This window comes from Pseudolabrys sp. FHR47 (assembly GCF_005153485.1).
Classification (GTDB): Bacteria; Pseudomonadota; Alphaproteobacteria; order Rhizobiales; family Xanthobacteraceae; genus Pseudolabrys.
The window spans coordinates 1-54497 of sequence record NZ_CP039740.1 but is presented as its reverse complement, the minus strand read 5'-3'; the positions used below and the strand labels follow the sequence as shown (position 1 = coordinate 54497).

At 63.5% G+C, this 54497-nt stretch carries 59 protein-coding genes, 1 tRNA gene and 1 pseudogene (1 of these 61 running past the window's edge); 33 read left to right on the top strand and 28 right to left on the bottom strand.

The features are described from left to right. Positions 1 to 724, top strand: partial view of a S1C family serine protease gene (locus E8Q40_RS00300; protein WP_137042509.1) — the 3' portion only. Its footprint begins 260 nt before the window's first position; 724 of the gene's 984 nt are visible here — the last part of the coding sequence; its start codon lies beyond the left edge, outside the window; it ends in the stop codon at positions 722 to 724. A gap of 3 nt (positions 725 to 727) precedes the next feature. Here E8Q40_RS00300 and E8Q40_RS00295 read toward each other — a convergent pair whose 3' ends face one another. After that, entirely contained in the window at positions 728 to 1087 is a 360-nt protein-coding gene (locus E8Q40_RS00295; RefSeq protein WP_137042508.1) for a DUF427 domain-containing protein, read from the bottom strand. Positions 1088 to 1259: 172 nt separating this feature from the next. Between E8Q40_RS00295 and E8Q40_RS00290 the strand changes: the two genes are divergently transcribed. Both E8Q40_RS00290 and E8Q40_RS00285 read left to right on the top strand, forming a co-directional pair. Further along, positions 1260 to 1760, top strand: coding sequence for a response regulator (locus tag E8Q40_RS00290; protein ID WP_168197704.1), 501 nt, complete (start codon positions 1260 to 1262; stop codon positions 1758 to 1760). Positions 1761 to 1836: 76 nt separating this feature from the next. After that, a complete protein-coding gene (locus E8Q40_RS00285) occupies positions 1837 to 2991 on the top strand; it encodes a fumarylacetoacetate hydrolase family protein (protein ID WP_246662964.1) in 1155 nt (384 codons plus the stop codon). Between the two features lie 58 nt (positions 2992 to 3049). Here E8Q40_RS00285 and E8Q40_RS00280 read toward each other — a convergent pair whose 3' ends face one another. After that, entirely contained in the window at positions 3050 to 3397 is a 348-nt protein-coding gene (locus tag E8Q40_RS00280) for a hypothetical protein (protein ID WP_137042506.1), read from the bottom strand. A gap of 122 nt (positions 3398 to 3519) precedes the next feature. Between E8Q40_RS00280 and E8Q40_RS00275 the strand changes: the two genes are divergently transcribed. Next, complete coding sequence (locus tag E8Q40_RS00275; protein ID WP_137042505.1) at positions 3520 to 5046, top strand: multicopper oxidase family protein; 1527 nt, start codon at positions 3520 to 3522, stop codon at positions 5044 to 5046. A gap of 36 nt (positions 5047 to 5082) precedes the next feature. Beyond that, on the top strand, positions 5083 to 5538 hold the full coding sequence (locus E8Q40_RS00270; RefSeq protein ID WP_246662963.1) for a DUF411 domain-containing protein: 456 nt from the start codon (positions 5083 to 5085) through the stop codon (positions 5536 to 5538). 68 nt (positions 5539 to 5606) lie between these two features. On the opposite strand, the gene E8Q40_RS00265 is transcribed toward E8Q40_RS00270, so the two are convergent. From E8Q40_RS00265 to E8Q40_RS00230, 8 genes are all read right to left on the bottom strand, one after another. After that, positions 5607 to 5993 carry a Na+/H+ antiporter subunit G gene (locus E8Q40_RS00265; protein ID WP_137042504.1) on the bottom strand — a complete coding sequence of 129 codons (387 nt, stop codon included), beginning with the start codon at positions 5991 to 5993 and terminating at the stop codon, positions 5607 to 5609. A gap of 5 nt (positions 5994 to 5998) precedes the next feature. Then, positions 5999 to 6268, bottom strand: coding sequence for a K+/H+ antiporter subunit F (locus E8Q40_RS00260; RefSeq protein ID WP_137042503.1), 270 nt, complete (start codon positions 6266 to 6268; stop codon positions 5999 to 6001). Next, positions 6265 to 6753: a Na+/H+ antiporter subunit E gene (locus tag E8Q40_RS00255; protein WP_137042502.1), complete on the bottom strand. Its 489-nt coding sequence runs from the start codon at positions 6751 to 6753 to the stop codon at positions 6265 to 6267. Before E8Q40_RS00255 ends, E8Q40_RS00260 begins: the two co-directional genes overlap by 4 nt. Positions 6754 to 6756: 3 nt before the next feature. Next, a complete protein-coding gene (locus tag E8Q40_RS00250; RefSeq protein WP_137042501.1) occupies positions 6757 to 8280 on the bottom strand; it encodes a monovalent cation/H+ antiporter subunit D in 1524 nt (507 codons plus the stop codon). Next, complete coding sequence (locus E8Q40_RS00245) at positions 8277 to 8669, bottom strand: Na+/H+ antiporter subunit C (RefSeq protein WP_137046513.1); 393 nt, start codon at positions 8667 to 8669, stop codon at positions 8277 to 8279. The genes E8Q40_RS00250 and E8Q40_RS00245 overlap by 4 nt, the downstream gene beginning before the upstream one ends. A 2-nt stretch (positions 8670 to 8671) precedes the next feature. Further along, positions 8672 to 11491, bottom strand: a complete 2820-nt coding sequence (locus E8Q40_RS00240) for a monovalent cation/H+ antiporter subunit A (protein ID WP_137042500.1) — start codon at positions 11489 to 11491, stop codon at positions 8672 to 8674. A gap of 141 nt (positions 11492 to 11632) precedes the next feature. Next, a tRNA-Arg gene (locus E8Q40_RS00235) sits at positions 11633 to 11709 on the bottom strand. Positions 11710 to 11899: 190 nt separating this feature from the next. Next, a complete protein-coding gene (locus E8Q40_RS00230; protein WP_137042499.1) occupies positions 11900 to 12820 on the bottom strand; it encodes a DMT family transporter in 921 nt (306 codons plus the stop codon). Positions 12821 to 13128: 308 nt separating this feature from the next. On the opposite strand from E8Q40_RS00230, the gene E8Q40_RS00225 reads away from it, so the two are divergent. The 11 genes from E8Q40_RS00225 to E8Q40_RS00175 all read left to right on the top strand — a co-directional run bounded on the left by E8Q40_RS00225 (position 13129) and on the right by E8Q40_RS00175 (position 24845). Further along, positions 13129 to 14403: a VWA domain-containing protein gene (locus E8Q40_RS00225; protein ID WP_137042498.1), complete on the top strand. Its 1275-nt coding sequence runs from the start codon at positions 13129 to 13131 to the stop codon at positions 14401 to 14403. A 186-nt stretch (positions 14404 to 14589) separates the two neighbouring features. Then, entirely contained in the window at positions 14590 to 15447 is an 858-nt protein-coding gene (gene cpaB, locus E8Q40_RS00220; protein ID WP_246662962.1) for a Flp pilus assembly protein CpaB, read from the top strand. Between the two features lie 29 nt (positions 15448 to 15476). Beyond that, complete coding sequence (locus E8Q40_RS00215; protein ID WP_168197703.1) at positions 15477 to 17012, top strand: type II and III secretion system protein family protein; 1536 nt, start codon at positions 15477 to 15479, stop codon at positions 17010 to 17012. Next, a complete protein-coding gene (locus tag E8Q40_RS00210) occupies positions 16996 to 17349 on the top strand; it encodes a pilus assembly protein (RefSeq protein WP_137042496.1) in 354 nt (117 codons plus the stop codon). Before E8Q40_RS00215 ends, E8Q40_RS00210 begins: the two co-directional genes overlap by 17 nt. A gap of 24 nt (positions 17350 to 17373) precedes the next feature. Next, positions 17374 to 18591, top strand: coding sequence for a response regulator (locus tag E8Q40_RS00205; RefSeq protein ID WP_137042495.1), 1218 nt, complete (start codon positions 17374 to 17376; stop codon positions 18589 to 18591). Between the two features lie 3 nt (positions 18592 to 18594). Beyond that, on the top strand, positions 18595 to 20040 hold the full coding sequence (locus E8Q40_RS00200; RefSeq protein ID WP_137042494.1) for a CpaF family protein: 1446 nt from the start codon (positions 18595 to 18597) through the stop codon (positions 20038 to 20040). Then, entirely contained in the window at positions 20041 to 21006 is a 966-nt protein-coding gene (locus tag E8Q40_RS00195) for a type II secretion system F family protein (RefSeq protein WP_137042493.1), read from the top strand. It begins immediately after the preceding gene. Between the two features lie 3 nt (positions 21007 to 21009). Beyond that, entirely contained in the window at positions 21010 to 21969 is a 960-nt protein-coding gene (locus E8Q40_RS00190) for a type II secretion system F family protein (protein ID WP_137042492.1), read from the top strand. Between the two features lie 110 nt (positions 21970 to 22079). After that, complete coding sequence (locus tag E8Q40_RS00185) at positions 22080 to 22646, top strand: tetratricopeptide repeat protein (protein WP_246662961.1); 567 nt, start codon at positions 22080 to 22082, stop codon at positions 22644 to 22646. Between the two features lie 236 nt (positions 22647 to 22882). Beyond that, positions 22883 to 24295 carry a sodium:proton antiporter gene (locus E8Q40_RS00180; protein WP_137042491.1) on the top strand — a complete coding sequence of 471 codons (1413 nt, stop codon included), beginning with the start codon at positions 22883 to 22885 and terminating at the stop codon, positions 24293 to 24295. Between the two features lie 232 nt (positions 24296 to 24527). Beyond that, the gene (locus E8Q40_RS00175; RefSeq protein WP_137042490.1) at positions 24528 to 24845 is read left to right on the top strand and encodes an HU family DNA-binding protein; all 318 of its coding nucleotides are present in this window, start codon (positions 24528 to 24530) and stop codon (positions 24843 to 24845) included. A 300-nt stretch (positions 24846 to 25145) separates the two neighbouring features. On the opposite strand, the gene E8Q40_RS00170 is transcribed toward E8Q40_RS00175, so the two are convergent. Next, the gene (locus E8Q40_RS00170) at positions 25146 to 25394 is read right to left on the bottom strand and encodes a hypothetical protein (protein WP_137042489.1); all 249 of its coding nucleotides are present in this window, start codon (positions 25392 to 25394) and stop codon (positions 25146 to 25148) included. 268 nt (positions 25395 to 25662) lie between these two features. Here E8Q40_RS00170 and E8Q40_RS00165 point away from each other — a divergent pair, with 268 nt between their 5' ends. Next, on the top strand, positions 25663 to 26115 hold the full coding sequence (locus E8Q40_RS00165) for a hypothetical protein (protein WP_137042488.1): 453 nt from the start codon (positions 25663 to 25665) through the stop codon (positions 26113 to 26115). Positions 26116 to 26779: 664 nt separating this feature from the next. On the opposite strand, the gene E8Q40_RS00160 is transcribed toward E8Q40_RS00165, so the two are convergent. Further along, positions 26780 to 27754, bottom strand: a complete 975-nt coding sequence (locus E8Q40_RS00160) for an NADPH:quinone oxidoreductase family protein (RefSeq protein WP_137042487.1) — start codon at positions 27752 to 27754, stop codon at positions 26780 to 26782. Between the two features lie 234 nt (positions 27755 to 27988). Here E8Q40_RS00160 and E8Q40_RS00155 point away from each other — a divergent pair, with 234 nt between their 5' ends. From E8Q40_RS00155 to E8Q40_RS00145, 3 genes are all read left to right on the top strand, one after another. Then, the gene (locus E8Q40_RS00155) at positions 27989 to 28534 is read left to right on the top strand and encodes an invasion associated locus B family protein (protein WP_370455217.1); all 546 of its coding nucleotides are present in this window, start codon (positions 27989 to 27991) and stop codon (positions 28532 to 28534) included. Between the two features lie 232 nt (positions 28535 to 28766). Continuing rightward, entirely contained in the window at positions 28767 to 29996 is a 1230-nt protein-coding gene (gene rlmN, locus E8Q40_RS00150; protein WP_137042486.1) for a 23S rRNA (adenine(2503)-C(2))-methyltransferase RlmN, read from the top strand. Positions 29997 to 30056: 60 nt separating this feature from the next. Then, a complete protein-coding gene (locus tag E8Q40_RS00145; protein ID WP_137042485.1) occupies positions 30057 to 30509 on the top strand; it encodes a hypothetical protein in 453 nt (150 codons plus the stop codon). Here the strand turns inward: E8Q40_RS00145 and E8Q40_RS00140 are convergent. Next, complete coding sequence (locus E8Q40_RS00140; protein ID WP_137042484.1) at positions 30506 to 31120, bottom strand: 2-hydroxychromene-2-carboxylate isomerase; 615 nt, start codon at positions 31118 to 31120, stop codon at positions 30506 to 30508. The genes E8Q40_RS00145 and E8Q40_RS00140 overlap by 4 nt on opposite strands. 80 nt (positions 31121 to 31200) lie before the next feature. Here E8Q40_RS00140 and E8Q40_RS00135 point away from each other — a divergent pair, with 80 nt between their 5' ends. The 5 genes from E8Q40_RS00135 to E8Q40_RS00115 all read left to right on the top strand — a co-directional run bounded on the left by E8Q40_RS00135 (position 31201) and on the right by E8Q40_RS00115 (position 34915). Further along, positions 31201 to 32034: a phosphatase PAP2 family protein gene (locus E8Q40_RS00135; protein WP_168197702.1), complete on the top strand. Its 834-nt coding sequence runs from the start codon at positions 31201 to 31203 to the stop codon at positions 32032 to 32034. 87 nt (positions 32035 to 32121) lie between these two features. Further along, positions 32122 to 32442, top strand: a complete 321-nt coding sequence (locus tag E8Q40_RS00130; protein ID WP_137042482.1) for a hypothetical protein — start codon at positions 32122 to 32124, stop codon at positions 32440 to 32442. A gap of 173 nt (positions 32443 to 32615) precedes the next feature. Then, positions 32616 to 33863 (top strand): argininosuccinate synthase, encoded by a 1248-nt coding sequence (locus E8Q40_RS00125; RefSeq protein ID WP_137042481.1) that lies wholly within the window; start codon positions 32616 to 32618, stop codon positions 33861 to 33863. A 3-nt stretch (positions 33864 to 33866) separates the two neighbouring features. Then, on the top strand, positions 33867 to 34457 hold the full coding sequence (locus tag E8Q40_RS00120) for a carboxymuconolactone decarboxylase family protein (RefSeq protein ID WP_137042480.1): 591 nt from the start codon (positions 33867 to 33869) through the stop codon (positions 34455 to 34457). Between the two features lie 20 nt (positions 34458 to 34477). After that, positions 34478 to 34915 (top strand): hypothetical protein, encoded by a 438-nt coding sequence (locus E8Q40_RS00115; protein ID WP_137042479.1) that lies wholly within the window; start codon positions 34478 to 34480, stop codon positions 34913 to 34915. Between the two features lie 6 nt (positions 34916 to 34921). Here E8Q40_RS00115 and E8Q40_RS00110 read toward each other — a convergent pair whose 3' ends face one another. From E8Q40_RS00110 to sdhC, 6 genes are all read right to left on the bottom strand, one after another. Beyond that, positions 34922 to 35986, bottom strand: coding sequence for a M48 family metallopeptidase (locus tag E8Q40_RS00110; RefSeq protein WP_137042478.1), 1065 nt, complete (start codon positions 35984 to 35986; stop codon positions 34922 to 34924). Between the two features lie 150 nt (positions 35987 to 36136). After that, entirely contained in the window at positions 36137 to 36583 is a 447-nt protein-coding gene (locus E8Q40_RS00105; RefSeq protein ID WP_137042477.1) for an ester cyclase, read from the bottom strand. A 92-nt stretch (positions 36584 to 36675) separates the two neighbouring features. Next, a complete protein-coding gene (locus E8Q40_RS00100) occupies positions 36676 to 37455 on the bottom strand; it encodes a succinate dehydrogenase iron-sulfur subunit (protein WP_137042476.1) in 780 nt (259 codons plus the stop codon). 27 nt (positions 37456 to 37482) lie between these two features. Further along, complete coding sequence (sdhA, locus tag E8Q40_RS00095; protein WP_137042475.1) at positions 37483 to 39318, bottom strand: succinate dehydrogenase flavoprotein subunit; 1836 nt, start codon at positions 39316 to 39318, stop codon at positions 37483 to 37485. 2 nt (positions 39319 to 39320) lie between these two features. Beyond that, entirely contained in the window at positions 39321 to 39713 is a 393-nt protein-coding gene (sdhD, locus tag E8Q40_RS00090; protein WP_137042474.1) for a succinate dehydrogenase, hydrophobic membrane anchor protein, read from the bottom strand. Then, a complete protein-coding gene (gene sdhC, locus E8Q40_RS00085; RefSeq protein WP_137042473.1) occupies positions 39710 to 40138 on the bottom strand; it encodes a succinate dehydrogenase, cytochrome b556 subunit in 429 nt (142 codons plus the stop codon). Before sdhC ends, sdhD begins: the two co-directional genes overlap by 4 nt. 227 nt (positions 40139 to 40365) lie before the next feature. Here sdhC and E8Q40_RS00080 point away from each other — a divergent pair, with 227 nt between their 5' ends. After that, a complete protein-coding gene (locus E8Q40_RS00080) occupies positions 40366 to 41265 on the top strand; it encodes a LysR substrate-binding domain-containing protein (protein WP_137042472.1) in 900 nt (299 codons plus the stop codon). Positions 41266 to 41269: 4 nt separating this feature from the next. On the opposite strand, the gene E8Q40_RS00075 is transcribed toward E8Q40_RS00080, so the two are convergent. Together E8Q40_RS00075 and E8Q40_RS00070 are read right to left on the bottom strand one after the other, a co-directional pair. Continuing rightward, a complete protein-coding gene (locus E8Q40_RS00075; RefSeq protein ID WP_137042471.1) occupies positions 41270 to 41836 on the bottom strand; it encodes a cysteine hydrolase family protein in 567 nt (188 codons plus the stop codon). Then, complete coding sequence (locus E8Q40_RS00070) at positions 41833 to 42882, bottom strand: MaoC family dehydratase (protein ID WP_137042470.1); 1050 nt, start codon at positions 42880 to 42882, stop codon at positions 41833 to 41835. The genes E8Q40_RS00075 and E8Q40_RS00070 overlap by 4 nt, the downstream gene beginning before the upstream one ends. Positions 42883 to 43129: 247 nt before the next feature. Here E8Q40_RS00070 and leuB point away from each other — a divergent pair, with 247 nt between their 5' ends. Continuing rightward, positions 43130 to 44242 carry a 3-isopropylmalate dehydrogenase gene (gene leuB / locus E8Q40_RS00065; protein WP_137042469.1) on the top strand — a complete coding sequence of 371 codons (1113 nt, stop codon included), beginning with the start codon at positions 43130 to 43132 and terminating at the stop codon, positions 44240 to 44242. A gap of 80 nt (positions 44243 to 44322) precedes the next feature. Here the strand turns inward: leuB and E8Q40_RS00060 are convergent, their stop codons facing one another. Beyond that, positions 44323 to 44685, bottom strand: a complete 363-nt coding sequence (locus E8Q40_RS00060) for a hypothetical protein (protein ID WP_137042468.1) — start codon at positions 44683 to 44685, stop codon at positions 44323 to 44325. A 114-nt stretch (positions 44686 to 44799) separates the two neighbouring features. Continuing rightward, positions 44800 to 45573, bottom strand: coding sequence for a hypothetical protein (locus tag E8Q40_RS00055; protein WP_137042467.1), 774 nt, complete (start codon positions 45571 to 45573; stop codon positions 44800 to 44802). A 137-nt stretch (positions 45574 to 45710) separates the two neighbouring features. On the opposite strand from E8Q40_RS00055, the gene E8Q40_RS00050 reads away from it, so the two are divergent. Then, positions 45711 to 46745 carry an aspartate-semialdehyde dehydrogenase gene (locus E8Q40_RS00050; RefSeq protein WP_137042466.1) on the top strand — a complete coding sequence of 345 codons (1035 nt, stop codon included), beginning with the start codon at positions 45711 to 45713 and terminating at the stop codon, positions 46743 to 46745. 107 nt (positions 46746 to 46852) lie between these two features. Here E8Q40_RS00050 and E8Q40_RS00045 read toward each other — a convergent pair whose 3' ends face one another. Beyond that, complete coding sequence (locus E8Q40_RS00045; RefSeq protein ID WP_137042465.1) at positions 46853 to 47518, bottom strand: carbonic anhydrase; 666 nt, start codon at positions 47516 to 47518, stop codon at positions 46853 to 46855. A gap of 212 nt (positions 47519 to 47730) precedes the next feature. On the opposite strand from E8Q40_RS00045, the gene E8Q40_RS00040 reads away from it, so the two are divergent. Further along, entirely contained in the window at positions 47731 to 49380 is a 1650-nt protein-coding gene (locus tag E8Q40_RS00040) for a hypothetical protein (protein WP_137042464.1), read from the top strand. Between the two features lie 148 nt (positions 49381 to 49528). Here E8Q40_RS00040 and E8Q40_RS00035 read toward each other — a convergent pair whose 3' ends face one another. Beyond that, positions 49529 to 50353, bottom strand: coding sequence for a DUF429 domain-containing protein (locus E8Q40_RS00035; RefSeq protein WP_246662959.1), 825 nt, complete (start codon positions 50351 to 50353; stop codon positions 49529 to 49531). A 16-nt stretch (positions 50354 to 50369) separates the two neighbouring features. Here E8Q40_RS00035 and E8Q40_RS00030 point away from each other — a divergent pair, with 16 nt between their 5' ends. Next, a complete protein-coding gene (locus E8Q40_RS00030) occupies positions 50370 to 51248 on the top strand; it encodes a CoA ester lyase (RefSeq protein ID WP_137042463.1) in 879 nt (292 codons plus the stop codon). A 78-nt stretch (positions 51249 to 51326) separates the two neighbouring features. Here the strand turns inward: E8Q40_RS00030 and E8Q40_RS21855 are convergent, their stop codons facing one another. After that, on the bottom strand, positions 51327 to 51608 hold the full coding sequence (locus E8Q40_RS21855; RefSeq protein WP_168197701.1) for a polymer-forming cytoskeletal protein: 282 nt from the start codon (positions 51606 to 51608) through the stop codon (positions 51327 to 51329). Between the two features lie 182 nt (positions 51609 to 51790). Here E8Q40_RS21855 and E8Q40_RS21850 point away from each other — a divergent pair, with 182 nt between their 5' ends. Continuing rightward, the gene (locus E8Q40_RS21850) at positions 51791 to 52138 is read left to right on the top strand and encodes a polymer-forming cytoskeletal protein (protein WP_246662960.1); all 348 of its coding nucleotides are present in this window, start codon (positions 51791 to 51793) and stop codon (positions 52136 to 52138) included. Positions 52139 to 52216: 78 nt separating this feature from the next. Here the strand turns inward: E8Q40_RS21850 and E8Q40_RS00020 are convergent. Next, positions 52217 to 53065, bottom strand: a pseudogene (locus tag E8Q40_RS00020) (CoA ester lyase). 190 nt (positions 53066 to 53255) lie between these two features. Between E8Q40_RS00020 and E8Q40_RS22335 the strand changes: the two are divergent. Next, positions 53256 to 53591: a DUF429 domain-containing protein gene (locus tag E8Q40_RS22335; protein ID WP_255473861.1), complete on the top strand. Its 336-nt coding sequence runs from the start codon at positions 53256 to 53258 to the stop codon at positions 53589 to 53591. A gap of 35 nt (positions 53592 to 53626) precedes the next feature. Further along, the gene (locus tag E8Q40_RS22330) at positions 53627 to 53827 is read left to right on the top strand and encodes a DUF429 domain-containing protein (protein WP_168197699.1); all 201 of its coding nucleotides are present in this window, start codon (positions 53627 to 53629) and stop codon (positions 53825 to 53827) included. Positions 53828 to 54090: 263 nt separating this feature from the next. Here the strand turns inward: E8Q40_RS22330 and E8Q40_RS00005 are convergent, their stop codons facing one another. After that, the gene (locus E8Q40_RS00005) at positions 54091 to 54354 is read right to left on the bottom strand and encodes a hypothetical protein (protein WP_137042459.1); all 264 of its coding nucleotides are present in this window, start codon (positions 54352 to 54354) and stop codon (positions 54091 to 54093) included. Positions 54355 to 54497: the final 143 nt, after the last annotated feature.

The following is a 54497-nucleotide window of genomic DNA, read 5'->3' as shown; positions in this document are numbered from 1 at the left end:
GGAAGGCCACGCGCTGGGCGCCGATCAGGAGACCGGCTTCGGTCTGGTGCAGGCGCTCGGCCGGCCCAATCTGCCGATACTCGAACTCGGCTCGTCGCGCGATGTCGATCTCGGCGACCGCGTCGTCATCGGCGCCGCCGGCGGACGCACGCAGTCGCTCGCGGCGCGCGTCGCGGCCCGGCAGGAATTCGCCGGTTACTGGGAATATCTGATCGACGACGCGATCTTTACATTTCCGGCGCACCCGCATTGGGGCGGCACCGGGCTGATCTCATCGCGCGGCGATCTCGTCGGCATCGGCTCGCTGCAGATCGAGCGCGCCACCGGCGGCGAGAGCGGCGGCGCCGGCGAGCATCTCAACATGATGATCCCGATCGACCTCTTGAAGCCGGTGCTGAATGATCTGTCGCGGTTCGGCCGCGTCGATCGTCCGGTGCGGCCATGGCTCGGCATCTTCACCACCGAGATCGAGGAGACGTTGGTGATCGTCGGCGTTGCCGACAAGGGCCCGGCGGCGCGCGCCGAGATCAGGACCGGCGACATGATCGTGGCGGTGGCCGGACAGAAGGTTTCGACCCTGGGCGAGCTTTATCGCGGCATCTGGGCGCTCGGCACCGCCGGCGTCGAGGTGCCGCTGACCTTGCATCGCGACGGCGTCACCTTCGACGTGCGGGTGAATTCCTCCGACCGCAACAAATTCCTCAAGGGCCCGAAGGTGCATTGAGGCTCACGCAACTTCGATCTCATCCACCCGGTCCGGATAGAAGGCGAGATGGTCCTTGATCGCGGCCACGGCCGGGAAGGGCGCCTCGTAGCTCCACACTGCGTTCGCGGCGGTGCGGCCATCCACCGAGATAGAGAAGTAGCTGGCGTCGCCTTTGTACGGGCAATGGCTCGCATGCGCGGTGCGCGTGAGCAGCGCCATGTCGGCGTCCTCCTGCGGAATATAGTAAACGGCAGGATAACGCGCTTCCGTCAGCGTCAGGGCCCGTGTCGTGTCGGCGATCGTCCGGCCGGCGAAAGTTACGCGGACGCGCCGTCCGTTCCGCGAAATCGCGATGGGATGGTCGGGTCCGGGCTGTTTCATGGCGTCCTGTCCTTGTCCGGCGCGCGGCCTCCCATCCAATTTGGCAAGGCAGATGTAGGTCCGCGAGGGGGCAGGCGGAACAAACGCGACAAATTGAACGGTCGGTTTTAGCGAAATTGACAGAGTTTGGCCGGTAAGTTGGTCGGGCTTTATGAAAGGTTACCGGTCGCGTATGCCGAAAAGTCCGCTCGAATCGATGATTCAAGGGCTGAACATCCTTGTGGTGGACGGCAACGCCTACATGCGCAAGGTCACGCGCATGATGTTGATGAATCTCGGCGCCAAGTCGGTGATGGAAGCCGCCGACGGCCTCGCCGCCCTCGAGCAGATCCGCAATTCCGATCCCGATGTCATGCTGCTCGACTGGGACATGCCGCTTCTCAACGGCATGGAGGTCGTGCGCATCGTTCGTTCGCCCGGCGTGTTTCCGCGGCCGAACCTGCCGATCATCATGCTGACCTCGCGCGCCCACCGCTCGTCGGTGGTCCAGGCACTGCATGCCGGCATCAACGAATTCCTGGTCAAGCCGACCTCGGCCAAGGCGCTGCACGATCGCCTGAGTTCGATCGTGATCAATCCGCGCCCGATGGTGCAGCTTGGCGATGCCTATGTGCCGCAGCCGCGCAAGATGTCGACCGACCTCGAACTCGATCCCGCCGACGTCCGCCGCTAACGCCGCCTAGCCGAGGCTGGCGCTGGCCGCCCCCGGCGTTCTAAACTCCCGCGCAATAACAATTTCGGGGGAGTTCATGGCCAGCCATTCCATGCGTCTGCCGGGCAGCGGCACCTTTCTCGGCCGCGCTCATGCACCGGGGACCGCGCATCCGCTGGTCGTGACCGTCCGCGACGGCGCGGTCATTGATATCACCTCGGTCCATGCGCCGACGGTCCGCGACATCTGCGAGATGGACGATCCCGCCGCCTATGTGCGCGGCGTCAACGGCAAAACCATCGCAACGCTCGATGCGATTACGGCGGGAAGCCTCACCCATGCCGCCAGTGCCATTCGCCTCTTGTCCCCGGTCGATCTCCACGCTGTGAAGGCGGCTGGCGTCACCTTCGTCGTCAGCCTGCTCGAGCGCGTCATCGAGGAGCAGGCGCGCGGCTCCGCCGACAAGGCCGAGGCGATCCGCGCCGACATTCACGGCCTGATCGGCGAGGATCTGTCGAAGCTCAGGCCGGGCTCGCCGGAAGCGATGGCGATCAAGGCCAAGCTGATCGCGCGCGGCGTCTGGTCGCAATATCTCGAAGTCGGCATTGGCCCGGACGCCGAGATTTTCACCAAATGCCAGCCCATGTCGTCGGTCGGTTTCGGCGCCGATATCGGGCTGCTCGAGGCTTCGACCTGGAACAATCCCGAGCCGGAAATCGCGGTCATCGCCGCCAGCTCCGGCCGCATCGTCGGTGCCACGCTCGGCAACGACGTCAATCTGCGCGACATGGAAGGCCGCTCGGCGCTGCTGCTCGGCAAGACCAAGGACAACAACGCCTCCGCCGCGCTCGGTCCGTTCATCCGCCTGTTCGACGACACCTTTTCCATCGCCGATGTGAAAAAGGCGCGGGTCAACCTGACCGTCGAAGGCACCGACGGTTTTTTCCTCGAAGGTTCGAGCTCGATGGCCGAGATCAGCCGCTCGCCGGAGGAACTGGTCGCGGCGGCGATGGGGCCGCATCATCAATACCCCGATGGCATGGCGCTTTATCTCGGCACCATGTTCGTGCCGTCGAAGGATCGCGGCGAGGTGGGCCGCGGCTTCACCCACAAGATCGGCGACACGGTCACGATTGCGTCGGACAAGCTCGGCGCGCTGGTCAACCGCGTGAAATACTCGCCGGATTGCCCGCACTGGACCTATGGCACGCGGTCGCTGATGCGGGACCTGGCGGCGGCGAAGCTGATTTAAGCGCTTTGATCCCTGTCAATAATTCCGGCTCATTTTGCACTAGACTGGCCAAATGAGTTCATTGGCAAAACTTGCTGCCTTGGCGAGAACGGCGCTGGTCGCCGGGCTTGTGCTGGCGCTGCTTGTGGCGCCCATGGCAAGCGCTCATGCGATCAATTGCACCGACGGTGCCGAGCCGGCGGGCATTGCCGTGAGCAACGTCGCTCACGACGAGGCCCCGGTTTATGCCGACCATGATGAGAATGGCAAAGCCGGTGCGATGCAGGTCGATCGCTGTTGCGCGGCGATGTGCGCTGACTGCAGCGCGATTGTCGCGGCCGTAGAGCAGCCGGGCGTACTGGCGGCCACCGGCCACGACCGCATACAAGATGAGCCAGCCGCCGGCATCGCCGTCGCGCCCCCTCACGGACCTCCTCGAAGCTGATCCACCTGAAGATGCCCGATGTCGCATCGGGATATCGACGCGCGTCCTGGCGACGCGCCGGATCGCATCGCCTGCGAGAGGCAGGCAAGACGGGAGTCTGAATCATGAATCGCCGTGAACTGCTTAAAACAATGATGACCGGTGCCGCGGCCCTCGGCACAAACAGTTTCTTGAACCCCGGTCTAAGCTGGGCCCAGACGATCGGCGCTCCACCGATCAAGCTTGGAATCGTCAGCCGCACCTTGGATATCAAGGGCAAGGCAGCGCGTGTCTTCGGACTGCTGCAAGCCGACGGCACGCACGGTGTCACCCTGAACGCCGGCGACACATTCGATGTCGAGCTTCGCAACGACATCGACGAACCGACGATCGTCCATTGGCACGGCCTCACGCCGCCCTGGAAGTCGGACGGCGTTCCGGACAATCCGGAGCCACTGATCGCGCCGGGCAGCGCGCGCCGCTATACTTTTCCAGTCGGCGCAGGCGGCACGAACTGGATGCATGCCCACACCCTTCAGGAACAGAACCTGCTCGCCGCGCCGCTGATCGTCAGGACGGCCGCCGACCTCCAGCGCGACGAACAGGAGGTGGTCATTCTGCTGCATGACTTTTCCTTCACGCCTGCACAGGAACTGCTGGCCAAACTGACGCAAGATCAGGGGCACGGTTCGCAGATGGGTCCGCGGAGTTCCGGCGGCAGTATGGGCGGCATGGGCGGGATGCATGGAGGCATGCATGGCGGGTCGATGATGAGCCCTCCGGCAGCGGCGCGCGGCAACATGAGTCAGATGCCTATGGGCGGCGGCATGGCCGGGATGCCGATGGCCGGCATGGACCTCAATGACATCGACTACGACGCCTATCTCGCCAACGACCGCACCCTCGACGATCCGCAAGTGGTGCGCGTCGAAAACAGCGGCCGTGTCCGCCTGCGTATCATCAATGGCGCTACGGCGACCGCGTTCAGCATCGACACCGGCCGCGTTCAGGGGAGCCTTGTCGCGGTCGATGGGCAGGAGATCGAGCCAATCAATGGCACCGCTTTCCCGATCAGCATGGGGCAGCGGCTCGACATCAGCCTGACCTTGCCGCAAGGCGCGGGCGCCTACCCGGTTCTCGCCGTCCGTGAAGGGGCGGTGGAGCGCACCGGCGTCATTCTGGCGACGCCCGGCGCAGCCGTGCATCGCATCGCATCGGTGGCCGAGGCCGCCGGCCCGATCGTGGATGCATCGCTCGAACAAAGGCTGCGGGCGCGCAATCCGCTCACGGCACGGCCGGCCGACCGGCGTTTCGCGCTGACACTGATGGGGCACATGCACGGCTATGTTTGGGGCATCGGTGGCGCCGCCGAGCTACGTGCGCGTCGCGGCGAGCGCATCGAGGTCACGATGCGAAACGCCTCGATGATGGCGCATCCGATGCACTTGCACGGTCACCACTTCCAGGTGATCGCCATAGACGACCGCCAGATGTCCGGCGCGGTGCGCGATACCGTGCTGGTGCCTCCGGGCGGTGCGGTTACCGTTGTCTTCGACGCCAGTAATGCCGGCAAATGGCCGCTGCACTGCCATCATCTCTACCACATGGCGACGGGCATGATGGCTTACCTGACCTATGACAACCTTGGTTGACTCACCGCTGCGCAACGAGAGCGAATTGAGGAGCGAATGATGATCAATATGCTTAGAGGCGCTATATCGGCGGTCGGGCTGTTGGCGATGACGGTTGTCGCCTCGGCCGCGGGCACGGTCGAGATACTGTCGACGGCAGGCTGCGGCTGTTGCGTCGCCTGGTCGCGCCATCTGCAGGAAAATGGCTATGCGACCAAACTCAAATACTTGCCGGCCGGCGATCTGTGGAACCGAAAAATGAAAGCCGGACTGAGAGAGGGGCTAACCTCCTGTCACACCGGCCTCATCGACGGTTACGTCGTAGAGGGGCACGTGCCGGCTCGCGAGGTCGCGAGGTTGCTGAAAGAGCGTCCGGATGCGATCGGGCTCGTGGTTCCTGACATGCCATCCGGTTCGCCCGGCATGGGCGAGCCTGGACCGAACTCCGAACCGTACAAGGTCTTGCTGTTGCGGCGCGATGGCTCGACGGAGATCTTTGCCAGCTATCCGTGAGCATCGTGGGTGCGGCCACTGTCTAGAGTCGCAATTTGCCCTCCTGGCCCAGGCCAGGAGGGGCCACGCTAATGCTGCTCACTTGGTTGAGGCGGCGCATCCGGCGCAGCATTCAGCGTGGCCCAGCCGGAGCCGCCCGCGTCCTTAGAGAGCGTGCGCTGCACCTCGCGGTGCCGGAAGATGTGCGCCTTGGCGATCATGACGGCGCTGACCGGCGCGGTCAGGAACAGGAACAGCGTGATCAGGAGTTCGTGGATGCCGGCCGCATCGTGCGAGGCGAAGTAAATCAGCGACGCAATCAAGAGCGAACCGATGCCGAGCGTGGTTGCCTTGGTCGGGGCATGCAGCCGGCGCATCGTGTCGGGCAGCTTGGCGAGCCCGAACGATCCGACGAACAGGAACACGCTCCCGATCACAATGAAGGCGGCGATGACGAATTCGAGAAGCGTTGCCATGACGGTCACTCGATTACATTGCCGCGCAGCAGGAACTTGCAGAACGCCACCGTCGAGACGAACCCGACCATGGCGAATAGCAGGGCGGCCTCGAAATACATGGTGGTGCCGAACATGATTCCTGCGAGCACGATCAGGCCGATCGCGTTGATCACCATCGTGTCGAGCGCAAGAATGCGGTCGGTCGCGTCCGGGCCGGCGATGAGCCGGTAGACATTCATCAGCAGCGAGACCGATATGGCGACCAGCGCGAAAGTGCAGGCGGCGGCGATCATGCGAATATCCTCATCAGGCGGCTCTCGTAGCGGGACTTGATGCCGGCCACCGTATCGGCGGGGTCGGTCGTCTCGAGGCAATGAACCAGCAGCGAGCGGCCGTCGGCGCTCACATCCGCGCTCAGTGTCCCCGGCGTCATCGTGATCGTTCCGGCCAAAGTCGCGATCGCCTCGGGACTTTCCAGGGCCAGCGGCACGGTGACGAATTGCGACCGCAAACTGTCGCCGCGGCGGAACAACACCAGATAGGCCACCTGCACATTGGACACAACGATGTCCCACAGCACGATGCCGGCGTATTCGATCATCGCCAGCGGGTTGCGAAGCTTCACGCCGTTGGGCCACCAGGAACTGGTGATGGCGGTAATCCCGACCCCGAGCAACAATCCGAAGACGAGCGCGCCCCACGAGAAGTCATTGATGAGCAGCACCCACACCAAAGCGAGGACCGCGATCAGCACTGGATGGCGAAGCACGCCGCGCATGACCTATTCTCCCGTCAGGTTGAGGGTGACGTGTGCCCGCAGCACCGCCGCGATATAGCGCTCCGGCGAGCGTAGTTGTTCCGCCATGGCGGTCAGATCGTCCATCACCGCGCCGGCGAACAGACTGAGACCCGCGATGACGACAATCATGCCGGCGATCACGGCGACCGGCCCCGCGGGAACAGCGCGCTGCGCCGGCTCCTCCAAGCTTGGCGATGGCTTCCAGAATATGCGGATGCCGCCGCGTGCGAAACCGATGGTCAGCAACAGGCTCGTGATCAGGATCGCCGGCCACACGGTCGCCGCGGCGGAAGCCGCGCGTCCGGCGTCGAGGATCAGCAGCTTGCCGATGAATCCGGCCAGCGGCGGCAGGCCGACCGTCGCAATGGCAAGCAGGAAATAGAAGCCGGCGAACAAAGTGGCGTATTGCGTCTGCCAGGCGAACGATACGCGGCTGTCTTTCTCCGGTGCGAGCAGGCCGGCGAGCAGGAACAGGGCCGCGCCGGCCACGGTGCTCTGCAGGGCGTAATACATCGCGGCAGCCAATGCGGCCTCGGTGGCGAGCCCGATGGCGATCAGCAGCGTGCCCATCGAGGCGATCAGTGAATAACAGACGAGATCGACGATACGGCGGGTCGCCAGCACCCCGATCGTGCCGAGCACGAGTGTGAGGATGCCGGCCGGCAGAATCCATGGCGCCGCGATGTCGGCCAGCGGGCCGGCGCTGGCGCCGAAGATCAGCGTATAGACGCGAATGAGCGAATAGGCGCCCACCTTGGTCATGATGGCGAACATCGCCGCGACCGGCGGCGACGTCGAGCCATAGGCGGTTGGCAGCCACCAGTGCAGCGGCACCATTGCCGACTTGGTGGCGAAGACGGTGAGCAGCAGCAGCGCGCCGGCCGCCAGCAGAGGCTGGTTGGCCTGCATGACGAGTGGCACCTTCGCTGCGAGGTCGGCCATGTTGAGCGTGCCGGTGGCAGCGTAGATCAAGCCGGCCGCGAACAGGAAGACCGTCGAGCCGATCAGGTTGATGCCGATGTAATGGAAGCCGGCCACGAGTCGGCGGGGGCCACCGCCATGCAGCATCAGTCCGTAGGATGCGATCAGCAGCACCTCGAAGAACACGAACAGGTTGAACAGGTCGCCGGTCAGGAATGCGCCGTTGACGCCGAGCAATTGAAACTGGAATAGCGCATGGAAATGGCGCCCGCGCTTGTCCCACTCGCCGAGCGCGGCGAGCACGATGCCGGAGGCGAGCAGCCCGGTGAGCAGCAGCATGATGGCGGCGAGGCGGTCCAGCACCAGCACGATGCCGAAAGGCGCCGGCCAGTTGCCGAGGAGGTAAGTGCGCAATTCGCCGTCGCTGGCGATGACGTAAAGCCCGATCGCCACGGCGAGTTGGAGGACAGTCGCTGCGACCGACACGACGCGCTGGGCGGCGAGGCTGTGACGTAACGCCAGCACCAGGAAAGCCGCGGTCATGGCCGGGATCGCGACGGGGGCGATGATCCAGGAGCTCGTCATCGCGAAGCCTCGCGGTCCTTGGCGCCGTTCTCGGCGCCGTTCTCGCCGGGCGCCTCGTCCTCGGGCGTAACATCGAGTGTCACATCGTCGTTGCCGGTCTCCAGAAAGGCGCGCAGCGACAGCACGACGATCAGCGCCGTCATGCCGAAGGTGATGACGATGGCGGTCAGAACCAGCGCCTGCGGCAGCGGGTCGGTGTAGCCCTGCTGCGTCGCGTCGATGATCGGCGGTTTGTCGATGGTGAGCCGTCCCATCGTGAACAGAAAAACGTTCACCGCATAAGAGAGGAACGAGAGTCCGACCACCACCGGAAAGGTACGCCGCAGCAGAATGAGATACAGGCCGACCGCCGTCAGCGCGCCGACCCCGGTTGCCATGAGGAATTCCATGCTCATGGCGTGCGCGCCTCCGCCTGCAGGGATGCCTGCTCCGCGCGCTCCTCGACGCGGGACAGGGTGGCGAGCGACAGCAGACACGTGCCGACCACGGTGAAGAACACGCCGAGGTCGAAGGCCATGGCGGAGGCCAATTCGACTTCGCCGAACAGCGGCAGGTGGAAATAGCCGAACGTGCTGGTCAGGAACGGCCGATCGAACAAAAGCGAGGCAATGCCGGTTGCGCCCGCTATCAGCACGCCGCCGCCGATCATCACATGGGCGTCGATACGCGCGCGGCGGCTCGCCCAGACATAGCCGCTCGCCATGTATTGCATCAGGAACGCGACGGCGACGATGAGGCCGGCGATGAAGCCGCCGCCGGGCATGTTGTGGCCTCGGAGCAGAATATAGACGCCGACCATCAGCGACAGCGGCAGCAGCACACGCGCGATGACGACCAGCATCAAGGGATGCGGATCGTGTGCCTGCGGCGAGAAGCGCACCCGCGCCAGGCGACGGGCCGCGGCGCCATGCATCGCCGAGTCGAGCAGCGCGAAGATGGTCAGCGCCGCGATGGCGAGGACGATGATCTCGCCGAAGGTATCGTAGCCACGGAAGTCCACCAGGATGACGTTCACCACATTGGTGCCGCCGCCGCCCGGTTTCGACTGTTCGATGTGATAGCCGGATATGGTTTCGAAGCCGCGCGTCATGACGGCGTATGTGAGCGCTGCGACGCCGAGGCCGCCCACCGCCGCCAGCGCCCCCGCCCCGAGCGTGGAACGCAGCGGCATTTCATCCGGCGTCGTGCGCGGCAACAGGTTGATCGCCAGCAGCAGCAGGATCGTCGTCACCACTTCGACCGAAATCTGGGTGAGGGCGAGATCGGGCGCCGAGAACTGCAAGAAGGCGAGCGACACGACAAGGCCGACAATGCTGGTGATGATGAGCGCCAACAGGCGGTCGTGGTGACGCCAGACGACCAGGCCGCAGGCCAGCAGCAGCAGCACCCAGCCGGTGGTGGTCGTCAGCGTTGCCGGGATCGTCACGCGATCGCCCGCAATCGTCACTGGTCCCGCGTGCATGAATCCGGCGAAGCCCAGCACGCCGATGGTGCAGACCATCACGGCCATATAGCGCGGCAGGTATCCGTCATCGAGGCGGCTCATCACCGCCCGCGCCATGCGCACGATGCCGGCGATGGCGGTGGTGAACATTGTCATCGCGTCGGGGCGCGGCACCGACAGCCGGATGCGGTTGGCGGCGGCGTAGCCCCACAGCAGTGCGAGGCCGCCGCCGATAGCGATCACGCTCATGCCCAACGCCGGCGTCAGGCCATGCCACAGAGCGAGATGATACTCGGGCAAGGCGCCGCCCGTGACCGCGCGTGCCGTCGTCTCGACGATCGATCCGGCGAACATCGCCGGCAACACGCCGATGGCAATGACGGGCACGACCAGGATCGCCACCGGCAGCCACATGCCGATGGGCGGGTCGTGCGGGTGGTGCGGGTAATCGTGGCGCTCCGCGCCGAAGAAGACATGGAAGATGAGCCGTGCCGAGTAGGCCGCCGACAGCAGTGCGCCGATGGTCGCGAACAGCGGGAACAGCCATGTCTGGCCGGCGTAAACCGTGTGCGCGGCTTCCTCCAGCATCATCTCTTTCGACAGGAAGCCGTTGAGCAGCGGCACGCCGGCCATCGATGCCGCGGCGATAATGGCGAGACCGGAGGTGATCGGCATCAGATGCCGCAGGCCGCCGAGCCGGCGGATATCGCGCGTGCCGGTTTCGTGATCGACGATGCCGGCGGACATGAACAAGGCGGCCTTGAAGGTCGCGTGGTTGAGGATGTGGAAGACGGCGGCGACCACGCCCATGCGGGTGCCGAAGCCGAGCAGCATGGTCAGCAGGCCGAGATGGCTGACGGTCGAGAAGGCCAGCAGGCCTTTGAGATCGTCCTTGAACAGTGCGATCCAGGCCGCGATCACCATGGTGACGAGGCCGGTCAGCGAGACGATCAGGAACCATTCCGGCGTACCGGACAAAGCCGGCCACAGCCGGGCGAGCAGGAAGACGCCCGCCTTCACCATGGTCGCGGAGTGCAGATAGGCGGACACCGGCGTCGGCGCCGCCATGGCGTGCGGCAGCCAGAAGTGGAACGGAAACTGCGCCGATTTGGTGAAGGCGCCGGTGAGGATCAGCAGCAGCGCCGGCAGATAGAGCGGCGAGGCCTTGATCAACTCGCCGCGCGTCAGGATTTCGCTGAGCTGGAAGGTGCCGGCGATATGACCGAGCAGCAGCATGCCGCCGATCAGCGCGAGGCCCCCGGCGCCCGTCACCACCAGCGCCATGAGCGCGCCGGCGCGTGACGCCGGCAGGTGATACCAATATCCGATCAGCAGGAACGAGGTGAGGCTCGTGAGCTCCCAGAACACGACGAGCAGCAGGATATTGTCGCTAAGGACAATGCCGACCATCGAGCCCTGAAACAGCAGCAGATAGCAGAAGAAGCGGCCCATCGGATCGTCGCGATCCAGATAGAAGCGCGCATAGAGAATGATTAGAAGGCCGATGGCGAGGATCAGCGTGGCAAAGAACAGCCCGAGCCCGTCAACAAAGAACGACAGCGACAGACCGATCTGCGGCAGCCACGGCACATCCATGCGCGCCACGCCGCCCGAATAGATCGTCGGCGCCTCGGTCAGCAGAATGACGAGCGCCAGCGCGGTGACGGCGGCGGTCGCCGCTGTGCAGACATTGCGTCCGGCCTTGATGGCGATGGGCGGCAGCAGAGCGCCAAGAAAAGGAATGAAAGTGATCAGCAGGAGCTTCATTCAAGACACATCGATCGGCGGGAGTGCAGTGCTGCACAGGGGCGGGTTCCTGAGACAATATGTCAACAGAGACCGCTGCCAACGGGTCAATCGGACGCAGCTTGGGTGATCAAGGCGCTTTTGTTTTTGCGCCTGGAATTATGGCGCGCCCGGCGCGATTCGAACGCACGACCTTTGCCTTCGGAGGGCAACGCTCTATCCAGCTGAGCTACGGGCGCCAACAGGGCTCTGCATAGCCCAGTTCGATGAATCCGGCAACGATCATTGCGGCTCGGCCGGGGGATCGTTTTGCGAGCGGAATGAGGCGGTTAGAGCATGATCCCGAAAAGTGGAAACCGGTTTTCGGAAAAGATCATGCTCAAACAAAAAGCTAGACCATGACCGGATTCAATCCGAATGGATCATGGTCTAGCGCACCGCCGAGCGGGCGGCCACCTCGCGGTGGCGGACCCGCTCGCGGTGCAGCATGTAGAGGCCGCTGGCGACGATGAGTAGCGAACCCGCGATCGACATCCGGTCCGAGACCTCGTCGAGCACGAAGTAGCCGGCCAGTGCGCTCCAGATCAGCAGCGAGTAGCGGAACGGCGCCACGACGGTGGCGTCGACATTGCGAAACGCCGACACCGCCAGCGTGCTGCCGCCGGCTAGGAACATCGCGCCGATCACGATCAGGCCAAGATATTCCGAAGAGTAGAGTGCCCAGCGCTCGCCAAACACGATGGCGAGAACGAGACCCGCCATTCCCGTGCCGCCGAGGCTGACCAGCGTCACCACCAATGTTGGCGTCGCCGGGTCGATGCGGCGGGTGACGATGTCGCGCGTGGCCGAGAACAACGTCGTCGAAAACGCCACCAGCGCCCAGACGTCGAAGGTGGAGGGGCCCGGCTTGACGATCAGCAGCATGCCGATCACGCCGACCCCGATGGCGGTCCAGCGCCGCCAGCCGACCTGCTCCTTGAAAAAGAACGCAAGCAGCATGGTAAGCACCAGCGGCGACATCATGTTGATCGCCATCAGGTCGGCCAGCCGCATCTTGGTCAGCGCGACCACGAAGGTGGCGTTGGCGCCGGCATCGAGCACGGCGCGCAGCAGCACCAGCTTTTGCGATCCGCCTCGAATGGTGAAGGTGCGATAGGCGAAGAAGAACGCCACCGCGACGAAGGCCATGCAGGCCAGGGCGCGCGAGAACAGGACCTCGCCGATGGGAAAGGTGAAGGCGACGATCTTGGTTATCGTGTCGGTAACCGTGAACAGCGCGCATCCCGCCGTCAGCGAGATGATGCCGCGCTTATTGTCCTGATACGAGGCCAAGGGTCGTTCGATATTCAAGAGGGGTCGCCCGCCGGCGCGGTCAACCGCGCCGCGCCGTGGTGGAACTTTAAATCGCGTCCGGACGGCGACGAGTCGCCCATAAGCCTTAGAACAACCGGACGTTTACAGCAACCGACGCGAACGCAACCGATCTCCGCGGCGCCGTACTGCGATACGGATTCACGCGATATTTAACGCACATTCGATGCAGATTTGCCGCTTATCCAAGCCGAACGCATTACGGCTTTTCAAGACGCACCTGAAAGTCTTGCCGAACGTTAGGCATGCGGCCGGTCTTCTCCGACCGGCATTTTCGGGGGCTCGCTATGTTTTCGAGGTTTCTGAGGGATCGACGCGGCAACGTCGCGCCGATGATGGCGATGCTTGCTGTGCCGCTGATCGGCAGCGTTGGTGTCGCCATCGACTATAGCCAGGCGAACGCCGCGCGCACCGCCTTTCAGACCGCGCTCGATGCCACCGCGCTCGCGATGTCGAAGACCGCGGCGACGCAGAGCGCCGCCGATCTGCAGGCCGCGGCCTCGAATTACTTCAATGCCCTGTTCACGAGCACGCAGGCGCGCGACATCGTCGTCACTGCGAGCTACACCGGCACCGCGGGTTCCAAGCTTGCCCTCAACGCCACCGCGACGCTGAAGACCAATGTGCTCGGCATTCTCGGCTACGGCGATATAGACATCGCCGCTGCCGCGACGTCGACCTGGGGCGAGACGCGCTTGCGCGTCGCGTTGGTGCTCGACAACACGGGCTCGATGTCGAGCTCCGGAAAGATGACCGCGCTCAAGGCCGCGAGCCAGAATCTGCTGACCCAGCTCAAAAACGCCGCGCTGCTGCCGGAAGACGTCTATGTCTCGATCGTACCGTTCAGCAAGGACGTAAATGTCGGCGCCGACAAATACGACCAGAGCTGGATCAACTGGACCTTGTGGGAGGCCAGGAACGGCACCTGCAGCAATACGAGCTACAAATCGAAGAGCTCGTGCGAGAATAACGGCAAAGTCTGGACGCCGGCGGCGCATGACACCTGGAACGGCTGCGTTACCGACCGCGATCAGAACTACGACACCACAAACGATGTGCCGGTGTCGGGCGGCACGTTGTATCCGGCCGAGCAATACGGATCGTGTCCGGTATCGGTGATGCAGCTGTCCAATGACTGGACCGGGTTGTCGGCCAAGATCGAAGCGATGCAGCCCGCCGGCAACACCAACCAGGCGATCGGCCTGCAGATGGGTTGGCAGACTCTGACCGCATCGCCGTTCACCATCCCCGCATACGACTCCAACTATCAATACAATCAGGTCATCATCCTTCTGACCGACGGTCTCAATACCCAGGACCGCTGGTACTCGAGCCAGTCCTCGATCGACAATAGGCAGAAGAAGGCCTGCGATAACATCAAGGCCGCGAACATCACCATCTACGCGGTGCAGGTGAACACCGGAAACGATCCGGTCCAGTCGGTGCTTCAGGATTGTGCCAGCACCAGCAGCAAATTCTTTCTGCTGACGTCGGCCGACCAGATGATCACGACTTTTAATCAAATTGGCACGGCTTTGTCGCAGCTGCGTCTCGCGCAGTAACGAAATCCATCCTCACGAAAACGCGCGGAAATTTCTCGCAGAATTGAAGTAAATCTCGCAGCGCCGCGCAAAGCGGCGTTCAGCACCGCGCTAGATGGTTTCGTCTCGTTAGTAATTCAACACCTCGCTACGATTACCGTGGCTTATGCGAGATAATCGCTCGGCCCGTGCGGTGAGGTTTGTTTAATGCGTGCAAGTACCCTCGTGATGATCGGCTTTGCCCTGCTGTTCGGCATCATTGCCGTTTTCATCGCCCAGGTGTGGCTCACCGATCAGGCCAGCCGCCAGGTCGAGGCGGTCGCCCCGCAGGTGCCGGCACGCACCATTGTCGTCGCCAAACAGCCGCTGCGTTACGGCACCGAACTGACTGCGGCGATGTTGCAGGAGGTTCCATGGCCGTCGGAATCGGCTCCGGCCGGTTCGTTCGCCAAGATCGGCGATGTGCTCAAGGGTGGCCGCCGGATCGTGCTCAGCGCCGTCGAGCCGCATGAGCCGGTGCTCGGGGTCAAGATCACAGGCCCCGGCGAGCGCGCGACATTATCGGCGCTGGTCAAGCCCGGCATGAAGGCGGTCACCATCCGCGTCAACGACGTCGAAGGCGTCGGTGGCTTCGTGCTGCCGGGCGAATATGTCGATGTTGTCCTTACGCGCTCGATCGACAAGGGACAGGCGACCACCGAGATCGTGTTGCAGAATCGTCGCGTCCTCGCGGTTGACCAGAGCGCCGACGAGCGCGCCACCAAGGCGGCGGTCGCCAAGTCGGTGACGCTCGAGGTCGACACCGTTGAAGCGCAGAAGGTCTGGCTCGCCTCCACCGTGGGCAACCTGTCGCTGTTGCTGCGCAAGGCCGGCGAGACCGCGCAGGTGCGCACCCGCAAGATCACACTCAATGATTTGTCGTCGCCGGAACCGACGGTCGATACCGGCGCGTCGGCGACCGTGACCGTGTCGGTCACGCGCGCCGCGGCAAAGCAGGATTACACCGTTCCGGTTGAAGCGGTTGACCGCGCCGCCAGGGCTGTGGCCGGCACATCGGGACGCTGACGATGAAGGAGTATAACGGAGTGGCAAGGATGGCGACGAGTCGCATGCAACCGATCTTGCGCGACGGCGCATGGCGCAAGGTGATGCGCGAATTGGTCTTGGCTTGCGCCGTTGCGCTCGCCGCCAGCCTGTTCCTCGCCGCCATCGACGCCAAGGCGGCACCGCGCCGGGCCGGCGAAGTGGAACTGGCGGGTACCTCCAACGTCTCGGTCATCGTCGGCAAGTCGCTGGATGTCCGCACCAATGCTAGCTTCGTCAACATTGCCGTCGGCGATCCGGACGTCGCCGATGTCAATCCGCTGACCGACCGCAGCCTGTCCATCCTCGGCAAGAAGATTGGTACCACGCGCGTCACCATCTATGACGAGCAGAAGCGGCTGGTCGGCATCTACGACGTCGAGGTGACCTACGACGTCTCCCGCCTGGTCAGCGAGCTGCGCCGTCGCTTCCCGCACGCCAGGCTGCGCGCTTCCGCCGTCAACGGCCGCATCATGCTGGCGGGTGAAGTGCCGGATGCGGTCACGCTCGATCAGGCCGTAACCATTGCGCGTCAGTTCGGCCCCGACATCATCAATGCGATTTCGGTGATGTCGCCGCAGCAGGTGATGCTCGAGGTGCGTTTCATCGAGATCTCGCGCACCGCAGGCCGTGACCTCGGCGTGCAGTGGAACCGGTTCGGTGGCAACAGCACGACCAATATCGGCTCGCGCCAGTCCTCGGACAATCTGCCGATCACGTCATCTGCGGCTGCAACCGCCGCCGGTGTTCTGTCCGGAGGCTCGCCGTTCGGCTTCATGGTCGCGCGATTTGTCGCCGGAGGCGTTTCGACCGACATGATGATCAATGCCCTAGAGACGAAGGGTGTCGCGCGCAGCCTGGCCGAGCCCAATCTGGTTGCGCTGTCGGGTGACACGGCGAGCTTTCTGGCGGGCGGCGAATATCCGATCCCGGTTGCTGGCACGCTCGGCTCGGTCACGGTGGAATACAAGAAATATGGTGTTGGGCTTGCCTTTACGCCGACGGTGCTGAGCCACGGCCTGATCAACATGAAGATCGAGCCGGAAGTCAGCGCCATCGACTCGACGCATTCGGTGTCGGTTGCCTCCGGCATATCGGTGCCCGCGATCTCGGTACGCCGCGCCTCAACCACGGTCGAACTGCGCGACGGCCAGAGCTTCGTCATCGGCGGGCTGTTGCAGAACAACGGGCAGAACACGCTCGAACAATTGCCGTGGGTTGGTTCGGTACCTGTGCTCGGCACTTTGTTTTCGTCGAAGTCCTATCAGCGTAACGAGACCGACCTCGTGATTATCGTCACGCCGCGTCTCGTCAGGCCGGCGCGGCCGGGCGATCCCATCAAAGCGCCGACCGACGACACCCGGCCGCCGAACGATGCCGATTACTTTTTGATGGGCAAAACCGAAATCAGCCGCGCCAACACCGGCAAACGCGACCCGGCGGCGTCGGCCGATCCGCGCGTCGCCACGGCCGCGGAGCCCGCGCCATCGGCCGGTGGCCACATGCTCGACATGCCGAAATGGATCTCCAATGCCGCCATTCAGTAAACGTCTCCGCCCCGTCGCCCTGTTGTCGCTGATCGCGCTCGGCGGCTGCTCGGAATATCTCCACCGCAACGACACGCTGTCGTGGCAGTCGGGCAATGCTGTGCAGGGCAACAAGGTCACGCAGATGGTCGATCCATGGCCGGCCGCGGCCGCGAATCGCGATATCGCCTTCGATGGCGCGGTGATGGAAACCGCTATGACGCGCTATCGCACCGGCCGCGTCATTACTCCCAAGGGCCTGTCGTCCGATCCGGTGGCGCCGCCGCCGGCACCAACGACACCGAATGCGTCGCCGCTAGGCCCGACCGTGAACGCGCAATCGGCACCGGTTAAGTAAGTCCAGGAGTTAAGCCCAGTCGCCATGCGTCACGTTTCGCCTCCGCAATCCCCTCGTACCCGCGTTGTCATCGCCACGCCTGACGCCGATTTCGGCGCCATGGCGCGCGCCACCTTCGGTGCGTCCGGCGCCATCGATCTCGTCATCGAAACCGGGACGCTGTCGTCGCTCTCCGACACGCTTGCCATCGAGGACGCCACGGTCGTCGTGGTCGATCTCGATATTGGTCGCGCCGACGAACTTGCCGCGTTGTCGCGGCTTACCGCGCGCACCGGCGCATGGCCGCCGGTCGTCGCTGTGACGGAAAGTTTTGATGCCAATCTGGCGCGCACCTTGATGCAGCTTCGCGTCGCCGATTTCCTGGTCAAGCCGGTGTCCGGCCTCGATCTGGTGCGCACCTGCGCACGTGTCGGCAAGAAGCCCGCCGAAGGCGCGGGCCACAAGGAAGCACAAATCGTCACGTTTCTTCCGGCCGTCGGCGGCGCCGGCGTTACCATGCTGGCGGTGCAGACGGCGCTGTTGCTCTTGGAGAGTGCGCCGGCACGCGCCAAGCCGTCGGTCTGCATCGTCGATCTCGATTTCCAGCACGGCGCCGTCGCCGACTATCTCGACCTCGAGCCGCGGCTCAACCTTGCGGAAATCGAACCGCGCCCGGATCGCCTCGACCGGCAATTGCTCGAAGTGATGCTGTCCTATCATCCGTCCGGTCTCGCGGTGGTGGCTGCGCCGAACCGGCCGGCGGAGATGCACTCATTCGATCCGGATGTGGTGACCCGTTTGCTCGATCTGGTGTCAGCGCATTTCGACTATGTCGTGTTCGACATGCCGCGCACCTGGTTCTCCTGGACCGACAGCGTGCTGATGGGCTCGAACAAGCTCTATGTCGTCACCGAGGCGACCGTGCCGGGCCTGCGCTACACCAAGCAACTGGTCGGCGCCATCACGGAGCGTCTCGCCGGCATTCCGTCGCCGCATGTCATCGTCAACCGCTTCCAGCAGAAGATGTTCAATTCCGGCCTGCGCCTGTCCGACGTGACGCGCGCTCTCGGTGACACGCCGCTCCACACGCTGCCGAACGATTACGCGCTGGTGCGCGAGGCGATCGACCGCGGCGTGCCGCTCAACGAGGTGCAGCCGGGCAACAAGATCGTCGGTGAACTCAAGAAGATCGTCATCGGCGCACCGAAGGCCGAAGGCGGCGTGAAGCCGCTGATGAAGAAGCTCCGGTTGGCTGCGGGGTAAGACATGACCGGACGCTTTTCGCTGCGCCGCGCGCCATCGCCGCCATCCGCCGCGCCGGAGTTGCCCGTGGCCGCGCCGCAGGCCGCTTCGACGAGCGCGGCACCAAACATCGCCTCGCCGAGTATTGTGCCGCCTGCGGCGCCCGTACCGGCCGAGCCCGCGCCTAATCCGCTTTTGTCGTCCAAGCTGCTCGACGCCAAGGTGCGCCTGCATCGCAAATTGATCGAGGAGATCAATCTGTCGGCGCTGGACAAGATGCCGGAGGAGGAAATCCGCGGCCAGGTACAGGGGCTGGTGACGCAATATGTGCTGGCCGAGCGTCTCGCGCTCAACCAGCAGGAACTGGCCGATTTCGTTTCCGAGATTCTCGACGAGATGACCGGGCTCGGGCCGCTTGAACCGCTGCTGAAAGACCCGTCGATCGCCGATATCCTCATTAACGGCCATGAGTGCGTCTTCGTTGAACGCGGCGGTATGCTCGAAGCGGTGCCGGTGCGCTTCAAGGACGAGCAGCATCTGCTGCGCATCATCAATAAAATCGTCTCCGCGGTCGGTCGCCGCGTCGATGAAAGCCATCCGCTCTGCGACGCGCGCCTGCAGGACGGCTCGCGCGTCAACGTCGCGGTGCGGCCCATCGGGGTCGACGGGCCGCTGGTGTCGATTCGAAAATTCTCCAAGAAGAAGCTCGACCTGTCGCGGCTCGTCGAGGTCGGCGCGCTGCGCCCACAAATGGCCGAGGTGCTCGCCGCCGCGGTCAAGGCGCGCATCTCCACCATCATTTCCGGCGGCACCGGCTCCGGCAAGACCACGATGCTGAACGCGCTGTCCGCCTTCATCTCGGAGAAGGAGCGCCTCCTCACCATCGAGGACGCCGCGGAACTTCAATTGCAGCAGCCGCATGTCGGGCGCATGGAAACGCGTCCGCCGAACGTCGAAGGCAAGGGCGAAATCCGCCAGCGCGATCTCGTCAAGAACGCGCTGCGTATGCGCCCCGACCGCATCATTCTCGGCGAGTGTCGCGGCGAGGAAGCCTTCGACATGTTGCAGGCCATGAACACCGGCCACGAAGGCTCCATGGCGACCATCCACGCCAACACACCGCGCGATGCCATCACCCGTCTCGAGCAGATGATCGGCATGGCCGGCCTGCCCATGACGGTGGCCTCGATCCGCGGCCAGATCGCCAATGCCGTTCAGATGATCGTGCAGCTCTCACGCCAGTCGGACGGCAAGCGCAAGGTCACATCGATCGCCGAGATCACGGGGCTCGAAGGTGACATCATCCAGATGCAGGAAATCTTCAAGTTCGTGCGCACCGGCACCGGACCGGATGGCACGGTCGAAGGTCATTTCCAGGCGACCGGCGTGCGCCCGCGCTTCCTCGCCGAACTGGCTACGCATGGCGTGACCTTGCCTGGCGCCTATTTCGATCCGTCGAAGCCGCTGTAAATGTTCGACCTCAACCCCGTCTATCTCTTCTACGTCATGATCGGCCTGTCGGCGGCGATGTTCGCCGAAGGCATCTATCTCGTCTTCTACAATGCCGGCTCGTATCGCAAGAACATCAACCGCCGCCTCAAGGTCGTCGAGGCCAATGCCGATCGCGAAAGCGTTCTCGTGCAATTGCGCCGCGAGCGCGGCCTGACCTCGGCCGGCGACTACCGGTTCAATTTCTTCGACCTCAACCGCCTGCTGCTGCAATCCGGGCTGAGCATTGGGCTGGGCAAACTCGTCCTCTTCATCGGCCTTGGCGCCATCGGCGCCTTCGCCGGCGTTCTCGTCCTCGAGCGTAACGTCGGTTACGCCGCGCTCGCCGCCTTGTTCGCCATCTTCGTACTGCCGATCCTGGTGCTGAAGTTCCTGCGCGCGCGCCGCCAGAAAATGTTCGGCGCGCAGTTCGCCGACGGCCTCGACATCATCGTGCGATCGCTCCGCGCCGGCCATCCGGTGCCGGTGGCGATCTCGATGGTGGCCCGCGAAATGCCCGATCCGATCGGCTCGGAATTCGGCATCGTCGGCGACGAAATCACCTACGGCGCCGATTTAGAGACCGCGATGCGCAATCTCTATTTCCGCGTCGGCACCGACGACCTGCCTTTGTTCGTCACCGCTGTTGCGATCCAGACCTCGACCGGCGGCAATCTCGGCGAGATCCTCGAGAACCTTTCAGGCGTCATCCGCCAGCGCTTCAAGATGCGGCGCAAGGTCAAGGCGCTGGCCGCGGAAGGCCGCGCCTCGGCGCTGATCCTGTCATCGCTGCCGGTGCTGATGTTCTTCGTCATTCAGCTCATGGTGCCGGACTTCTATGCCAGCGTCTGGCACCAGCCGATGACCAAGATCGGCCTGGCGGCTGCCGGCTTCTGGATGGGCGTCGGCAATCTCATCATGTTCCGCATGGTCAATTTCAGGATCTGACCTATGGCCTTCGTCGCCGACATGCTGGGCCGGACCTTTCGCGACAGCCAGAGCCTGCTGCTGACGCTGCTCGTGTTCCTTGCCGCCGGCACTTTGGCATTTGCCGTCATGGCGGTGATGCGCTCGCGCGTCTCGGTCAAGCGCCGCCATGCCCGCATCATGGATGCGCCGCGCAATCCGCGCCGCGCCCTGCGCCATTCCAGCGCCAAGGCGGTCAGCCGCATCGTCGATTACACCAACAAGCATTATGCCGCCGACGAGGAATCGATGCGGGTGCTGCGCCGCCGCCTGATCCAGGCCGGCATTTACGATGCGCGCGGCGTCGCGCTGTTCTTCGCCGGCCGCACCGTGCTCGCGGTGCTGCTCGCCGCGGCGGCATTCTTCCTGCTGCCTTTCGTCTGGCCGCTGCAGGGCTCGATGAAATGGCTCGCCGTGATGGTCGGTGGCGTCGCCGGCTATGTTGGCCCCAGCATCTATATCGACAAGCGCATCGCGTCGCGCACCGAGGAGCACCGCGCCGGCTTCCCGGACTTCCTCGATCTCCTGGTGGTCTGCTCCAACGCCGGACTGTCGATGGAAGCGTCGCTGGAGCGCGTCTGCCGCGAAATGGGCGAAAGCTATCCTTCGCTCAGCGCCAACATTCATATCACCAATCTGGAAATCCGCGCCGGCCGCAATCTCAAGGACGCGCTGGAACGTTTCGCCGACCGGTTGGCGCTCGAAGAAGCGCGCGCTTTCGCCACCTTGATCAATCAGTCGATTGATCTCGGCTCCTCGATTACCGACGCCTTGCGCGTCTACTCCGACGACATGCGGCACAAGCGCATGGCACGCGCCGAAGAGAAGGCCTATGCGCTGCCGGCGAAATTGTCGGTGCCGATGATGGTCTGCATCTTCCCGGTGCTGTTCGTTGTCATTTTGCTGCCGGTCATCGTGCGACTGTCATCTGGCGGTTACTTCTGACCGGAAAATAATACGCAAAATCGTTGGTAATTTTGGGCCACCTCCCGGGAGGAGCATTAACTCGCGTCAACTAGTCTGGGCGTCATCGGTTAAGACTACCCGGGGGTTGTATGCGTCAGGTTTTCAGCCGGCTCGTGCTGGCGGCGTGCATGGGTCTTTTGCTTGCGGGCTGCAATACGGTCGGCGACACGTTTGCGGATGCCGGCGCAAAATCCGGTGCCGATGCTTTCGCCGCGGCGCCTCAGGAGGGAGCAGAAGCGCCGTTCGGCGAGCCGACGCCGCAGGGCAAGCTGCTCGGCGATAACCCCGCCGACGATCTGTCGATCGGCAAGGCTTACTTCCGCGCCGCCAATTACGGCATGGCCGAGAAACATTTCCGGCGCGCCGTCGAACAGCATCCGAACGATGCCGAGGCCTGGCTCGATCTCGCCGCGTCCTACGATCACCTCAAGCGCTTCGATCTGGCCGACCGCGCCTACGCGCAGGCGATCGCGCTCGCCGGTCCCAAGATCCAGATTCTCAATAATCAGGGCTATTCCTACATGCTGCGCGGCGACAATGCGCGCGCCTTCAAGAAGCTCGAAGAGGCGCGGCGCCGCGATCCGGGCAACACCTTTGTGCTGAGCAATCTCAGCCTGCTGCAGCAGAGCAGCCGCCGGGCCAAGGCGATCGAATAAGGAGCCTCCGTCATTCCGGGGCGCGTGCGCAGCACGCGAGCCCGGAATCCAGCCTGCCACTGCCGATGTTCGAGACGGCGCCATAGCGCGTCGAAGACGCGCGTAAACGCGCTTATGGCGCTTCCTCACCATGAGGGCGGGCTGATCGCTTCATTGCCACCCGTCCGGATTGACCAACTGGTCTTGCCTCCTCCTGTTATTGCGGGCAGAAATAGCGCCCTCAGTTGGGGGGATGCATGAAACGGATCGTTTTGGCCGCGCTGTTGTCCGTGGCTTTGTCAGTCCCGGCACTGGCGGCCGAAGGCGCGCATCTCGATGGCGCGCAGCTCGGTCTGATCTGGGCCGTGCCGTTTGCCGGCATGCTGCTGTCGATCGCGCTGTTCCCGCTGCTCGCCCAGCATTTCTGGGAGCATCATTTCGGCAAGGTATCCGCCTTCTGGGCGGCGACGTTCATCATCCCTTGCGTGGTCATGTTCGGCGCCCTGATCACGGCGACGGAACTGGTGCACACCGCCGCGCTCGAATATCTGCCCTTCATCATTCTCGTCTATTCGCTGTTCGTGGTCGCGGGCGGCGTGCGCGTCGCCGGCAATCTCGCCGGCAATCCTGCGACCAACACGTCGATGCTCGCGATCGGCACGCTGCTGGCCAGCGTGGTCGGCACCACCGGCGCTTCGATGCTGATGATCCGTCCGTTGATCGTCGCCAACAAGAACCGGCACCGCAACATCCACGTCTTCGTGTTCTTTATTTTTCTGGTCGCCAATATTGGCGGCTCGCTGACGCCGCTCGGCGATCCGCCGCTGTTTCTCGGCTTCCTCAAGGGCGTCGATTTCCTCTGGACCGTCGAGGCGATGTTTGCGCCGATGGCGACGTCGGCTTTGATCTTGCTCGCCCTGTTCTACGCCATCGACAGCTATTTCTGGCATCAGGAACGCCACCGGCGCGTCGCGCATCCGCCCGAGCGCGAGGTCAAGATCGAAGGCGTGCACAATGTCGTCTATCTCGCCGGAATTGTCGGCGCCGTCCTGTTCAGTGGCGTCTGGAAGCCCGGCATTGCGGTGCCGGTCGGCTTCGGCAACGCCATGCCGCTGGAGGGCGTGGTGCGCGACCTCATTCTGCTGGGGATTGCCTATATGTCATTGCGTACGACGCGGCGAAACATCCGCATCGAAAACGCATTCACCTGGATACCGATCCAGGAGGTCGCGCTGCTGTTCGCCGGCATCTTCATCACCATCATTCCGGCGCTGGCGATCCTCCGCGCCGGACACGATGGCGCGCTGGCGTCCCTTCTGGCCTTCGTGACCGGGCCCGATGGCCGGCCGATCAATGCCGCCTATTTCTGGCTCACCGGAGCGCTGTCGAGCTTCCTCGACAATGCGCCGACCTATCTGGTGTTCTTCAATCTCGCCGGCGGCGATGCCCAGGTCCTGATGGGGCCGCTATTCCACACCCTGCTGGCGATCTCGGCGGGCGCGGTGTTCATGGGCGCCAACACCTATATCGGCAATGCGCCGAACTTCATGGTCAAGTCGATCTGCGAGGAGCGCGGCATCAAGATGCCCAGCTTCTTCGGCTATATGGCGTGGTCGGGGGCGATCCTGCTGCCGCTGTTCGTGCTGCTCACCTTCATCTTCTTCCGGTAGCGGCGGCGGATTTGGGGCCGGCCGATGGCGGCATTTTCGCGGCCGTCATACCGCCAAAAAGCCTTGCGGCATCGGGCCTGACGGCCACAGCTGTGTCGAAAATGCCCTATCCAAGGGCCTAAAATGCAGCTTCCTGTGATTATCCGGCCGCCTGCGTGCTCAATCGCTTGCGAAAACTGGCGAATCTCATAGTGCTTCGAACAGCGCATTTTGCGCTTTAAGGAGCTTATCTATGGCTACGAAACCCGCGGCCTCGGCGAAGCCGAAGGCTGCCAAGCCGGTCACCCTGAAACAACTCGCCTACGCCTTGGCCGAGCAGCACGAGCTCACCAAGAAGCAGGGCGTCGAGATGCTCGACGAGCTGGTCGTGATGATCACCAAGCACCTCAAGAAGGGCGAGCGGGTGAAGATCGCCGGTCTCGGCATCCTTCAGGTCCGCAAGCGCGCCGCCCGCATGGGCCGCAACCCGGCGACCGGCGAAGCGATCAAGATCAAGGCGTCCAAGAAGGTCGCCTTCCGCGCCGCCAAGGACCTCAAGGAAGCGATCTGATCGATCGCGGCCTTTGGGTATGCAAAGCCCCGTCGGACATGTCCGGCGGGGTTTTTGTTTTTTCTTTTATCCCTCCCCTGAAAGGGGAGGGTGGCGCCGCGCGATCAGCGCGGCGACGGGTGGGGAACAGCGTTGGCGTCTGACCCCACCCGGCCGCTCGCTATCGCTCGCGTCCACCCTCCCCGAAGCCGGGGAGGGATAAGGCAGTCAGAAAATAATCCTTGATTCTTATTCCTAGGATATTATAGGCTCGCTCCGTTCTACTCCAGCCGGGGGCGCTGTCATGAGCCTCACGTAATGTTAGCGCGCCACGAGACGATATTGCTTCTGCATTCGCGGAATGATTTCACGCAATGCCCGAACGCACTCGTCTTCATCTGCGGTTCCAAAATTGATCGGCCCTTCGCTCCAATTTATCCCAGGAATCTGCCCATCCTTAAGCTGGTACAGCGCGATCGAAGAAAAGCCCTCGCAATGAGCGCGCCGCCGCACGTCTTTCGCGATTAACTCCGCCAGTTGATCATGAGTCATGTTGATTTGTTCTGACATAGTGATCCTCCTTGCAGACAAGGTAGGAGACTGCCAGACCGTCCACAATGTCTGCTATGGGCGGACTTTAAAGCGTCGTGCTCCGTCGAATTTTTTCGTAGCCCGGATGAAGCGCAGCGAAATCCGGGAGCGGCGCATGGTATCTTCACCGGGTGTGCCACCGGGCGGTGCGTCACTTACTTCGTTCGTTTTATGTCGGTCGCTCAGTGCCCTTGCCGCCGCTGACAAGAACCGCCATGCTAATCTCGCACCGATAGGAGATCCGGCCATGCCGACGGTCGAGACCGCGGAGGCGATCACCGCGATGATACTTGAACGTATTGGACCGACAAGCTGTCTGCTTCACGTTGGCCGCGACCCGACGGGGTGGCACACCACCGTAGGCGGGCATTCTGACGAGGTGGCGCGCGTCAACACCGCCGTGATGAACGCCGAGGCCGCGTTGAAGGGACAAGTTGCCCTGATGACGCATGCGGAGGAGCTTCTGAGGGATTTGTACGGGGCAACCCAACCAGCGGTCGGGTGCGGCATTACTGTCGCGGACGCAAGAAACGCGCCGAGCGATGCGAACTGGGCTGCCTTCAGCGACCCTATGGATTTGCATTCTTTGAGCCGATTCAATTCTGCTTCCGCTGAGCTCGCACGGCAAAATCCCCTTGTTGATTGGACAGGAGTTGCGAAGGGCATCGATGGCCGTCGAGCCGTCACGCGTCGCGGGTAGCTCCTTCCCGATAACCTTGATCTCGCAATTATCGGTCCCCGTAGCCCGGATGGAGCGCAGCGAAATCCGGGTGCGGCGCAGGGTTTCTTCCCGGGTTGCGCCGCCGGGCGGCGCTTCGCGCCAACCGGTTGGCTTCACCCGGGCTACGGTCCTCCGGGGTTCGTCAGAAAATAGTCCTTGACTCTTATTCCTAGGACATTATAGGCTTTCGTCGTCCTGCTCGGCCGAGGGCGTCATCTAGAGGCGTCCTTTTGACGGAGCAGGGCGCGGTGCCCGCGGCCGGGGGAGGTAACGCAACCTCCGGGCTCGGGCGACGACGGGGCACGCGCAAACAAGTTTACGCAGTTTGCGCAAAAGCAAACTGCTATGCCGGAGGCACTATGACCTCCTGCAAGGAGCTTGCTGATGGTGAGCGCTACCCATCGCAAGATGGATCAGCCGCCAGAAGCGCGGCCCGTCGTCGTAACGACACCGCGATGGAGCGCCGTGGGGCGCGGGTTTCTCCGATCGCAAGGAGAGACCGCGCACCGCAAGGCGCGAAATCAAAAGAGCGCCTCGCGGCGCTCCATCCCCTCGGCGTCTCCGAGGGGAACGGAAGGGAAGGCAGGCCGCCCCGGGCCTTCAAGAACAGGGGCGATGAAACACGCGCATCCGGAGCACTCGATCAAGGCCGCAAAATCACTTTGCCCATCACCTTGCGCTCCGCAATTGCCCTGAGCGCAGCGGCAGCCTCGCTCAGCGGATAGACCGCATGGACATGCGACGACAAATGCCCCTCGGCGGCCCATTTCAGCAATTGCGCGGTGTTGGCGCGGTGCCCATCCGGATCGCGCTCGGTCCACGCGCCCCAGAACACGCCGAGCACATTGGCGCTCTTCAGGAGATACAGATTGAACGGCACTTTCGGGATGTCGCCGGCGGCAAAACCGATGACCAGATAACGTCCTTCCCAGGCGATGCCGCGCAGCGCCGCTTCGGCATAAGCGCCGCCGACCGGATCATAGATCACATCGGCGCCTGTGCCGCCCGTCACGCGGCGCAGCCCATCCTTGAGATTCTCCGTCGCGTAGTCGATGCCTTCATCGGCGCCATGTTTGCGCGCGAAGTCGAGTTTCTCCGGCGACGACGCGCAGGCGATCACCCGCGCGCCCATGAGCTTGCCGATCTCGATCGCGGCCAGGCCGACACCGCCAGACGCGCCGAGCACCGCCAGCGTTTCGCCGGGTTTCAAGTGCGCGCGGTTCTTCAAAGCGTAGAGCGTGGTGCCGTAGGTGACGCACAGGCCGGCGGCCCGATCGAAGTCGAGTTCATCGGGGATCGGTGTCAGCGCTTGCGCCGGCACCGCGATCAATTCGCGTGCCGCGCCATAACCGGTGAAGCCGAGCACGCGGTCGCCCGCCTTGAAGTCGCTCACGCCGGGGCCGACGCTTTCGACCACGCCGGCGAATTCCGCCGACGGCGAGAAGGGGAAGGCTGGCTTGGTCTGGTACTTGCCCTGGATGATCAGCGTATCGAAGAAGTTCAGCGCCGCCGCCTTAACGCGGACCACGATCTCGCCGGCCTGGGGTACAGGATCGGGCAGGTCGGCCAGTTGAAGTTCCTCGGGAGTTCCGTAATGGGTGCAGAGCAGGGCTTTCATGGGCGTCCGTGTTGGCCTGGGGTAAGCATTTCTCTAGCACGGCCCGGTCTGCAGACCCGAATACCTGCACATTTCGAGGGCATGGCCCCATTAACCTTTGCTGGGTAAGGTGGGCAAAGAAGGCGATTTGGTGCCTTCACTATGCCGATATTGACCCCTAGGCGGTTGATATCTCCCTGAAATTGAGGCGGCGTGCCACGCGTCGTTCCATTCAAACGGTAGGGCCCGAAGAGAATGAAACACCCAAGCCCCGCGATTGTCCTGACCGCCGCCACCGCGGCGTTGGTCGCAATCTCCATGAATCCAGCGCTTGCCCAGAAGAAGGACCCTGCGGAACAGGCCGTATTGCTCGGCCAGTTCGGCGATTGGGGAGCCTATACGGCGACCCCGGGCGGCAAGAAGGTCTGCTTCGCCCTGTCGAAGCCCACCTCCGCCGTGACCGACCCCGCCGGCCGCAATCGTGATGCGTCCTATGCCTTCGTTTCCACTCGCCCGTCCGAAAAGGTGACGAACGAGGTGTCGCTGATCGTCGGCTATCCGCAGAAGCCCAATCACGACGCTAGCGCGACCGTCGATGCCCGATCGTTCGTGCTGTACACGCAGAACGACGGCGCCTGGGTCAAGAACGCCGGCGAAGAGGGCCAGATGGTGGACGCCATGCGCAAGGGCTCGACGCTGGTCGTAAAAAGCGAGTCCGGGCGCGGCACCAAGACCACTGATACCTACTCGCTACGGGGCATCGCCGACGCCCTCGACAAGGTCGCGGCGGAGTGTAAATAGCAGCGCCCGTGATTATATAAGGCGTCGCTCGGCGCCTCTTTCCCCTCTCCCCAACGGGGAGAGGGTGCCCGAGCGATGCGAGGGCGGGAGAGGGGTTGCTGACCTGATTTCTTAACCCCTCTCCCGGCTCGCGCGCGCTATCGCTCTGCGCTCGCCACCCTCTCCCCCAAGGGGAGAGGGCAAAGTGCGCAAGCGGCAACGCTCGGCACTCAACTGCTGCCAGTGAGATGTGATGAGTTTGGTTCAAACCACTGCCCCCGCCGGTTTCGTCGAAAAGACGCCGCTCGAGGCCTATGTCGCGCCGGACAAGCCGTCGCTGGTCGGCCTGTCGCGGGCGCAGCTCGCCGATGTGTTCGGCGAACTCGGCGTGCCGCCGGCGCAGCGCAAGATGCGCGCCCAGCAGTTCTGGCACTGGACCTATTTCCGCGGCGTCACTTCTTTCGACGACATGACGTCGATGTCGAAGGAGCTGCGCACGAAGCTCGCCGAGCGCTACACGGTCGACCGCCCCGAAGTGATCGCCGAGCAGGTCTCGGTCGATGGCACGCGCAAATGGCTGCTGCGGCTGCCGGGCGACAAGGATTCCAAGCTGCCACACGATGTCGAGTGCGTCTACATCCCCGACACCGAGCGCGGCACGCTCTGTGTTTCGAGCCAGGTTGGTTGCACGCTGACCTGCGCCTTCTGCCATACCGGCACGCAACGTCTGGTGCGCAATCTCACCGCTGGCGAGATCGTCGGTCAGGTGCTGGCCGCGCGTGACCGTCTGGGTGACTGGCCGGGGGGTACCCGCCCCACCGACGGTGTCATTCCCTCCGGCGAGCGCTGCGTCACCAATATCGTCATGATGGGCATGGGCGAGCCGCTTTATAATTTCGACGCGGTGCGCGACGCGCTGCTGATCATGTCGGATGGCGACGGCATCGGCATTTCCAAGCGCCGCATCACCTTGTCAACCTCCGGCGTTGTGCCGAACATCGTCAAAGCCGGCGCCGAAATCGGTTGCATGCTGGCGATCTCGCTGCACGCCGTGCGCGACGAGCTGCGCAACGAACTCGTGCCGCTCAACCGCAAATATCCGATCGCCGAACTGATGGAAGCGTGCCGCAACTATCCCGGTGCGTCGAACGCCAAGCGCATCACGTTCGAATATGTGATGCTCAAGGGCGTCAACGATTCCATCGCCGACGCCAAGGCGCTGATCAAGCTGCTCAAAGGCATTCCGGCCAAGATCAATCTCATCCCGTTCAATCCCTGGCCCGGCACGAAGTACGAGTGTTCGGATTGGGAGCAGATCGAGAAATTCTCGCAGGTCGTGTTCGATGCCGGCTATGCCTCGCCGGTGCGCACGCCGCGTGGCCGCGATATTCTCGCTGCCTGCGGCCAACTCAAGAGCGCGACCGAAAAGCTCTCCGCGCGCGAGCGCATGGCGCTGCGCGCCATGGCGATGACGGATGAGTAAGCGCATGATCCCGAAAAGTGGGAACCGGTTTTCGGACAAGATCATGCGCAAGAAAAACTAATGGCAATGATTGGCCGCATCTTCGTCATCTTTTTCGCCGTCGTCCTCGCCAGCATGGCGGCAGGCATTGCCATTGCCTTCGGCCTTCTCGGCACGCAGTGGAGCAGCGTTTCCGGCGATCCGGTCGAGCGCGTGTTCTTCTGGGGCACGGCCTTCATCGGCGCGACCGGCACAGGCGCGGTGAGCATCCTGCCGATGCTCATCCTCATCGCGCTCGGCGAGACCTTCAAGATCCGCTCGCTCGCGCTCAACATGCTCGGCGGCGTGGCGATGCTGATGCTTGGCTATTACGGTGCCGGCTTTGCGCCGCCATCCTATGAAGAGTCGATCGACCATCCGCCGCCGGTCGTGTCGCACGATCTGCAGATCGCCGCCGCCGCTGGCGCGGTGTTCGGGCTGGTCTACTGGCTGCTCGCCGGCCGCAATGCCGGGCGCTGGCGCGAGCGTGCCTAGCGCGGCGTGCGCGAAAGCGCCCAGTCCAGCGCATCTTCCAATCGATCATTGCCCCAGAACAGCTCGCCATCCGCGGTGATGAAGCTCGGCGCGCCGAAGATGCCCAGGCTGATCGCTTCGTCGGTCTGCTCGCGCAGGCGCAGCTTGGTGGCGTCGGATTGCGCCCGCGCTATGACATCATCGGGGGACTTGCCCAGGTCGCGAACGATCGAAGCGACCGTCTCCTGCTCGCCGATATTCTTTCTGTCTCCGAACTGCGCGCGATAGACCGCGTTGGTGAAGGCCTCGCCCCAACCTTCGTCAAAAGCGATGAGCGCGACGCGGGCCGGCAGGATCGTGTTCTGCGGAAATTGCGGCGGCTCTGAGAAAGGCAGCCCGAGCGCTCCGCAGATGCGGTCGAGGTCGCGCCACATATAGCGGCCCTTGGCCGGATAGAGGTTGAAGGGCGAGGTGGTCCAACCGTTCTGCTTGAACACCGGCCCCAGCAGAAAAGGCCGCCAGCGCAACGCCACGCCACGTGCTTGCGCGAGGCGGCCGATGCGTGCCGCGGCTGGATAGGAGTAGGTCGAGGCGAACTCGAACCAGAAATCGAGCGATGGCTGCTGCGTCATGATGGCTCATTATAGAGGGGTGGGCGGCGACTTTCCATTTTCGGCGGTCTCGGCTACAGCCTGCGGCGATGAGCAGGCTCATGGGCAGAACCGGACTTTACATCGCGCTCGGCATCGGCGTCGTGGCCGGGCTGGTGTTCGGCCTGTTCCCTGAGCTCGATATCGCCATCTCGCGCGTGTTTTATGAGCACACGATCAACGGTAACCATTTCGGCTGGCGAATCTATCCGCCGCTGATGATCGCGCGCGATGCTGGCCTCTGGGTCGGCACCATTATTATGGTTGGTGCGTTGCTTGCGCTCGGCTTCAAGCTGGTGTTTCCCAAGCGCCGCTCGCTCGTGTCGGGGCGCGCCGTGCTGTTCCTGGCCGTGACCATGGCGCTTGGTCCGGGCCTCCTTGTCAACGTGGTGTTGAAAGAAGGCTGGAGCCGGTCGCGGCCGATCGACGTGCCGCAATTGGGCGGCAGCGAGATATTTACGCCATGGTGGGATCCGCGCGGCGGCTGCGGCAGCAATTGCGCGTTCGTGTCGGGTGACGTGGCGGGCGCGGTGTGGACGATTGCACCGGCAGTGCTGGTGCCGCCGCCGTATCGCGCTGTCGCGGTCGGCGCCGCGCTGGTGCTCGGCACCGGTATGGCCATTGTGCGCATCATGGCCGGCGGCCATTTCGCCAGCGACGCAATCTTTGCCGGCGTCTTCACGTTCTTGATCATCTGGCTCGCTTATGCGGTGATCTTCCGCTGGCCGTCGACGCGCCTCAGCGAAGAAGCTTCCGAACGTCGCCTCGAACGCTTCTCCGCACGCTGGCGCCGCATGACGAACTGGTTCGGTTACCGTGTCGCGACCGAGATCGCCGGCCCGCCGACCGAGGCCAACGACGATCCCAAGGTCAAGCGCCGCTCCGGCTGGTGGTGACTTGCGCCACGCGCACTGGTATTGCGCGCCGATTGGCCTACAGTGCCGATGGCGGCAAGACGTGCCGCTTGAGCGTCGGAGGCGTCGATGGCGGAAGAGCAGGAAACCCTGCACCGCGTCCTGCAAATGAAGATCAGGGCGCTCGGCGATCCTGCGCAGGTTCTGTCTCTGGTGAAGAGCACCGCCCCCTTCTACCGCGCCCTCGGTGGCGCCCAGGTCCGCTTTTTGCAGAATGTCGACGATCCGGCGCAGTTCGTGATCGAGGTCGAGTATGAGGCAAATGCCGCCCTCGAACTCAACCGGCAGAAGATCTCCAGCGATCCGATGGTGCGCGGCTTTCTGCAGGGCTGGCGTACGCTGCTGGCCGGCTCGGCGGAAATGGACGTCTTTCAGGACGTTACCGACTAGCCGCAAAGCCTTTTAATATCAATATGTTGCGAGGGTGTCAGCGGACGTGCTGCTGGAGCCTGTCCCGTACGCTCATCGCTTGCGCCTTGCGGCAAGCGCCCTATAGTCCGCGCCAATCCTTCATTTCGGCTGGTTGCTCCACGCGCCGGCCTTATCCACGATAGGCAATGCGTATGGCGAGCGACGGCAAGAAGCGGGACATCAAGAAGGTCGTTCTGGCCTATTCCGGCGGTCTCGACACCTCGATCATCCTCAAGTGGCTGCAGACCACCTACGGCGCCGAGGTCGTCACCTTCACCGCCGATCTCGGCCAGGGCGAGGAGCTTGGCCCCGCGCGCGAGAAGGCGCTGCGCGCCGGCATCAAGCCCGAGAACATCTTCATCGACGATCTGCGCGAGGAATTCGTCCGCGACTTCGTCTATCCGATGTTCCGTGCCAATACCGTCTATGAAGGCCAGTATCTGCTCGGCACCTCGATCGCGCGGCCGCTGATCGCGAAGCGTCAGATCGAGATCGCGCACCAAGTCGGTGCCGACGCCGTCTGTCACGGCGCCACCGGCAAGGGCAACGACCAGGTCCGGTTCGAACTCGGCTATTACGCGCTCGACCCGTCGATCAAGATCATCGCGCCGTGGCGGGAATGGACCTTCAAGGGCCGCGACGAGCTGTTGAACTTCGCGCGCGACAACCAGATCACCATTACCAAGGACAAAGAAGGCGAGGCGCCGTTCTCGGTCGATGCCAATCTGTTGCACTCCTCGTCCGAAGGCAAGGTACTGGAAGACCCGGCCAAGGAAGCGCCTTCGATCGTCTATCAGCGCACCATTTCGCCGATGGAAGCGCCCGACAAGCCGACCGAAATTTCGATCGGCTTCAAGCGCGGCGATGCCGTCAGTCTCAACGGCAAGGCAATGTCGCCGGCAACGCTACTCGCCGAGCTGAACAAATACGGCCACGATAACGGTATCGGTCGGCTAGATCTGGTCGAGAACCGTTTCGTCGGCATGAAGTCGCGCGGCGTCTATGAAACCCCCGGCGGCACCATTCTGCTGCAGGCGCATCGCGCCATCGAATCGATCACGCTCGATCGCGGCGCCGCGCATCTCAAGGATGAGCTGATGCCGCGCTATTCGGAACTCATCTATAACGGTTTCTGGTTCTCGCCGGAGCGCGAAATGCTGCAGGCGCTGATCGACAAGTCGCAGGAAGCCGTCGAGGGCACGGTGCGGCTCAAGCTCTATAAGGGCAATGTCATCGTCACCGGTCGCGAGAGCCCGGCGTCGCTCTATTCCTCGACGCTCGTCACCTTCGAGGACGACAAGGGCGCTTACGACCAGAAGGACGCCGAAGGCTTTATCAAGCTCAACGCGCTGCGCCTGCGCACGCTCGGTCAGCGCAAGCGCAGCCTGAAGGGTGAATAGCCGATGCCGCTGGTCGATCCGTTGCCCGAAGATCACGACCCGGAGCTGATCGATCTGATCCAGTTCTTTCGTGGCCCGCTCGGCACCGTGCCGAACAGCGTGCTGACCATGCAGCGGAGGCCCAAAATCGCCCGCGCCTTCACCGAGCTGAACAAGGCGGTGATGGAAAATCTCGGCCGGGTCACGGCCGAGCAGAAGCGGTTGATTGGCTTTGTTGCCTCGCAGGCCGCAGGCTGCCGCTACTGCCAGGCCCATACCATCCTTGCGGCCGAGCGTTTCGGATCGACCCCAGAGCGCATGAATGCGATCTACGATTATGCGAATAGTTCGCTGTTCACCGATGCCGAGAAGGCAGCCTTCGACTTTGCGCTCGCTGCAGCCAGTGTACCCAACGGCGTCACGCCCGAAATTGCGCAGGCGCTGAAACGGCACTGGACCGACGACGAAATCGTCGAAATTATCGGCGTCGTTGCGCTCTTCGGCTACCTCAATCGATGGAACGACTCCATGGCAACGACCCTGGAGCCGATCGGCGTATCGGCCGGTGAGCGTAATTTGGTGCATCATGGCTGGACGCCGGGACGCCACGGCTAAAGTTGCGGGAGATCGAAGTCATGCACGGCGCCAGCAAACCGCACTTCGGAACGTCCGCCATCGCTCTTGTTTTGGCGTTGGCGGGACTTGCAGCCTGTTCGGGTGACGGCAAGAAAAATGCCGAGCCCGATCCGAACCTGTTCCCGAAGGACTACAAGACCGAGATCATCTACACGCTGCAGAAAGAGCTCGACGATCCGACCAATATTCGCGACGCATTCATCACCGAGCCGTTCCTGACGCAGGGTAGCCGCGAACAGCGCTATGCCGTTTGTGTGCGCAGCAATTCGCGCAACATGAACCGCGAATATACCGGTATCAAGGATCGCATCGGCTTCTTCTACGGCGGGCATCTCACTCAGTTGATCGACGCAAAGCCCGAGCAGTGCGGCAAGGCGGCCTACAAGCCGTGGCCGGAATTGCAGACCATCTGCTTCAGCGAGAAAGGCTGCAAATAAACTCGATCATCGCTGTGCGATTTCTTCGGCCGCCGCTTGCGCCGAAGATGCGCTGGCAAGAGTTTTCAGCGCCGGCTTCAACGGCAGCCCCTTGCGCCTCTTGTCCTCGATCTCGGCCGTGGTTTTCTGAATCTGCACGAAACGCACCGCCGTGATCGGATGGGTCCTGGCGTTGAGGATGCTGTGCGGGTGGACAAAGGCCATGCGCCGCCAGATGTCCTCGGTACCTTTGGTGTCGTAGCCTGCGCGAGCTGCGTAATAAGTGCCAACATAATCGGCTTCGCGTTCGAAACTGGCGCTATAAGCCAACGATCCCAGTCCGCCGAATTGCCGGCGAAAGGCGCCGCCAGTCGATACGCCGCCGGCCTGGATGCCGATATCGATCGCCGCGCCTGCCGCCGCGCCGAGAAGCGTGTTCCAGCGCTGCTTGTCGAGATGGCCGAGATTGGAGTGGGCCAGCTCATGGCCGATGACCATGGCCAGCTCGGCATCTGTCTGGGTCAGTGCCAGGAAGCCCGAGTTGATCACGATTTTCAAATCGGATGCGGACGCATTGATCGTTTCATCGACATGATACTCGACCGGGATGGAGCAGCCCATCTCCGGGGTCACCGTGACCGTGCGATCGACACCGTCGCGCCGGACGTCAAGCCGAACCGGATCGGTGCCCTTCTCGGCAATCTTGCGCCACATCCAGTTGGCCGTGCCCCATGTCGGAATGAGTTCGCCGTTGAGCGCGATGATCTCGTCGCCGGCAGCGAGGCCCGCTTTCGCGGCGGGCGAACCCTCGACGACGGAAATCGCGGTTGGCCGGCTCCAGCCGATGCTCAGCGCTTCGCTGATGTAGGACTGATACCGACGCGGCAGGCTGCGCGGCGTCGCGGCCGTGAGCCCGATCTGGGCGGCAATGCGGTCTTTGCAATCGGCGACATTGGCGGTGCGGATACGGAAGGCGACGGAATCGACGCGGTGCCGCTCGCTGTAATATTTGCGCAGCTGGGCGATCTGCTGCGCGCGCTGCTCCGCCGCCACGATGTCTTTGGGCAGGTCCGGGAGTTTTGAATCAGGCATGGCGCACGCGGCACACGCTAACGCCACAGCCCATCCGCCTTGCCGGATGATCCTACGCACCACGATCGTACCCCCGCCCCGACGGCGGAAGGCTACAAGTGGGTCTACAACCGAAGCAAGCAAAAGTTGTAATAAAAACGAACTATAGCCTCAGGCTGCATTATCCTTCAGCCGGCCGATCAGGCCGAAAATGTCACCAAGAACATAGAGATCGCGCACTTTCGGGCCGTCAAAAGTAAAGATCGGCATGCCGGTCCACCACACGTGGCGGCCGCTCGGCGGCACGCCGAATATCTCTTTGCGATGCAGGCCGTGGAAACGCATCTTGCCGCTGACCCGATCGCCTTCCTCGATCATCGCGATGATGTCGGTCGTGTATTTGTCGAAGGCACCGGTGACATAGTCGACATAGCCGGCGAATTGCTCATGGCCGACCAGCACCGGGCCGAGCGAGCCGCGGAACGTGAAGCCCTCGTGAAATATCCGCGGGATCAGGCTCTTGTCGGCGTGATCCCACATGTCTTTGTAAAAGGCGCGCACCGTCTCCTTCTGCGGAGACAGCGTGACACCGGAGAAATCGAGAGCAGGTTCATCCATAGGATCGACTTAGCGTGACGCGCCTGGCTGTGTCATCCGCAAATAAAAAGGCGCCGTTGCCGGCGCCATTTTACAGAGGTCTGGAGGAAGCCTCACACCTGCCGGTCGACCATCGCCTTCTTGAGCTGCGCGATCTGCTTGGCCGGGTTGAGCCCTTTCGGGCAGGCCTTGGAGCAGTTCAGGATGGTGTGGCAGCGATAGAGACGGAACGGATCCTCGAGATTGTCGAGGCGGTCGCCGGTCGCTTCGTCCCGCGAATCCTGAACCCAGCGGTTGGCCTGAAGCAGCGCCGCGGGGCCGAGATAGCGGTCCGAATTCCACCAATAGCTCGGGCATGAGGTCGAGCAGCAGGCGCACAGGATGCACTCGTACATGCCGTCGAGCTTGGCGCGCTCCTCGTGGCTCTGCCGCCATTCCTTCTCCGGCGCCGGCGTTACCGTGTGCAGCCACGGTTCGATCGAGGCGTATTGCGCGTAGAAGTTCTTCAGGTCCGGGACGAGGTCCTTGACCACCGGCTGATGCGGCAGCGGGTAGATCTTGATCGGCGCCTTGGCGTCGTCCATTGCCTTGGTGCAGGCCAAAGTGTTGGTGCCGTCGATGTTCATCGCGCACGAGCCGCAGACGCCTTCGCGGCAGGAGCGACGGAAGGTCAGCGTCGGATCGATGTTGTTCTTGATCCAGATAAGGGCGTCGAGAACCATCGGTCCGCAATTGTCGCGGTCGACGTAATAGGTGTCGACGTGCGGATTGGCGCCGTCATCCGGGTTCCAGCGATAGATTTTGAACTCGGTCAGATGCGTGGCGTGCGACGTGCGTTCCCACGTCTTGCCTTCTTCGACCTTGGAGTTCTTCGGCAGCGTGATTTCGACCATGTCGAGGATCCTGATTTCGCTAAGCAGCTAGTAAACGCGCGCTTTCGGTTCGACGTAGGACACATCGTTCGTCAGCGTGTAAGTGTGCACGGGGCGATAATCGATCTTCACGTTGCCCTTTTCGTCCATCCACGACAGCGTGTGTTTCATCCAGTTCTTGTCGTCGCGCTCGGGGAAATCCTCGCGCGCATGGCCGCCGCGGCTCTCGGTGCGGTTATTGGCCGACTCCATGGTGACCGTGGCCTGCATGATCAGATTGTCGAGCTCGAGCGTCTCGATCAGGTCGGAGTTCCAGATCAGCGAACGGTCGCTGACTTTCACATCCGGCATGCTGTTGTAGACGTCGTGGATGAGCTTGGTGCCTTCCGCCAGCACCTCGCCAGTGCGGAAGACGGCGCAGTTGTTCTGCATCACGCGCTGCATGTTGAGACGGAGCTGCGCGGTCGGCGTGCCGCCGGAAGCGTGGCGGAATTTGTCGAGGCGCGACAGTGCGAAGTCGGCTGAATCCTTCGGCAGGTCCGGCTGCTCCTCGCCGGGCTTGAGGATCTCGGCGCAGCGGAGCGCCGCGGCGCGGCCGAACACGACGAGGTCGATCAGCGAGTTGGAGCCGAGGCGGTTGGCGCCGTGCACCGAGACGCAGCCGGCTTCGCCGAGCGCCATCAGGCCGGGGATCACGGTGTCAGGATTGCCGTTCTTCAGCGTCACCGCTTCGCCATGATAGTTCGTGGCGATGCCGCCCATGTTGTAGTGCACGGTCGGCAGCACCGGGATCGGCTCGCGCGTCACGTCGACACCGGCGAAGATGCGCGCGGTTTCGGAAATGCCGGGCAGGCGCTCGGCGAGTACGGCAGGGTCGAGATGATCGAGGTGCAGGTAGATATGGTCCTTGTCCTTGCCAACGCCGCGGCCCTCGCGGATTTCCATGGTCATGGAGCGTGAGACCACGTCGCGCGAAGCGAGGTCCTTGGCCGACGGCGCGTAACGCTCCATGAAGCGCTCGCCCTCGGAATTGGTGAGATAGCCGCCTTCGCCGCGCGAACCTTCGGTGATCAGGCAGCCGGCCGGATAGATGCCGGTCGGATGGAACTGCACGAATTCCATGTCCTGCAGCGGCAGGCCGGCGCGCAGCACCATGCCGCCACCGTCGCCGGTACAGATGTGCGCCGAGGTGCAGGAGAAGTAGGCGCGGCCGTAGCCGCCGGTCGCCAGGATGGTCTGGTTGGCGGTGAAGCGGTGGATGGTGCCGTCGTCCATGTTCAGCGCGATGACACCGCGGCAGCGGCCCTCGCTGTCCATGATCAGGTCGATGGCGAAATATTCAATGTAGAACTCGGCATTGTGGCGCAGCGCCTGGCCGTACATCGTGTGCAGCATGGCGTGGCCGGTGCGGTCGGCGGCGGCGCAGGTGCGCTGCGCGGTGCCCTTGCCGTAATGCGTGGTCATGCCGCCGAACGGACGCTGGTAGATCTTGCCGTCTTCCTCGCGACGCGAGAACGGCAGGCCCCAATGCTCAAGCTCGTACACGGCGGCCGGCGCGTTGCGGCACATGTATTCGATCGAGTCCTGGTCGCCGAGCCAGTCGGAGCCCTTGACCGTGTCGTACATGTGCCAGCGCCAGTCGTCCTCGCTCATGTTGCCGAGGGCGGCGGCGATGCCGCCTTGCGCCGCGACGGTGTGCGAGCGCGTCGGGAACACCTTGGAGATACAGGCGGTGCGCAGGCCCGCTTCCGAGCAGCCGACGACGGCGCGCAGGCCCGAGCCGCCGGCGCCGACGACCACGACGTCGTATTTGTGATCCTCGATCGGATAGGCGCGGCCGTTGATGGCGGGACCGCCGTTCATCTTGCCGTTACTGTCAGCCATCGTCAGACTCCGAAAGACATTTTGAGGATGGCGAATGCCGAGGCGAGGCCGATGGCCACGCAGAAGAAGGTATTCAGCATCAGGCTCAGGAACTTGTATTTATCGTCGTGGACGTAATCGAGGATGATCTCCTGCATGCCGATCCACATGTGATAGACGCTGGTCAGGATGAACAGCAGCATCACAATGGCGACGAGCGGAGAGCCGAGGATCTGCACCGCGGCGGCGTGACTGCGGCCGAGCAGCGAGATCAGAATGACGATCAGCGCGATCGTCAGGAAGATGCCGGCAAAGCCGGTCAGCCGCTGATGCCAGAAGTCGGTCGTGCCGGAACCGGCGGGACCGAGGCCGCGAACGCGGCGCGTAGGCGTGCGCATATCGTGCTGCGGGTTCATCGCGGGCCTCCGACGGCGAGATAGCCGATTACCCAGACCACCAAGGTCAGAACGACGGAGCCGACCAGGGTCGCGACAGTGAGCCATTCGCGCTCGGCCGGCTCGAAGCCGTGCAACGTGTCCCAGATCAGGTGGCGGATGCCGCCGAGCATGTGGTGCAGCAGCGCCCAGGTGTAGCCGAACAGGACGACCCGGCCGATGAAGGAGCCGATGAAGGCCTCAAAGGTCGCGTAGGCGTTCGGGCCGGACGCCGTGGCGATCAGCCACCAGGCGAGCAGCAGCATGCCGAAATAGAGCGCAGCGCCGGTAATGCGATGGACGATGGACATCGTCATCGTCAGCATCGGCCGGTAGATCTGCAAATGGGGGGAAAGCGGTCGGGAACGTCGCGACGCCGTGCCGGCGCCAGCCTTGAGCTCGGCCATGTCTTTGTCTCCTCGCACCGCCGTAGCCCCGTCGGCGGTCGCGGACGGTTGGTTAGCCAAACTGCAGATTTACCGCAACGCACTAGGTGCGCCCGGTTCCGCTTGTTTGGAGCTGGACCAAGTTAAACTTCTTCAATCGCGAAACTAAACCGGCTAAATTGCCCCGATCAATCTGTGTTTCGCGTAGCAAGCCTTCGCGAAAAAAGAAGGATAGCCGGAAAGGGGCCATGCGCTACGACTTCACCGATCTGAGCCTGTTTCGGCACATCGTCGAGGCCGGCAGCATTACCCACGGTGCCGAGCGCATGAATCTGGCGCTGGCGGCGGCCTCGACACGCATCAGAAAACTCGAAGAGGCCTTCGGCGCGGAGCTGCTGACGCGCGGCCGCCAGGGCGTGGCGCCGACCCAGGCTGGGCGCACCCTGCTCCAGCACGCCCGTACCATCCTCGAGCAGTCGGAGCGGCTGCAGGAGGATCTCGGCGTCTATGCTGGCGGCCATGCCGGCCAGGTGCGGGTGCTGTCCAATACCAATTCGCTGACCGAGTTCCTCCCCGAAGCGCTTGGCAGTTTCCTCGCCGCGCATCCGAACATCAGCGTCGACATCGAGGAGCGGCTGTCGGACGAAATCGTCGGCCTGATCGCCGAGGGCGTCGGCGACATCGGCATCGTTGCCGGCACCGTCGATGCCGGGGGGCTGACCACGTACCCCTTCCGCAGCGATCGCTTCGTGCTGGTGGTGGCGCGCGGCCATGAACTGGCCAAACGCAGCAAGACCAGTTTTGCCGAAACGCTCGACTACAATTTCGTCGGTATCGACCGCGCCAGCGCCATCCAGCGATTCCTCGCCAGCAAGGCCAGCCAGGCCGGACGGACCTTGCGGCTGCGCGTGCAATTGCGCTCGTTCGATGCCGTGTGCCGCATGGTGGAGAACCATGTCGGCGTCGGTGTTGTGCCTCTCACCACGGCGCGCTGGGCGGCCAAGACCATGGCGATCCAGGTCGTCGAACTCACCGATCCGTGGGCTTTGCGCAATCTGTCGATCTGCCTGCGCGACTACAAGGCGCTACCGCCTTACGCACGGCAACTCGTCGATCATCTGCGGGAGGCGAGACGGGAGAGTACGTGATGCGTCAGGCTCTCGCCGCCGCGATGAGTGCGCGCGTGTCCGTCACTTCAGCGTATTCGCCATTCATCACGGCCAGCGAAAGCTGATGGACGTCTTCAGCGGGCCAGCGGCGGCCCGTGAGATCGGTGACATCGACCGACCAGCAGGCGTCGGCGGCCAGCAGGATTCGGAAGCCGAGATTGCCGCCGTGGCGAACCGTGGCTTCCACGGAATTATGCGTCAGTACACCGCAAACGACGATTATGGTCGCGCCAGCCTGTCGCAACATCGCCTCAAGCGGTGTGCCGACGAAAGCGGAATTGGCCGATTTTCCAATGACCGGTTCGCCGTCCAGTGGCGCCGCTTCGGTCTTGAAAGGATGGCCTTTCGTGCCGGGTGTGTAAGGCGAACCCGGCTCAACGGAGTCGTGGCGGACGTGAAACACCGGCATGGCCGCGTCTCGCCATGCCGCGAGCAGTGCCGCAATCTTCTGCTCGGCGTCGGGATTGTTGCGTGGCCCCCACTTCGGGTCGTCAATGGCCAGCTGGGCATCGATGATAACGAGGGCTGTCCGCGGGTGCAGAGCGGTCATCGCGGCATCAACACCCAATAGTCGAGGTCGAGAATGACCGCCGGGTCGTACTCGTTGCCGATCTTGTAGGGGAAATCGTCGCAGGGTTTGTCTTTCGTTGCGACGGTGCGCAGGCGCAGCGCGCCGACATCGTCACGGCCGTGCAGTTCGGCCTTGTCGAGCACTTCGCTCCAGGCAAACACCGTCAGGCCGGCCGTCAGTGGCGCGACATGCCGGCCGCCATTGATGGCGGCGACGTGGAAAGCATTGCCGAGGCCGTTGAACGACAGCGCACGCGCCAGCGAGATGGCGTGACCGCCATAGATGAGCCGACCACCGAAGCGGCCCTTGCTCTCGGTGAAATGATCGAAGTGGACGCGCGCGGTGTTCTGATAAAGTCGAGTCGCTATCATGTGCTCGGCGTCTTCGACGGTGATACCCACGACATGGTCGATCCTGTCGCCCTTGGCGTAATCGCCGGAGCGATGCGGACTGCCGGCGAGTTCGGTGTCGTAGAGGTCCTTATTGATGATCGGGCAGCCATTGCCGAGCGCGCCGACGTCGACGCAGCCGGGTAGTTCGGGCACGATCTCTTCAGGCGCGGGCGCCTTCTCGTCGCGTTTGCGTACCATCACCCAGCGCACATACTCAAGTACGGTGGCGCCATCCTGATCCAGCCCGCGCGAGCGCACATAGACGATGCCGGTCTTGCGGTTGGAGTTCTCCTTGAGACCGATGACTTCCGATGTCGCGCTCAAGGTCGCGCCGGGATAGACAGGCTTGAGGAAACGGCAATCGGCATAGCCGAGATTGGCCACGGCATTGAGCGAGATGTCCGGCACCGTCTTGCCGAACACCATATGGAAGACCAGGAAGTCGTCGATCGGCGCGCGCGGATAGCCGATCTTGGCAGCAAAAGTGTCGGCTGACTGCACGGCAAAACGCGATCCGAAAAGGCCGTTGTAGAGCGCAACGTCGCCGAGCGTGACCGTGCGTGGCGTGGCGTGGCGGATCTGCTGGCCGAGCTTGAAATCCTCGAAGAAATTGCCGGAATTTGTTTTGGTCACGAAATGACTCCTCTGGTCACGCTGCGGCGCAACACTAGCAACATTTCACCCGCGCGCCCATCATCGCAAAGGCGAGCGGCGATCTCCTGTCGAGGCGCCGCGTTATCGGCGGCCGAGTGGGCGAAATCGACCTTGCTGCTCGCCGCAGCCTCATAATCCGGGTAGCAGTCTGCCCGCCGCCGTGTCTTGCCAAGCCCGCCGCCGCCGTCTAGCAAATCCGCGCATTCCTGAAACGGCGAGGCGTTCAATGGCGACCCACAATCTGCTCCTGCTGCCGGGCGACGGCATCGGTCCCGAAGTGATGGCCGAGGTGAAGCGGCTGATCGAGTTCTTCAACAAAAAGGGCCCGCACCGTTTCGCTTTCGAGGAGGGCCTGGTCGGCGGTGCGTCCTACGATGCGGACAAGACCTCGATCAGCGACGCCACCATGGAGAAGGCCAAGGCCGCCGACGCCGTGATTTTCGGCGCCGTGGGCGGCCCGAAATGGGCCGATGTGCCCTACGAGGCGCGGCCCGAAGCTGGCCTCCTGCGCCTGCGCAAGGATCTCGATCTCTACGCGAACCTGCGCCCCGCCGTGACCTATCCGGCGCTCGCCGACGCGTCCTCGCTCAAGCGCGAACTGGTCGAAGGCCTCGACATCATGATTTTGCGCGAGCTCACCGGCGGCGTTTATTTCGGCGAGCCGAAGACCATCACCGATCTCGGCAACGGGCAGAAGCGCGCCGTCGATACGCAGGTCTACGACACCTATGAGATCGAGCGTATCTCGCGCGTCGCCTTCGAACTGGCGCGCAAGCGCAAGAACAAGGTGACGTCGATGGAAAAGCATAACGTCATGAAGAGCGGCGTGCTCTGGAAGGAAGTCGTGCAGCAGACGCACGACCGCGAATTCAAGGACGTGACGCTCGAGCACCAGCTCGCCGACTCCGGCGGCATGCAGCTCGTGCGCAATCCGAAGCAGTTCGATGTCATCGTTTGCGACAACCTGTTCGGCGACATGCTTTCGGATATCGCGGCGATGCTCACCGGCTCGCTTGGCATGCTGGCCTCGGCCTCGCTCGGCGAGATCGATCCGAAGACGCAAAAGCGCAAGGCGTTGTACGAGCCGGTGCATGGCTCGGCGCCGGATATCGCCGGCAAGGGTATCGCCAACCCGATCGCGATGATCGCGTCCTTCGGCATGGCGCTGCGCTATTCGTTCGATATGGGCAAGGAAGCCGACTTGATCGACAAGGCGATCGCGGCTGTGCTCGACAAGGGCGTTCGCACCGCCGACATCGCGACCGCGGGCGAAAAGGCCGTGAGCACATCGGAGATGGGCTCGGCGATTCTCGCCGAGATGGAAGCGCTGTCGGCCTGATCTGCTTCGGCCATGCGGTGCGACAATAAAAAACGCGGCCCCGGTGGGCCGCGTTTTTCATTTGCGCAGTACGCGAAGAACTAGAATTTCAGCCAGGGACCGTTGCGGCCGGAATCCCACGGACCCGGCAGCGGCAGCTGATTGGTGCCGCCGACCGTGTTGTCGAGGACGCCGGTTGCCCGATGATTCGGGTTCTGCGCGTAGTCGAGATCGTGGCGGCTGCCCGGCAGGACTTCGGTGCCCGGATCGAGATAGGAGCGCTTTTCGATGATGATGCGGGTGCGGGTCTTGCCGTCCTCGCCACGCGTCACGACGACGGTATTGTTCCGGTTCGAATAGGTCCGCTGGTTCGATTGAGCATCCGCCGGAGCCGTCAGCGTCAGCAGGGCGACGGCAGTTGCGCAGGTGACCGCGCAGGTCGCGGCAATGAATTTCAGGTGCATTTTCCGGATCCTCAACCTATTCCCATTTGAAGGCACTCTAGCCGTGTTCGGTTCGGCTTGGTAGGGCGAAAAAGCCACAGACAACGGCCGGCTTTCAGCCTTGGCTGCAGTGTCTCAGCGCGGGGGCGGCGGGCCCATTTCCAGCGCCTTCCACAGCGCCCGGTACTTTGGTGTCGGCGTCATCAGCGGATCGCGCTGGCCGCAGAAGGAGCGGTTGAGTTCGGCATGGGCGAATAGCGCGCCGATCTTCGGCTCGCTGCCGGCGTAAAGCAGCGTCAGCCGGTCGAGCGCGCAGGACAAGGTGCTGTCCGCGATGAAGCTCTCGCCCTGGCAGAAGCGGCCGGAGATCTGCAGCATCGGATCGTCATAGCTGCGCACGAAGCCAAGGCAGAAATGCTGCGCGCCTTGCGATGTTTCAAAGCGTGCCATTGCGAGCGGACCGAACTTGGTTGCCAGCGGCTCAGTCGCCGGCGTGACGTTGACCGGACCGAGTGCGGCGGCGTCAGTGACGATGGTCTCGACAGGGGGTGCAAAGCGGGCGATCTCGCTGCCAGCGCGGTAAATGGTCACCTCGAGATAAGGCGTCAGAGCGTCCGGATCGCCGAGACCGAGGATGTCCTTGCGGCCGTCGCCGCTGCGGTGGCGGCGGATGGTGTAGCTCTCGGGCTGGCCGGCCGCTTCCGGTATGGACAAGGCAAATGCGGGGAAGGGCCTGTCGACTGTGATCCAGTCCGATCGATCAACGGCAGCGATGGGAGGTGTCAGCGGCGTTGATCTAAACAGCGCCGCGGCGCCAATGGACAACAGCGTCAGACCACCCACATAAGCCATCAGCCGGACCGCTTGGCCGGGCCATTCGTCGCGCCAGGAATGCAGGGCCGGATGCATGGTCGAGCCTCGCGGGCTACGGAAATAGCGCTTTTGCCTCTGGTACCGTTGTCAGAAAGCGCATTCTCGCCTAGAAGCGCTGCCAACCGGTTGCTGTGGATCAAGCCAGACCGGGGAATTTTTTCGGAGAGTAAACAATGGGTTACAAGGTCGCCGTGGTGGGCGCCACCGGCAATGTGGGGCGCGAAATGCTCAACATTCTGGATGAGCGCAAATTTCCCGCCGACGAAGTCGTCGCGCTCGCCTCGCGCAAGAGCGTGGGCCAGGAATGCTCGTACGGCGACAAGACCCTGAAAGTGAAAGCGCTCGATCACTACGATTTCTCCGACGTCGATATTTGTTTGATGTCGGCGGGCGGCGCCGTGTCGAAGGAATGGTCGCCGAAGATCGCGGCGCAAGGCGCGGTGGTGATCGACAACTCGTCGACCTGGCGCATGGATCCGGACGTGCCGCTGATCGTTCCGGAAGTGAACGCGCATGCGCTCGACGGCTTCCGCAAGAAGAACATCATCGCCAATCCGAACTGCTCGACGGCGCAGCTCGTCGTCGCGCTCAAGCCGCTGCACGACAAGGCGAAGATCAAGCGCGTGGTCGTCGCGACCTATCAATCGGTGTCGGGCGCCGGCAAGGATGCGATGGACGAACTGTTCTCGCAGACCAAGTCGGTGTTCACGCTCGACGAAGTGCAGAACAAGAAATTCCCGAAGCGCATCGCCTTCAACGTCATTCCGCAGATCGACGTCTTCATGGAAGACGGCTACACCAAGGAAGAGTGGAAGATGGTGGTCGAGACCAAGAAAATTCTCGACCCCAAGATCAAGCTAACGGCCACCTGCGTTCGCGTGCCGGTGTTCGTGTCGCATTCGGAAGCCGTGAACATCGAGTTCGAGAACCCCATCACGGAAGATGAAGCACGCGATATCCTGCGTTCGGCGCCGGGCTGTCTCGTCATCGACAAGCGCGAGCCGGGCGGTTACGTCACGCCGTATGAAGCGGCGGGCGAGGATGCGACCTATATCAGCCGCATCCGCACCGACCCGACGATCGAGAACGGCCTCGAAATGTGGGTCGTGTCCGACAACCTGCGCAAGGGCGCGGCGCTCAATGCGATCCAGATCGCCGAAGCGCTTATCAACCGCAAGCTTCTTCAAGCGAAGAAAAAGGCGGCGTGATAAGGATGTCGTCCCGGGCGAGCGTCAGCGAGGCCCGGGACCCATAGCCAACACGCTATCGAGAGGACGCGGCGTATGGGTCCCCGCCTTCGCGGGGACGACCTGTATCAAAACCCCGGGCTCTTGAACGGCGCATCGGCAGGCTCGATCCGCACGAATTTCTTCTGCGCCGGGTCGTAAACCGATAGGTCGCCGGTGGCGACGCCGAAATAGGCGGCGTGAAGCTGCAGCTTGCCGCGCTCGACCAGGATGCTGATGCACGGAAAGGTCATCAGGTTGTCCAGGGTGGACACCGCCGCCTGCTGCTCAAGCGCCGTGAGATATTCGGTCATGCCGCGATCGCCACGCGGTCCAACCACCTTGGCCGCCGGTTCGAGAAGCTCGATCCAGCGGCCGATGAAATCGCCGGGCGAGAGCGGCGCCGCTTCCTCGGCATAGGCGCGGATGCCGCCGCACTGGGCGTGGGCGAGCACGACGATGTGTTTGACGCGCAGCGCCTGCACCGCGAATTCGAGCGCGGCCGAGACGGCGCGCTGGGCCCCGTCCGGCGTGTAGGGCGGCACCAGATTGGCGATATTGCGGGCGACGAAAAGTTCGCCCGGTCCGGCATCGAAAATGGCCTCCGGCGCGACCCGCGAATCGCAGCAGCCGATGACCATGATTTCCGGGCTCTGGCCGATTTCGGCGAGTTGGCGGAAGCGGTCCTGCTCGGATTTGAGCCGGCCGCCGGCAAAGGCGCTGTAACCCTCGATCAGGCGTTGCGGGAAGCTCATGGACGTCTCCTGGGCGTCTCCTGGAACGGGCGTTTGCCTCTCATATAGGCGCGGGCGAGGCAACCCGGTGCGACGATCTGCCGGCCGCCGCTGCCGCACCGGCACGTCGGGTTCCATCAGGCCCTTCGTAACTATCTTCTGGCAGGCTCCGCATTCATCGCGTGTTCAGGTCGATTGGATCACTGGTAGCCTCGCATCAGGCTCAAATTCACATGCTGTCACCAACCAGGCCGGATAACGCCGAGCCGACCATTGCGCGTCACCGCTCGCACGGCTTTTCCGGCGGACAGATCGTCGTGCTGTTCGCGGCGTTTACGCTGCTGATTTCGATCCCGGTCTGGACCCATCCGCTGCCGCCGCTGTCGGACTACGTCAATCATCTCGCGCGCATGCAGGTGCTGGCGACGCTCGACAAGAATCCGCGGCTGGCCGAGTTCTACCAGATCAACTGGCAGGTGATCCCGAACCTGACCATGGACTTTATCGTGCCATGGCTGGCGCGCGCGGGCGTGAACATCTACGTCGCCGGCCAGATCTACATGGTGGCGATGTTCGCGCTGATCATCTCGGGGTCGCTGGCGCTCAACCGCGCCCTGATCGGCCGCTGGTCGACGACACCGCTGTTCGCGTTTCCGCTTCTGTACAACTACGTCTTCCTCGTCGGACTGATGAATTATCTGTTCGGCATCGGCATCGCGCTGTGGGCGATGGCCGGCTGGGTGGCGCTGCGCGATCGTGCTTGGCCGTGGCGCTACCTCTTGTCGGCGGCGAGCGTGCCGCTGCTGTTCTTCTGCCATCTGTCGGCGCTCGGTGTGTATGGCATCGGCATTCTGTCTTACGAAGTGCTGAGGCTCTGGGATCGGCGCGGCGCGACTTCTCGCGATAAAGGTTGGCCGGCGCGCATCGCCGAGTTCGTCTGCGGCGGTCTGCCGTTCCTTGTCGCCGCGCCGCTGCTGTGGGCTAGCCCGACCTTGGGGCTGGCCGGCAACGTCTACTGGGAGCAGCGCGGCAAGATCGACGGCCTGATGTATGTCATCGCCGACTACTCGGACATCGCGGCTTTTCTGATCGTCACTGTGCTCGGCGCCTCCATCGTCTGGGCGGTGCGCCATCGCGTGCTGCGCTTCCACCCGTTGGTCTATGTGCTGCTGCTGGTCGCCGGCGTCATTTATCTGGCGTTGCCACGCGTGATGTTCGACACCTACATGACCGACCAACGCGTTCCGATTGGCGTCGCCTTCATGATTTTTGCATGCGGCGATCTCGAGCTGCGCCGCCGTCTGGTACGTCGCGGCTTCATGATCGTGCTTATCGTGCTGATGGCCGCGCGGCTGATCGAGATCGACTACAACTGGACGCAGCTTTCGGACACGACGAGTCAGCTACGCGCCTCAGTGAAGCGCATTGCACCCGGCTCGAAGGTGTTCGTCTCTTATTCCGACCGGTCGATGGGCGACGACGTGCGCGATCTCGGCCTCGTTCATGCGGCCTGTATGGCCACGATTGAACGCTCGGCGCTGGTGACGACCTTGTTCACGGTGCCGGGCAAGCAGATCGTTCACGTCAAGCCGGCCTACGAGGATTACGCCGACATTCATGACGGCACGCCGCCGTCGGTGGCGCAGCTCATCGTCGCCGCCGAGCAGCCGCAGCCGGGCACGCCGGCTTTCTGGCTGAACTGGACCAAGTTCGATTATCTCTATGTCTTGTTCACCGAAGACGATGCGCCCAATCCCTATCCGTCGCACCTCAAGCTTGTCGCCGACGGCGACCGCTTCCAGCTCTACAAGATCATCAAACCGGGCGAGACGACGGATCGCCAGCCGCAGTATCCAGGACGGTATACGGTAGGCGCGCGCTAAGCTTCCCTCCTTTCACCTCTCCCATAGGGAGAGGTCGGCACGCGTTAGCGTGCCGGGTGAGGGGTTACAAACTCATGGATTCACTTGCCCCCTCACCCCAACCCTCTCCCCCGAGGGGAGAGGGAGCGCGCCGAGTTTGACGCAGGCGTTACGCCCAGATCGCCATCGGCAAGCCGTGCTCGTCGCGCGGCGGGTTCTCGGGCCAGGATCGCGCTTCGCGCCGGAACAGGCGTCGAGCCGTGATGAGGCAGGCGAGCGCGTCGATCAGATCGTCGTCGCTGGCGCCCTTCGGGGCTTTCATTGCCGCCACGCTTTCGTCAATGCCGGCGCGCACTAACAACGCGCGCCGCAAATCGAGCCCCGGCGGATACACCCGGCTCTTCACCTTCTTCGGCAGTTCAAGCGGCGCGCCGTCATTCATCATCACGAAGGCCAGCTCGGGGTGGGTCTCGAACACGCGCCCCACATGATCGTCGTACGCGCGCAGGAAAGCGTCGACCTCAGTTACCTTGTCGAGAATGTAGAAGCCCTGTTTGGCAAAGCCCTTGCTGTCGTCCGAGGTTTCGCGTGCAACGGCGCAGGCGGCGAAAAAGCGCTCGCGCGCATCTGCGGGCTCGGGCGCCACGCTGGCCTCGACGGCACGGCGCGACGGAATGCGGAACACACTCGATCGGCGCTCGCCGAGCAGCGCCCGCGCTTCGCGCTCGGCCAATCGACCGCCGGCCGGGCTTTGCTCGGGGAGGCCGATCGGCATGTCGACGGCGATGATGGCCGGCCGCTCATCGCCGAAGGCGACATCGGCAAAGCGCTTTACGATGCGCGGCGGCAGGATCACGCCGTCCGGCCGGGCGAATACCGCGAGCCAGGCGCCTGGGCAGCCGTCGACGCCCGCGAGCCATGTATCGTCTTTGGTCGAGATCATCGCCATGACAGTGGCATGCACCGCGCGTGGACGGTAGGGTCGGGTGTTCATTGAAATGGGGTTCCACATGACCATCCGTCCGCGCCGCAGTGTCCTCTACATGCCCGGGTCGAATGCCCGCGCGCTGGAGAAGGCGAAAACCCTTCCCGCCGACGGCGTGATCCTCGACCTTGAGGACTCGGTCGCCCCCGACGCTAAGGAGGCGGCGCGCAAGCAGGTTGCCGACGCGGTGAAGGCCGGCGGTTTCGGCGCCCGCGAAGTCATCATCCGGACCAATGCCGTCGATACGCCGTGGCATGCCGAGGACCTTGCGGCCGCGGCACAGGCGGCGCCGGACGCGATTCTCATCCCCAAGGTGCAGTCGGCCGAGACGCTGGAGATGATTGGCCGGCGCCTGCTCGATATGCATACCCCGGCGAAGACGCGGGTCTGGGCCATGATCGAGACGCCGCTCGCCATCTTCAACATTCTGTCGATCGCCGCCGAGGCCAAGGATTCCGAAGCGCGGCTGTCCTGCTTCGTGCTCGGCACCAATGATCTGGCCAAGGATACGCGGGCGCGGCTGGTGCCTGGCCGGGCGCCGATGCTGCCGTGGCTGACGACCGTGATCGCGGCCGCGCGCATCTACGGCGTCGAAGTGCTCGATGGCGTCTACAACGATCTGAGCAATGCCGAAGGCTTCGCCGCCGAATGCCAGCAGGGTGTCGAGCTCGGCATGGACGGCAAGACGCTCATTCACCCGAACCAGATCGAGCCGTGCAATAAGGCGTTTTCGCCGAGCGAGGCGGAAGTCGAATGGGCGCGCAAGATGATCGCGGCCTTCGATCTGCCGGAGAACAAGTCCAAGGGCGTGGTGTCCATTGACGGCCGGATGGTCGAGCGCCTTCACGCCGAAATGGCACGGCGCACCGTGGCCATCGCCGAAGCAATTGCCGTGCGCGGATGAATTTCGGGTCACATCCAAACGAAAAGGCGCGGGGTGATCCCGCGCCTTTTGATTTCCTCGGAGCCGATGTGGCCGGACTTAGTAGTTCGACGTCTGGCCGTTCGGCAGTTCGCTGTTCATATTGCCGCCATCGTGGGTGGCGTGACCGTTGCCGCCATTCGCATAGGCATAGGCGGTGGTGGTCGGCTGTTCCGGCACCAAGGCCGGGGTCGACGGCTTCACGGCGATCTGGTCGTCCAGCGGCGCTTCGACCGGCTGCGACAGCCGGCGGGCGACGCCCTCGAAATTTGCGTTCTGGTCGATTGCCAGCGAGCGGTTATAAACCTCGCCCTCGACCATGGCGGTCGATTGCAGCTTCACGACATTGCCTGAATGGTGCCCTTGAAGGTGCCGTCGATGATGACATCCCCTGCGGCGCGGACATTGCCCTCGAATTGGCGCCCTTTACCGGCAACATCGTTTCCCCGGCGGCGTGCAGGTGGTTTGGCCGCGTCGTGGCGCCCGCGCATCTGGTGGTCGCAAAGGCGCCAATATCGAGGGCAATGTCCGCGCGCAGGATGTCATCATCCGACGGCACCTTCAAGGGCACCATTCACGGCAATGTCGTGAAGCTGCAATCGACCGCCATGGTCGAGGGCGAGGTTTATAACCGCTCGCTGGCAATCGACCAGAACGCAAATTTCGAGGGGCGTCGCCCGCCGGCTGTCCGCAGCCCGGTCGAAGCGCCGCTGGACGACCAGATCGCCGTGAAGCCGTCGACCCCGGCCTTGGTGCCGGAACAGCCGACCACCACCGCCTATGCCTATGCGAATGGCGGCAACGGTCACGCCACCCACGATGGCGGCAATATGAACAGCGAACTGCCGAACGGCCAGACGTCGAACTACTAAGTCCGGCCACATCGGCTCCGAGGAAATCAAAAGGCGCGGGATCACCCCGCGCCTTTTCGTTTGGATGTGACCCGAAATTCATCCGCGCACGGCAATTGCTTCGGCGATGGCCACGGTGCGCCGTGCCATTTCGGCGTGAAGGCGCTCGACCATCCGGCCGTCAATGGACACCACGCCCTTGGACTTGTTCTCCGGCAGATCGAAGGCCGCGATCATCTTGCGCGCCCATTCGACTTCCGCCTCGCTCGGCGAAAACGCCTTATTGCACGGCTCGATCTGGTTCGGGTGAATGAGCGTCTTGCCGTCCATGCCGAGCTCGACACCCTGCTGGCATTCGGCGGCGAAGCCTTCGGCATTGCTCAGATCGTTGTAGACGCCATCGAGCACTTCGACGCCGTAGATGCGCGCGGCCGCGATCACGTCGTCAGCCACGGCAGCATCGGCGCCCGGCCAGGCACCAGCCGCGCCCGCGTATCCTTGGCCAGATCATTGGTTGCCGAGCACGAAGCAGGACAGCCGCGCTTCGGAATCCTTGGCCTCGGCGGCGATCGACAGAATGTTGAAGATGGCGAGCCGGGCGTCTCGATCATGGCCCAGACCCGCGTCTTCGCCGGGTATGCATATCGAGCAGGCGCCGGCCAATCATCTCCCAGCGTCTCGGCCGACTGCACCTTGGGGATGAGAATCGCGTCCGGCGCCGCCTGTGGCCGCGGCCGCAAGGTCCTCGGCATGCCACGCGCGTATCGACGGCATTGGTCCGGATGATGACTTCGCGGGCGCCGAAACCGCCGGCCTTCACCGCGTCGGCAACCTGCTTGCGCGCCGCCTCCTTAGCGTCGGGGGCGACCGAGTCCTCAAGGTCGAGGATCACGCCGTCGGCGGAAGGGTTTTCGCCTTCTCCAGCGCGCGGGCATTCGACCCGGGCATGTAGAGGACACTGCGGCGCGGACGGGATGGTCATGTGGAACCCCATTTCAATGAACACCCGACCCTACCGTCCACGCGCGGTGGCATGCCACTGTCATGGCGATGATCTCGACCAAAGACGATACATGGCTCGCGGGCGTCGACGGGCTGCCCAGGCGCCTGGCTCGCGGTATTCGCCCGGCCGGACGGCGTGATCCTGCCGCCGCGCATCGTAAAGCGCTTTGCCGATGTCGCCTTCGGCGATGAGCGGCCGGCCATCATCGCCGTCGACATGCCGATCGGCCTCCCCGAGCAAAGCCCGGCCGGCGGTCGATTGGCCGAGCGCGAAGCGCGGGCGCTGCTCGGCGAGCGCCGATCGAGTGTGTTCCGCATTCCGTCGCGCCGTGCCGTCGAGGCCAGCGTGGCGCCCGAGCCCGCAGATGCGCGCGAGCGCTTTTTCGCCGCCTGCGCCGTTGCACGGCGAAACCTCGGACGACAGCAAGGGCTTTGCCAAACAGGGCTTCTACATTCTCGACAAGGTAACTGAGGTCGACGCTTTCCTGCGCCGCGTACGACGATCATGTGGGGCGCGTGTTCGAGACCCACCCCGAGCTGGCCTTCGTGATGATGAATGACGGCGCGCCGCTTGAACTGCCGAAGAAGGTGAAGAGCCGGGTGTATCCGCCGGGGCTCGATTTGCGGCGCGCGTTGTTAGTGCGCGCCGGCATTGACGAAAGCGTGGCGGCAATGAAAGCCCGAAGGGCGCCAGCGACGACGATCTGATCGACGCGCTCGCCTGCCTCATCACGGCTCGACGCCTGTTCCGGCGCGAAGCGCGATCCTGGCCGAGAACCCGCCGCGCGACGAGCACGGCTTGCCGATGGCGATCTGGGCGTAACGCCTGCGTCAAACTCGGCGCGCTCCCTCTCCCCTCGGGGGAGAGGGTTGGGTGAGGGGGCAAGTGAATCCATGAGTTTTGTAACCCCTCACCCGGCACGCTAACGCGTGCCGACCTCTCCCTATGGGAGAGGTGAAAGGAGGGAAGCTTAGCGCGCGCCTACCGTATACCGTCCTGGATACTGCGGCTGGCGATCCGTCGTCTCGCCCGGTTTGATGATCTTGTAGAGCTGGAAGCGGTCGCCGTCGGCGACAAGCTTGAGTGCGACGGATAGGATTGGCGCATCGTCTTCGGTGAACAAGACATAGAGATAATCGAACTTGGTCCAGTTCAGCCAGAAAGCCGGCGTGCCCGGCTGCGGCTGCTCGGCGGCGACGATGAGCTGCCCACCGACGCGGCGGCGTGCCGTCATGAATGTCGGCGTAATCCTCGTAGGCCGGCTTGACGTGAACGATCTGCTTGCCCGGCACCGTGAACAAGGTCGTCACCAGCGCCGAGCGTTCAATCGTGGCCATACAGGCCGCATGAACGAGGCCGAGATCGCGCACGTCGTCG

Excerpts from the sequence above, each read along its gene's own strand:
- E8Q40_RS00295 (WP_137042508.1), bottom strand. The coding sequence starts at position 1,087 with ATGAAACAGCCCGGACCCGACCATCCCATCGCGATTTCGCGGAACGGA.
- E8Q40_RS00290 (WP_168197704.1), top strand. The coding sequence starts at position 1,260 with ATGCCGAAAAGTCCGCTCGAATCGATGATTCAAGGGCTGAACATCCTT.
- E8Q40_RS00285 (WP_246662964.1), top strand. The coding sequence starts at position 1,837 with ATGGCCAGCCATTCCATGCGTCTGCCGGGCAGCGGCACCTTTCTCGGC.
- E8Q40_RS00275 (WP_137042505.1), top strand. The coding sequence starts at position 3,520 with ATGAATCGCCGTGAACTGCTTAAAACAATGATGACCGGTGCCGCGGCC.
- E8Q40_RS00270 (WP_246662963.1), top strand. The coding sequence starts at position 5,083 with ATGATGATCAATATGCTTAGAGGCGCTATATCGGCGGTCGGGCTGTTG.
- E8Q40_RS00265 (WP_137042504.1), bottom strand. The coding sequence starts at position 5,993 with ATGGCAACGCTTCTCGAATTCGTCATCGCCGCCTTCATTGTGATCGGG.
- E8Q40_RS00260 (WP_137042503.1), bottom strand. The coding sequence starts at position 6,268 with ATGATCGCCGCCGCCTGCACTTTCGCGCTGGTCGCCATATCGGTCTCG.
- E8Q40_RS00255 (WP_137042502.1), bottom strand. The coding sequence starts at position 6,753 with ATGCGCGGCGTGCTTCGCCATCCAGTGCTGATCGCGGTCCTCGCTTTG.
- E8Q40_RS00250 (WP_137042501.1), bottom strand. The coding sequence starts at position 8,280 with ATGACGAGCTCCTGGATCATCGCCCCCGTCGCGATCCCGGCCATGACC.
- E8Q40_RS00245 (WP_137046513.1), bottom strand. The coding sequence starts at position 8,669 with ATGGAATTCCTCATGGCAACCGGGGTCGGCGCGCTGACGGCGGTCGGC.
- E8Q40_RS00240 (WP_137042500.1), bottom strand. The coding sequence starts at position 11,491 with ATGAAGCTCCTGCTGATCACTTTCATTCCTTTTCTTGGCGCTCTGCTG.
- E8Q40_RS00225 (WP_137042498.1), top strand. The coding sequence starts at position 13,129 with ATGTTTTCGAGGTTTCTGAGGGATCGACGCGGCAACGTCGCGCCGATG.
- cpaB (WP_246662962.1), top strand. The coding sequence starts at position 14,590 with ATGCGTGCAAGTACCCTCGTGATGATCGGCTTTGCCCTGCTGTTCGGC.
- E8Q40_RS00215 (WP_168197703.1), top strand. The coding sequence starts at position 15,477 with ATGGCGACGAGTCGCATGCAACCGATCTTGCGCGACGGCGCATGGCGC.
- E8Q40_RS00210 (WP_137042496.1), top strand. The coding sequence starts at position 16,996 with ATGCCGCCATTCAGTAAACGTCTCCGCCCCGTCGCCCTGTTGTCGCTG.
- E8Q40_RS00205 (WP_137042495.1), top strand. The coding sequence starts at position 17,374 with ATGCGTCACGTTTCGCCTCCGCAATCCCCTCGTACCCGCGTTGTCATC.
- E8Q40_RS00200 (WP_137042494.1), top strand. The coding sequence starts at position 18,595 with ATGACCGGACGCTTTTCGCTGCGCCGCGCGCCATCGCCGCCATCCGCC.
- E8Q40_RS00195 (WP_137042493.1), top strand. The coding sequence starts at position 20,041 with ATGTTCGACCTCAACCCCGTCTATCTCTTCTACGTCATGATCGGCCTG.
- E8Q40_RS00190 (WP_137042492.1), top strand. The coding sequence starts at position 21,010 with ATGGCCTTCGTCGCCGACATGCTGGGCCGGACCTTTCGCGACAGCCAG.
- E8Q40_RS00185 (WP_246662961.1), top strand. The coding sequence starts at position 22,080 with ATGCGTCAGGTTTTCAGCCGGCTCGTGCTGGCGGCGTGCATGGGTCTT.
- E8Q40_RS00180 (WP_137042491.1), top strand. The coding sequence starts at position 22,883 with ATGAAACGGATCGTTTTGGCCGCGCTGTTGTCCGTGGCTTTGTCAGTC.
- E8Q40_RS00175 (WP_137042490.1), top strand. The coding sequence starts at position 24,528 with ATGGCTACGAAACCCGCGGCCTCGGCGAAGCCGAAGGCTGCCAAGCCG.
- E8Q40_RS00170 (WP_137042489.1), bottom strand. The coding sequence starts at position 25,394 with ATGTCAGAACAAATCAACATGACTCATGATCAACTGGCGGAGTTAATC.
- E8Q40_RS00165 (WP_137042488.1), top strand. The coding sequence starts at position 25,663 with ATGCCGACGGTCGAGACCGCGGAGGCGATCACCGCGATGATACTTGAA.
- E8Q40_RS00160 (WP_137042487.1), bottom strand. The coding sequence starts at position 27,754 with ATGAAAGCCCTGCTCTGCACCCATTACGGAACTCCCGAGGAACTTCAA.
- E8Q40_RS00155 (WP_370455217.1), top strand. The coding sequence starts at position 27,989 with ATGAAACACCCAAGCCCCGCGATTGTCCTGACCGCCGCCACCGCGGCG.
- rlmN (WP_137042486.1), top strand. The coding sequence starts at position 28,767 with ATGAGTTTGGTTCAAACCACTGCCCCCGCCGGTTTCGTCGAAAAGACG.
- E8Q40_RS00145 (WP_137042485.1), top strand. The coding sequence starts at position 30,057 with ATGGCAATGATTGGCCGCATCTTCGTCATCTTTTTCGCCGTCGTCCTC.
- E8Q40_RS00140 (WP_137042484.1), bottom strand. The coding sequence starts at position 31,120 with ATGACGCAGCAGCCATCGCTCGATTTCTGGTTCGAGTTCGCCTCGACC.
- E8Q40_RS00135 (WP_168197702.1), top strand. The coding sequence starts at position 31,201 with ATGGGCAGAACCGGACTTTACATCGCGCTCGGCATCGGCGTCGTGGCC.
- E8Q40_RS00130 (WP_137042482.1), top strand. The coding sequence starts at position 32,122 with ATGGCGGAAGAGCAGGAAACCCTGCACCGCGTCCTGCAAATGAAGATC.
- E8Q40_RS00125 (WP_137042481.1), top strand. The coding sequence starts at position 32,616 with ATGGCGAGCGACGGCAAGAAGCGGGACATCAAGAAGGTCGTTCTGGCC.
- E8Q40_RS00120 (WP_137042480.1), top strand. The coding sequence starts at position 33,867 with ATGCCGCTGGTCGATCCGTTGCCCGAAGATCACGACCCGGAGCTGATC.
- E8Q40_RS00115 (WP_137042479.1), top strand. The coding sequence starts at position 34,478 with ATGCACGGCGCCAGCAAACCGCACTTCGGAACGTCCGCCATCGCTCTT.
- E8Q40_RS00110 (WP_137042478.1), bottom strand. The coding sequence starts at position 35,986 with ATGCCTGATTCAAAACTCCCGGACCTGCCCAAAGACATCGTGGCGGCG.
- E8Q40_RS00105 (WP_137042477.1), bottom strand. The coding sequence starts at position 36,583 with ATGGATGAACCTGCTCTCGATTTCTCCGGTGTCACGCTGTCTCCGCAG.
- E8Q40_RS00100 (WP_137042476.1), bottom strand. The coding sequence starts at position 37,455 with ATGGTCGAAATCACGCTGCCGAAGAACTCCAAGGTCGAAGAAGGCAAG.
- sdhA (WP_137042475.1), bottom strand. The coding sequence starts at position 39,318 with ATGGCTGACAGTAACGGCAAGATGAACGGCGGTCCCGCCATCAACGGC.
- sdhD (WP_137042474.1), bottom strand. The coding sequence starts at position 39,713 with ATGAACCCGCAGCACGATATGCGCACGCCTACGCGCCGCGTTCGCGGC.
- sdhC (WP_137042473.1), bottom strand. The coding sequence starts at position 40,138 with ATGGCCGAGCTCAAGGCTGGCGCCGGCACGGCGTCGCGACGTTCCCGA.
- E8Q40_RS00080 (WP_137042472.1), top strand. The coding sequence starts at position 40,366 with ATGCGCTACGACTTCACCGATCTGAGCCTGTTTCGGCACATCGTCGAG.
- E8Q40_RS00075 (WP_137042471.1), bottom strand. The coding sequence starts at position 41,836 with ATGACCGCTCTGCACCCGCGGACAGCCCTCGTTATCATCGATGCCCAG.
- leuB (WP_137042469.1), top strand. The coding sequence starts at position 43,130 with ATGGCGACCCACAATCTGCTCCTGCTGCCGGGCGACGGCATCGGTCCC.
- E8Q40_RS00060 (WP_137042468.1), bottom strand. The coding sequence starts at position 44,685 with ATGCACCTGAAATTCATTGCCGCGACCTGCGCGGTCACCTGCGCAACT.
- E8Q40_RS00055 (WP_137042467.1), bottom strand. The coding sequence starts at position 45,573 with ATGCATCCGGCCCTGCATTCCTGGCGCGACGAATGGCCCGGCCAAGCG.
- E8Q40_RS00050 (WP_137042466.1), top strand. The coding sequence starts at position 45,711 with ATGGGTTACAAGGTCGCCGTGGTGGGCGCCACCGGCAATGTGGGGCGC.
- E8Q40_RS00045 (WP_137042465.1), bottom strand. The coding sequence starts at position 47,518 with ATGAGCTTCCCGCAACGCCTGATCGAGGGTTACAGCGCCTTTGCCGGC.
- E8Q40_RS00040 (WP_137042464.1), top strand. The coding sequence starts at position 47,731 with ATGCTGTCACCAACCAGGCCGGATAACGCCGAGCCGACCATTGCGCGT.
- E8Q40_RS00035 (WP_246662959.1), bottom strand. The coding sequence starts at position 50,353 with ATGAACACCCGACCCTACCGTCCACGCGCGGTGCATGCCACTGTCATG.
- E8Q40_RS00030 (WP_137042463.1), top strand. The coding sequence starts at position 50,370 with ATGACCATCCGTCCGCGCCGCAGTGTCCTCTACATGCCCGGGTCGAAT.
- E8Q40_RS21850 (WP_246662960.1), top strand. The coding sequence starts at position 51,791 with ATGTCCGCGCGCAGGATGTCATCATCCGACGGCACCTTCAAGGGCACC.
- E8Q40_RS00005 (WP_137042459.1), bottom strand. The coding sequence starts at position 54,354 with ATGACGGCACGCCGCCGCGTCGGTGGGCAGCTCATCGTCGCCGCCGAG.